Below are 53910 nucleotides of genomic sequence, written 5' to 3' on the forward strand. Positions count from 1 at the left end.
GGGGGCGCCCCCCCCGAGGGGAGGGGCGGGGGGCCGCTCACCCCCGGGGCGGGCTGGGGGTATTGCCCCTTTTTTTTCCCCCCGCGGGGGGCGCATTGGTTACCCCCCCCCCGCGACGCCTAGTCGTGCGGTCCGTCATCGCACTTCGTGCAACCGACGATACGTAAACGAATAGAACTTGCTCGCGAGCTTTGGAGGACCTGTTGTCTGCTGCGGATCTGACTCGATCGATCTCAAGCCTCGCCGCGGACCGTCCGGACACGATCGTGGTGTCCGTGGACGGACTGTCGGTGACGTACCGAGAGCTCGACGACCGGCTGCAGTTGCTCGCGGGACCCCTCGCCGAGCGGGGCATGGACGCGGACGCGATCGTATCGGTCGTGTTGACCGGGCTGGTTCCCACGATCGTCGCGGCGGAGGGCGGGATCGGTGCCGTCCTGGACCGGATCGGCCAGGACGCCGCCACGCTTGCCCCGGCCGAGGCAGTGGGGGAGGAGTCTGCCCCGCGGACGCTCGTGGACGTGTTCGAGGCGCAGGTCGCGCGCACCCCGGATGCGGTGGCCCTCGAGGGTGACGGGGAATCCTGGACCTACGCGGAATTCGACCAGCGCGTCAACCGTCTCGCGCGGCTGCTGATCGAGCGGGGCGTCGGCCCCGAGTCGATGGTGGGTCTCGGCTTCCGCCGGTCGCTGGAGATGATGGTGGCGATGTACGCCGTCGTCAAGGCCGGTGGCGCCTACGTCCCGCTCGACCCGGAGCACCCGGCCGAGCGGATCGCGGACGTGCTGTCGGACGCACGCGCGGTGTGCGTGCTCACCTCGACCTCGGATGCCATGGCGTTCCCCGCGGGCACCGTCGTCGTCGCGGTCGACGAGGTCGACACCACCGCGTACTCGGCGGATTCGGTGACCGACGCGGACCGGTTGAGCCCGCTGCACCCGGAGAACCCGGTGTACGTCATCTTCACCTCCGGTTCGACCGGGCGACCCAAGGGTGTCGCTGTTCCGCACTCGAACGTCGTCGGGCTGGTCGACCGCAGGCAGGGGCTGTACGCGCTGACCGTGGACGACCGCGTGCTGCAGAAGACGCCGGTCACGTTCGACGCCGCGGTGCGCGAGCTGTGGTGGCCGCTGGCCACCGGCGCACGCCTGGTCATCGCGTCCCACGACGGGCACCGCGATCCCCGCTACCTCGCCGAGGCGATCGACCGCCACGGCATCACCGTCATGCACTTCGTGCCGTCGATGCTCGAGCTGTTCGTCAGCTCGCTGCGCCCGGGCGAGTGCGCCAGCCTGCGGGAGATCTTCAGCGGCGGCGAGGAACTGTCCCCGCACCTGCTGGCCCAGCTGCACGCGGCGCTGTCCGCCCGGGTGAACAACGAGTACGGCCCCACCGAGTTCACCGTCTCGGGCACCCGGCACGCCACCACTGTCGAGGACGAGGCGGCGGCCCGGGTGCCGATCGGCACCCCGTACGAGGGGCTGTCCGCCCACGTGCTCGATCGACGGTTGCGCGAGGTCCCGATCGGCATCGCCGGCGAGCTGTACCTCGCCGGACCGCAGGTGGCCCGCGGCTACGTCGGTCGCACCGACCTCACCGCGGCCCGGTTCGTGGCCAACCCGTTCGACCCGTCCGGTGCGCCGATGTACCGCACCGGCGACGAGGTGCGCCGCCGTGCCGACGGCGACCTCGAGTACCTCGGCCGCACGGACTTCCAGGTGAAGGTGCGCGGTTTCCGGATCGAGCTCGGCGAGATCGAGGCCACGCTGCTGCGGGACCCGGCGGTCCGGGGCGCGGCGGCCGCGGTGGACACCGACGCCACCGGCTTCGACCGGATCGTGGCGTACGTGGTGCCGGCCGACGGTGCGGACTGCGACCCTGCTGCCGTCCGCGAGACGGCGGCGGCCGTGCTGCCCGAGTACATGGTGCCCGCGACGATCATGGTCCTCGACGCCCTGCCGCTGTCCGCGCACGGCAAGCTCGACCGCAAGGCGCTGCCGAAGCCGGAATTCGGTGTGAACACTCGGGAGTACCGCGAGCCGGCGACCCACGCCGAGGAAGTGGTCGCGGCGGTGTTCGAGGAGATTCTCGGACTCGACCGGGTCGGGGCCGACGACTCGTTCTTCGAGATCGGCGGCAACTCGCTCTCCGCCACCCGGGTGCTGGCGCGGGTGAACGCGGCGCTGGGTTCGGACGTCACGCTGCGGGACGTCTTCGACGGGCCGACGGTGGCGGGGGTCGCCGCCGCCGCGCAGTCGAGCGCGGCCAGCGGTCCGCGGCGTCCGGCGCTCACCGCCGCGCCGCGACCGGACCGCGTTCCGCTGTCGCTGGCGCAGTCCCGGATGTGGTTCCTCAACCAGTTCGACACCACGTCCGCGGCGTACAACGTCCCCCTCGCGATCAGGCTGGTCGGCGACCTCGACGTCGCGGCGCTGGCGGCCTCGGTGCGCAGTGTGCTGGCCCGGCACGAGTCGCTGCGGACGGTGTTCCCCGACGACGGCCACGGCCCGCACCAGGTGGTGCTGGCGGCCGAGGACCTCGACCTGGACCTGTCGCCGATCCGCGTCGACGGGGAGGGCGACCTGATCGCCCGGATCGCGGAGCTGGCCTCGGGTGGCTTCGACGTCACCGCCGAGATTCCGGTCCGCCCGACCCTCTTCGAGGTCGACGGCGGCGAGCACGTGCTGCTGTTCCTGGTGCACCACATCGCCTCCGACGGCGCCTCGATGGCACCCCTCGCCCGGGACGTCGTGCTCGCCTACACCGGCTGGGCGCAGGGCCAGGGCCCGGCCTGGCAGCCGCTCGAGGTGCAGTACGCGGACTTCGCGATCTGGCAGCGGGAGCTGCTCGGCAGCGAGGACGATCCGGAGTCGCTGATCTCGCGGCAGGTGGACTACTGGACCCGGGAACTCGACGGCATCCCGGAGCTGCTCACCCTGCCCACCGACCGCCCGCGCCCCGCCGTCGCGTCGATGCGCGGCGACCGGGTCTCGTTCACCGTCGGCGCCGACCTGGACGCCGCGTTGCGGGCGCTCGCGCAGCGCGGCGAGGCCACCCTCTTCACGACCCTGCACGCCGCGTTCGCGGTGCTGCTGGCCAAGATGTCCGGCACCGACGACGTCGTGATCGGAACCCCGACCGCGGGCCGCGGCGAACGGGCGCTCGACGACCTCGTCGGCATGTTCGTCAACACCCTGGCCCTGCGCACGGCGATCGACCCGGCCGCCTCGTTCGCCGAGATCGTCTCCGCGACCAGGGAATCCGACATCGCCGCGCTGGTGCACGGGGACGTGCCGTTCGAGCGGCTCGTCGAGATCCTCGCGCCGGAACGCTCGACCGCGCACACGCCGATCTTCCAGGTGGTGCTGACCCTGGACGAGTCGCAGCCCGCCGCGGTCGAGCTGCCGGGGCTGACGGTGAGTCCCGTCGACAGCGGCGTCACCTTCGCCAAGTTCGACCTCCAGCTCGGCCTGACCCAGCGGCCCGGCGAGGGAATCCGGGGCGAATTCGTCTACGCCACGGATCTTTTCGATGCGCAGTCGATCCGGGACCTGGCCGATCGGTTCGTCGGCCTGCTGGCCGCGCTGGTCGCCGACCCCGACCTCGCCGTCGGCGACATCGAGATCGTCGCGGCCGCCGAGCGGGCCGCGCTGGTGCCCGTCGCCGGCGCGCCCGCGCTGGCGCCGCTGTGCCTGCCGGACCTGCTGGCCCGCGCCGCGGCCGACCGGGACGCGATCGCGCTGGTCCTCGGCGACGAGCAGCTCACCTACGGTGAACTCGACGACCGGTCCAACGCGCTCGCGCGGGTGCTGATCGGCCGCGGCGTCGGCCCGGAGTCGTTCGTCGCGCTGGCGGCGCCGCGGTCCGTCGAGTCCCAGATCGGGCTGTGGGCGATCGTCAAGACCGGTGCGGCCTTCCTGCCGATGGATCCGGCCTACCCGTTCGACCGGCTCGAGCACATGATGACCGACTCCGGCGTGGTGCTCGGCCTGACCCTGGCCGAGCACGCCGCTTCGCTGCCCGCCTGCGACTGGCTGAACCTGGACGAGTCCGATTGGGCCGCCGCGTCTTCCGCGCCGGTGGCCGACGTCGACCGGCTCGCCCCGACCCACCCGGATCAGGCGGCCTACGTCATCTACACCTCCGGTTCCACCGGACTGCCCAAGGGCGTCGTGGTCGCGCACCGCGGCCTGACCAACCTCGTCGAGGACATGCGCGAGCGTTACGACGTGCGCGCCGACTCCCGGATGCTGCACGTCACCTCGCCGAGCTTCGACGCCTCGATCCTCGAGCTGCTGATGGCGCTGAGCGCGGGCGCGGCGTTCGTGATCGCGCCGCCCGCCGTGTACAGCGGCCCCGAGCTGGCAGAGGTCATCTCCGCCGCGGGGGTGACCCATGCCTTCATGACGCCGTCCGCGGCGGCGGCCCTGCCCACCGCGGGGGTCGACTCGCTGCGGGTGCTGGTGCTCGGCGGCGAGGCGATGACGACCGACCTGGTGGCCCGCTGGGGCGACCGGGTGCGGCTGTTCAACGCGTACGGGCCCACCGAGGCCACCATCATGGTTGTCGGCAGTGACGCGATCGCCGCGGGTGCGGCGATCACCATCGGCGGCCCCACCCGCGGTGTGGACGCGCTGATCCTCGACACCCGGCTGCGTCCGGTGCCGGTCGGGGTGGCCGGCGAACTCTACGTCTCCGGCGTCCAGCTGGCCCGCGGCTACCACGCCCGGGCGGGCCTGACCGCCGAGCGCTTCGTCGCCGACCCGTACGGCGGTCCGGGCGCTCGGATGTACCGCACCGGTGACGTGGTGCGCTGGGTGGACCGCTCCGCCGCCGGTGACCTGTCCGACCTGCAGATCGAGTACGTCGGCCGCAGCGACTTCCAGGTCAAGGTCCGCGGTTTCCGCATCGAGCTCGGCGAGATCGACGCCGCGCTCTCCGCGCACCCGGCCGTCGAGTTCGCGACGACCACGGGGCGCACCGGCCCGTCGGGCGCCACCGTGCTGGTGGCCTACGTGATGGGTGCGGGCCTCGACGCCGAGGCGCTGACCGACTTCGTCGCGCAGTCGTTGCCGGCGCACATGGTGCCGTCGGCGATCGTGGTGCTGGACGAGGTACCGCTTACCGTCGGTGGCAAGCTGGACCGGAAGGCGTTGCCGGAGCCGGACTTCGGCTCGGCGGCCGGCCGGTACACCGCGCCCTCCACCGAGCTCGAGCGGATCCTCGCCGGCCTCTACGCCGAGGTGCTCGGCCTCGACCGGGTGTCGGTGGACGAGTCGTTCTTCGCGCTCGGCGGCGACAGCATCGTCTCGATCCAGTTGGTCTCCCGGGCGAAGGCCGCGGGCGTGCTGATCAAGGCCCGCGACATCTTCGACCGCAAGACCGTCGCAGCACTGGCGCAGGTCGCGACGCTGGCCTCCGAGGTGGAGGGGCCGACGGTCCTCGACGAGCTGCCGGGTGGCGGCGTGGGGGAGATGCCGCTGCTGCCGGTGGCCCGCTGGACCCACGAACGCGGCGCGGGGTCGCGGTTCTCGCAGGCCGTGCTGCTCACCGCGCCGCTGGGTGCGCGACGCGAACGCCTCGTCGACACCCTCGCGGCCGTGCTGGAACAACACGACATGCTGCGCGCCCGCCTGGTGCCCGGCGCGGGGGCCGACGACACCGTGCTCGTCGTCGCGGCTCCCGGCGCGGTGGCGGCCGATCCGCTCGTGACCCGCGTCGAGTTCGACGCCGAGAACCGCCCCGGCACTGCGGGATTCGAGGCGCTGGCCGCCGCAGGCCTGGACGCGGCCGCGGACCGGCTCGCCCCCGAGGACGGGGTGCTGGTGCAGGTGGTGTGGTTCGACCCGGCACCGACACTCGGTGCCGTCAACGGGCGTCTGCTCATCGTCGTGCACCACCTCGCCGTCGACGGCGTCTCGTGGCGCCTGCTGGTGCCCGCGTTCGCCGCGACCTGGGCCGCTCTCGAGAGCGGCACCGAGCCGGTCGCTGGGCCCGCGGTGACGTCCGCCCGCCGCTGGGCGCACGCGATGGTCGAGCAGGCCGCCACCCCGCTGCGGCTGGCCGAACTCGACCACTGGACGGCGGTCACCGGCGAGCCGGAGCGCCCGCTCGGCTCCCGTCGGCTCGATCCGGCCGTCGACACCGCGGCCACCACCGCGTCGGTGCGGGTCGCCCTTCCCGCCGAGGTCACGGAGTCCCTGCTGACCGCGGTGCCCGAGAAGTTCCGCGGCGGCGCCCAGGACGGCCTGCTCGCCGCGTTGGCGATCGCCGTCTCCGCGTGGCGCCGCGGCCGCGGCGTGGACGCGCCGTCCACGCTGATCCGGCTCGAGGGTCACGGCCGCGAGGAGCAGGTCGTGCCCGGCGCCGACCTGAGCCGCACCGTCGGCTGGTTCACCAGCGTCTACCCGGTGCGGCTCGACCTCGCCGGCGTTGACCTCGACGAGGCACTCGCCGCCGGGCCGGCCGCGGGCCGGGCGGTCAAGGCAGTCAAGGAGCAGGTGCTGGCCGCGCCCGACCACGGCATCGGCTACGGCCAGTTGCGCCACCTCAACGCGGAGACCGCGCAGGGCCTCGCGGCGGGTGCCGAGCCCCAGATCACGTTCAACTACCTCGGCCGGTTCGGCACCGACGAGGTCTCGGACGAGGTTCGCGCGCTCGGCTGGATCCCGGTCACCGACGGCGGCAACCTCGGTGGTGCGGTCGACCCCGGGATGGCCCTGGCGTCCGCGCTCGACATCGGTGCGTCGGTGCTCGCCGGCGGCGGGCTGTCGATGACGTTGACCTACGCGACCGGCGTACTGACCGAGGCGGAGGTCTCGGAACTGGCAGCGCTCTGGCAGCGGGCGCTGACCGCGATCGCCGCGCACGCCACCGCGAGCTCCGGCGGGCTGACCCCGTCGGACCTGCCGCTCGTGGAGCTCGACCAGGGACAGATCGATTCGCTCGAGGCCCGCTATCCGGACCTCGAGGACGTGTGGTCGCTGTCGCCGCTGCAGCACGGCATGCTGTTCCACGCCCTGCTGGCCGGCGGTTCCCGCGACGACGTCGACGTGTACACGTCGCAGTTCACGATGGATCTCGCGGGCGACCTGGACGCCGGTCGACTGCGCCGCGCCGCGGACCGCCTGATCGCCCGGTACCCGAATCTGCGCGCCGCGTACGTGATCGACGAGACCGCGGGCGCACTCCAGCTGGTGATGCGGCACGCCGAGATCCCGATCGCCACGGTCGATCTCGCCGACCTCGACGACGCCGCGACCACGGCCGAGCGGCAGCGGATCCTCGACGAGGACCGGGCGGCAGGCTTCGACATGGCGGCGGCGCCGCTGATCCGGGTGACGCTGATCCGGCTCGCCGCCGACCGGTGGGAGTTGGTGTTCACCAACCACCACGTGATCATCGACGGCTGGTCGACACCGATGGCGCTGCGCGAGCTGATGGTGCTGTACGCGACCGACGGCGACGACAGCGCCCTGCCGCGGCCGCGGTCCTACCGCGACAACCTGGAGTGGCTCGCGCAGCAGGACCGCGCGGCGTCGCTGCAGACGTGGCGAGAGGCGCTCGCGGACGTCGACGGACCGACGCTGCTGGCGCCACAGGCCCGCGGCACCAAGCACGAGTCGGTGCCCGGCGTGGTCGAGCGCGCGTTGACGGTGGAGGAGACGGTGGCCGCCGAGGCGCTCGCCGCCGACCTCGGCATCACCCTCAACACCCTGGTGCAGACCGCGTGGGCGTCGGTGCTCGGCCTGCTCAGCGGGCAGGACACCGTCGTGTTCGGTGCCACCGTCTCGGGTCGCCCGCCGGCGCTGTCCGGCGTCGAGTCGATGATCGGTCTGTTCATCAACACCATCCCGGTCGCGGTGCGCCTCGACCCCGCCGAGTCGGCGCGTGCGCTGCTCGGTCGGGTCCAGTCGGAGCAGGCCGCACTCCTCGACCACCACTTCCTCGGCCTCGCGGACATCGTCAAGGCCGCCGGCGACGGCGCGGTGTTCGACACCGCCCTGCTGTACGAGTCGTACCCGGTGGACACCGCCGGCGTCGGCGGCGACGTCGACATCGCCGGAGTTCGTCTGCTCGGCGTGAAAACCGCTGCGGCGAGCCACTTCCCGCTCTCGATCGCGGCCGCGGCCGACGACCGTCTGCACTTCGCGGCCAAGTACCAGCGGGAGGCGTTCGACGAGGCAACCGTCGCGACGCACCTGGACCGGGTGCTGCGGGTGTTGCGGGAGATGGTCGCGCGCCCGGACACCCCGATGGGCGCCCTGAGGATGACCACCGCGGCCGAGCGGGAGGCGCTGGCCGCGTGGAACGACACCGCGGGGACGCCGGCGACCGGCACCCTGGTGGATCTGTTCGACGCGCAGGTCGCACGCACCCCCGACGCCGCCGCGCTGATCGGGGTCGACGAGACCCTGACCTACGCCGAGTTCGACGCCCGGGTCAACCGGCTCGCGCGCCGTCTCATCGCCGAAGGCGCGGGACCGGAATCGTTGGTGGGCTTGGCGATTCGACGGTCGGTCGACCTGATGGTCGGCATGTACGCGATCGCGAAGACCGGTGCGGCCTACGTCCCGGTCGACGCCGACGCGCCGGCGGACCGCATCGAGCACGTCGTCACCGCCGCCGGCCTGGGCCTCGTGCTCACCGCCGGGGCCGGGGTCGCGGCCCCCGACTCGGTGCGGGTGCTCGCGATCGAGGACCTGGACCTGTCCGGCCTGGACGCCGGCCCGATCGCCGACGCCGATCGGGCCGCGCCGCTGCTGCCCGAGCACCCCGCGTACGTGATCTTCACGTCCGGTTCCACGGGTCTGCCCAAGGGCGTCGCGGTGAGCCACCGGTCGGTGGTGAACATGCTCGGCTGGCGGCAGGAGACGTACCGGCTCACCGCCGCCGACACTCTCGTGCAGAAGACGCCGTTCACGTTCGACGCCTCGGTCCGCGAGTTCTGGTGGCCGCTGACCCACGGGGCACGCCTGGTGATCGCGACGCCGGACGGGCACCGCGACCCGCGTTACCTGGCCCGCACGGTCGCCGAGCACGACGTCACCGCGCTGCACTTCGTGCCGTCGATGCTCGAGGTGTTCGTGTCGGTACTCGAACCCGGCGAGTGCGACAGCCTGCGGATGGTGTTCTGCGGCGGCGAGTCGCTCCCGCCGCGGCTGCTGGCCGACTTCGCGGCCGTCTGCGCCGCGGAGGTGCACAACGAGTACGGCCCGACCGAGTCGACGGTCACCTCCACCCGGCACGCGGCGGTGCCCGCGGACACGCTCGCCGACCGGGTGTCGATCGGTGTGCCGCAGCGCAACGTGACCGCGCACGTACTGGATTCGGCGTTGCGCCAGGTCCCGGTCGGTGTCACGGGTGAGCTCTATCTCGGCGGCGCCCAGGTGGCCCGCGGCTACGTCGGTCGACCCGACCTGACGGCGGACCGCTTCGTCGCGGACCCGCACGGGACGCCGGGCGCACGCCTGTACCGCACCGGCGACCTCGTCGTCCGGCGCGCGGACGGCGACCTCGAGTACGTCGGTCGCAGCGACTTCCAGGTCAAGCTCCGCGGTATCCGCATCGAACTCGGTGAGATCGAGGGCGTCATCGTCGCCGACGCTCGGGTGCGCCAGTGCGCGGTGCTGATGAAGACCACCGAGCAGGGTGTCGATCGGCTCGTCGCCTACGCGGTGCCGGCGACGGTGTCACCGGAAGGGGACGGGGCGGAGCTGGATCCGCAGGCCGTCCTCGACATCGCGGCCGCGGCGCTGCCCGACTACATGGTCCCCGCCGCCGCCGTGGTGCTCGACGAGCTGCCGCTGACGGTCAACGGCAAGCTCGACCGCCGGGCCCTGCCGGATCCCGACTTCGGTTCGGCCGTCGAGGAGTACCGCGCACCCGCGCCGGGTACCGAAGAGGCCGTGGCGCAGGTGTACGCCGAGCTGCTCTCGCTGCCCCGGGTGTCCGCGACGGACGGGTTCTTCGCGATCGGCGGCGACTCGCTGGTCGCCACGAAGGCGGTCGCCCGCATCAATGCGGCCACCGGCCGCGCGATCTCGTTGCGGGACCTCTTCGAGGCCCCGACGGTCGCGGGCCTGTCGGCTCGCATCGACGAGCAGGACCTGGCCGCGCCGCGGCCCGCGCTCGAGCCGCGTCCGCGCCCGGCGCAGATCCCGCTGTCGTTCGCGCAGCAGCGAATGTGGTTCCTGAACCAGTTCGACACCACGTCCGCGGTCTACAACATCCCGCGCGCAATCCGCTTGCGGGGCACGCTCGATCAGCAGGCCATGCGGGCCGCGCTCGACGACCTGCTCGCCCGGCACGAGTCGTTGCGCACGGTGTTCCCGGACAGCGAGAACGGTCCGCACCAGGTGATCCTCGACGCCGGCGCGGTGGATCTCGACGTCGCCGTCGTGGCGGTCACCGAGGACGACCTGATGGCCGAGCTGACCGCGTTCGCCTCCCTCGGGTTCGACGTGACGAACGAAATCCCCTGGCGGGTGCGGATGTTCGCACTCTCGGACGACGAGCACGTGCTGCTGCTGTGCACGCATCACATCTCGTCCGACGGGGCGTCGGTCGCGCCGATGGCACGCGACCTCATCACCGCCTACGTGGCGCGTTCGGCCGGGTCCGCCCCGCAGTGGGCACCGCTCGACGTGCAGTACGCGGACTTCAGCATCTGGCAGCGCGAGCTGCTCGGTGACGAGTCCGATCCGGAATCACCGGTGTCGCAGCAGATCGAGTACTGGCGCGAGACCCTGGCCGGCCTGCCGGAGCTCCTCGACCTGCCGACGGACCACGTGCGTCCGCCGGCGCAGTCGTTCCGCGGCGAGTCGATCCACTTCGCCGTCGCGCCCGACCTGCACCGCAGGCTGCGCGAGTTCGCGCGCGAGCACGACGCGAGCCTGTTCATGGTCGTGCACGCCGCGTTCGCGATCACCCTCGAACGGTTGAGCGGTCAGTCCGACTTCGCCATCGGCACCCCGGTCGCGGGTCGCGGCGAGCGGGCGCTCGACGACCTGATCGGCATGTTCGTCAACACCCTCGTGCTGCGCACGCAGATCGACCACGAGGCCACGGTCGCCGACCTGGTGCGCGAGGTCCGGTCGGCGGACGTCGCGGCGTTCGGGCACGCGGACCTGCCGTTCGAGCGGATGGTCGACCTGCTGGACCTGCCGCGGTCGACGTCCCATCAGCCGCTGTTCCAGGTGGGCCTGTCGCTGGCGAACAACGAGCGCGCGGTGCTGGAGTTGCCGGACCTCGAGGTGTCCGTGCTCGAGTCCACGCTGACCGTCGCCAAGTGCGACCTGCAGCTGAGCCTGCGCGAGGAGCTCGACGGCGAGCGGGCCGGGGACGCAGGTGCGGCGGGGATGACCGCGATGCTCGACTACGCCACCGACCTGTTCGGCGAGACCACCGCCCGCTCCGTCACCGAACGGTTCGTGCGGGTCCTCGAGGCGATGGTCGCCGATCCGTCGACACCGGTCGGCGAGATCGACGTACTCGCGCCCGAGGAGCGGGCCGCGCTGTACACCGGATCCGAGGTGGCCGAGTCGCCGCGCACCCTCGGCGACCTGCTCACCGTCGCGGTCGATCGGACGCCCGAGAAGATCGCACTCACCGACGGCACCACCGCGTGGACCTACCGTGAACTCGACGAGCGCTCGAACCAGCTCGCCCGGGAACTGCTCGAGCGCGGCGCGGCACCGGAAACCGTTGTCGCGTTCGTGCTTCGGCGTTCGATCGAATCAGTGCTGGCGATCTGGGCCGTGACCAAGACCGGTGCCGCGTACATGCCGGTGGATCCGCGTTACCCGCTCGACCGCATCGAGGACATGCTGGTCGACTCCGATGCGGTCGTCTCGATTACCGTCGGCGATCATCTCGACCGGCTGCCGGCCGGAACCGCGGCCGTGGTGCTCGACGATCCGTCGACGGCGGGCCGGATCGCCGGCCGTGCCCCGGGAGCCCTCACGGCCGAGGAACTGGGTGGCGCCGCGCACGTGGATCACACCGCGTACGTCATCTACACCTCCGGCTCGACCGGCAAGCCGAAGGGTGTGCTCGTCCCGCACCGTGGCCTGAGCATCGTCGCCGCGCACCTGCGGGACGCGTTCGGGGTCACCCCCGACTCCCGCTTCCTGCACGTGGCCGCGCCGAACTTCGACGCGTCCCTGGCCGAGATGATGACCGCGTTCTCGATCGGCGCCACCGTCGTCGTGGCCCCGGCCGACATCTTCGGCGGCGAGGAACTTGCCGACCTGCTCCGCGCCGAGCGCGTCACCGACCTCGTGATGACCCCGGCCGCGCTGATGACCGTCGACCCCGCGGGTCTCGGCACCGTGCGCTCCATCGGTGTCGGCGGAGACGTCTGCACGACGGAACTGACCGAACGCTGGGCGCCGGGCCGCAACTTCCGCAACGCGTACGGTCCCACCGAGACCACTGTCGTGCTCACCGTCACCGACGCTCTGGTCGCCGGCCAGGACGTCACGATCGGTGCACCCTTCCAGGGCGTCACCGCCCTCGTCCTCGACTCCCGGCTGCGGCCCGTCCCGGTCGGCGTGTGGGGCGAGCTGTACGTCGCCGGACCCGGCGTCACCCGGGGGTATCACCGCCGATTCGGCACCACCGCGGAACGCTTCGTGGCCAATCCGGTCGGTACCGACGGCAGCCGGATGTACCGCACCGGCGACTTGGTCCGGTGGACCCGCGGCGGCGAGCTCGAGTTCGCCGGCCGCACCGACTTCCAGGTCAAGGTCCGAGGACTGCGGGTCGAGCTCGGCGAGATCGACGCCGCGCTCGAGACCCACACCTCGGTGGGCTTCGCCGCGACGATCGCCCACACCCGGGCGTCCGGTGCCACCGTCATCGTCGCCTACGTGGTACCCGTCGAAGGCCGGGAGCTCGACCAGGTGGTCCTGTCCGAGCACGTCGGCGCGGTGTTGCCCGCGCACATGGTGCCCTCCGTGTACGTGGAACTCGACGAGATCCCGCTGACCTCGAATGGCAAGTTCGACCGTAAGGCCCTGCCGGAACCGGACTTCGAGCACTCCGGCGAGTTCGTCGCCCCGCGCAACCTGACCGAGGAGGTCGTCGCCGGCATCTTCGCCGACGTCCTCGGGCTCGAGCGGGTCTCGGCCGTCGACAACTTCTTCGACGTCGGCGGCAACTCGCTCGTGGCGACCCGGGTCGTCGCCCGGGTCGGCGCCGCACTCGGCGTCCGACTCGGGGTCCGGGAACTGTTCGACGCGCCGACCGTCGCCGGACTCGCCGCCCGGGCGGGCACCCTCACGGGCGGCGACGGCCGTCCCGCGCTGCTCGCGCAGCCGCGCCCGGAACGGATTCCGCTGTCGCTGGCACAGCAGCGGATGTGGTTCCTCAACCAGTTCGACACCTCGTCGGCCGCCTACAACATCCCGCTCGGCGTCCGGCTGACCGGGGCCGTCGACGTCGCGGCGATGGAGGACGCGCTGCGAGACGTCGTCGAGCGGCACGAGGCGCTGCGCACCCGCTACCCGGCCGACCAGAACGGTCGCCCCTACCAGGAGATCCTCTCCCTCGCCGCAGCCGGCGTCGCCCTCGACCGGGTCACGGTCACCGAGGACGAACTGCCGGCGCGGGTCCTCGACCTCGGCACCCGGGGCTTCGACGTGACCACGGCGGTGCCGGTGCGGGCGACGCTCTTCGAGCTCGCGGCCGATCGGCACGTCCTGCTGGTGGTCATGCATCACATCAGCGCGGACGGCGCGTCCACGGCGCCGTTGGCGCGCGACGTGATGACCGCCTACCTGAGCCGCAGTGTCACCGGGGAGGCCCCGGAGTGGACGCCGCTCGAGGTGCAGTACGCGGACTTCGCGCTCTGGCAGCGCGACGTGCTCGGCTCGGAATCCGACCCCTCCTCGGCGATCTCCCGTCAGGTGGACCACTGGCGCAGCACCCTGTCCGGGCTGCCGGACCTGCTGGAACTGCCGCTCGACCGGGCCCGCCCGGCGCTCAGCAGTGCCGGCGGCAAGGTCGGCTTCGAGGTGCCCGCCGAACTGGCCACCCGGGTCGAGTCGATGGCCCGCGCGGCCGGTGCGACGCCGTTCATGGTGCTGCACGCCGCGTTCGCGGTGCTGCTGCAGCGACTGACCGGTGCGACGGACATCGCGGTCGGCACCGCGGTCGCCGGTCGCGGCGAGGAGGCCCTCGACGGGCTCGTCGGCATGTTCGTCAACACCCTGGTGCTGCGGACCGCGGTCGATTCCGGCGACACCTTCGAGCAGGTGATGGCGACGGTCCGGGAGGCGGACCTGCAGGCGTTCACGCACGCCGACCTGCCGTTCGAGCGGCTCGTCGAGGTGCTCAACCCGCCGCGCTCGACCGCCTACGCGCCGCTGGTCCAGGTGTCCTTCGGTTTCGAGAACACCGCGACCCCGTCGATCGCGCTGCCCGGCTTGACCGTCGAGGCGCTCGGCTCGGATCTGGGTACCGCGAAGGACGATCTCGAGCTGGCCCTCTCGCCGCGCGTCGGCGCGACGGGCGAGCCGGACGGCTACGCCGGTGTGTTCGGCTACGTTACCGACCTCTTCGACCGCGCGACCGTCGAGTCGATGGCCCACATGTACGTCCGGATCCTGGAGGCGGTGACCACCGACACGGGCAGCGTCGTCGGTGACCTGGACCTGCTCGACCCCGCCGAGTCCGCGCGGGCGCTGCACGAGCGCAACCGGACCGAGGCACCGGTGCCCGAGACCACGCTCACGGCGCTGCTCGATGCGGCGGCCGCGCGCACCCCGGACGCCCCCGCCTTCACGTTCGAGGAGCGGACCCTCACCTTCGCCGAGTTCGACGCCCGGGCGAACCGGCTGGCCCGGCACCTGATCTCGCTCGGGGTCGGGCCGGAGTCGAGGGTGGTGCTGGCGGCCCGGCGGTCGCTGGAGCTGCTCGTCGGGATGTACGCGGTGCTCAAGGCCGGCGGCGCCTACGTGCCCGTCGATCCGGAGCAGCCGGCCGACCGGCTGGCGGCGGTGTGCGCGCTCGCCGAACCGGTGTGCGCGGTGACCACCTCCGCCGACGCGGCGAGGCTGCCGTCGGGGCTGCCGATCGTCGCGGTCGACGCCGTCGACGTCGACGACCACAGCCCCGCACCGGTCACCGACGCGGACCGGCTGGCGCCGTTGCACTCCCGCAACGCCGCGTACCTGATCTTCACCTCGGGTTCGACCGGCACCCCGAAGGGTGTCGCGATCGAGCACCGCTCGGTGGTGAACTTCCTGCTCTGGATGCAGGCCGAGTACGAGTTCGGCGCGGACGACGTGGGCCTGCACAAGACCCCGGTCGTCTTCGACGCCTCCGTCTGGGAGCTGTACCTGCCGTACCTGTCCGGGGCCAGGCTCGTCATCGCCCGCCCGGACGGGCACCGCGACCCCGAGTACCTGGCCGGGATCATCCGGCGCTGGGGCGTGACCGCACTCGACTTCGTGCCCTCGATGCTGGCGCTGCTCGTCGGCGAGGGCGGGGTCGGTCTGCCCGACTCGGTCCGGATGCTGTCGGTCGGCGGCGAGGCCCTCGCACCCGAGCTCTCGGCGCGCACGCACGCCGTCTCGGATGCGGTGCTCGACAACCAGTACGGCCCCACCGAGGTCACCGTCGTCTCGACGGTGTTCCGCACCGACGGCACCGAGTCGGGGACCGTGCCGATCGGCACCCCGCTGTGGAACACCCAGGCCTACGTCCTCGACGCGCGCCTGCACCCGGTGGTCGGCGGCGCGCCCGGCGAGCTGTACCTGGCCGGACGCCAGCTGGCGCGTGGCTACCACGGCCGCGCGGACCTGACCGCGGAACGATTCGTCGCGAACCCGTACGGCCCCGCCGGCTCGGTGATGTACCGCACCGGCGACCTGGCCCGCTGGAGTAACACCGGGCAGCTGGAGTATCTCGGCCGCACCGACTTCCAGGTCAAGGTGCGTGGGCTGCGGATCGAGCTCGGCGAGATCGAGTCGGTGCTGCTGGCCGATGCCGCGGTCGCCCAGGCCGTGGTGCTGGCGCTCGACACCGATCGCGGCCAGCGACTGGCTGGCTACGTCGTGCCCGCGGCTGGCGCCACGGTGGACGTGGCGGCGCTGACGGCGGCTGCCGGGCAGGCACTGCCGGCGTACATGGTTCCCGACGCCGTCGTCGTGCTCGACGAGCTGCCGCTGACGGTGAACGGCAAGCTCGACCGCCGGGCGTTGCCCGCGCCGGAGGTCAGTGCCGGCGAGGTCGAGTACGTGGCCCCGCGCACCCCCACCGAGGAGACGCTGGCCGCGCTGTTCGCCGAGGTGCTCGGCATGGACCGGGTCTCGGTCAACGAGTCGTTCTTCGCGCTCGGCGGCGACAGCATCATGTCGATCCAGCTGGTCTCGCGGGCGAAGTCCGCGGGCCTGGCGCTGACGGCGCGGCAGGTGTTCGAGCACAAGACGATCGCCGGGATCGCGCTCGCCGCGACCGCGGTCTCCGAGGAGCCGGTGGCGGTGCTCGAGGAGCTGCCCGGCGGCGGCGTCGGCGACCTGCCGCTCACCCCGATCATGCGGCACATGGCCGAGCAGGGTGGCGGTCACGACCGCTTCTCGCAGTCGAACTTCCTCTCGCTGCCGCCCGGCATCGACCGGGACACGCTCGACGCGACCATCCAGACCGTGCTCGACCGGCACGACGCGTTGCGCCTGCGCTGGACCGGGTCGGGCACCGACGCGGCGCTGGTGATCGCGGAGCCGGGCTCGGTGCCCGCCTCCGCGCTGCTCCGGCGGGTCGAGTTCACCGACGCCCCCGGCAGCGACGCCTTCGCGGCGCTGGTCCGCGGCGAGTTCGACGCCGCGGCCGACCGGCTCGACCCGGCCGCGGGCGTGGTGGCCCAGTTCGTCTGGTTCGACCCCGCCGGCGGACAGGCGGGTGCGAACGGGCGCCTGCTGATCCTCGTGCACCACCTCGCTGTGGACGGCGTGTCCTGGCGAATCCTGGTGCCGGACTTCGCCTCCGCCTGGGGGCAGCTGGTGTCCGGGCAGGCCGAGCCGGAGCTCGTGGCCCCGGGCACGTCGCTGCGCCGCTGGGCGCACGGCGTCGTCGAGGCCGCGGCGTCGGAGCGGCGTACCGCGGAACTCGGCTACTGGCGCGAGGTGCTGGGCGGCGCAGATCCGCTGCTCGGCGTGCGGGCCGTGGACCCGGCCGTGGACGTGGTCGGCACCGCCGACCGGGTGCGGGTCGCGGTGTCGGCCGCGACCACCGAGGGCCTGCTCACCGCGGTGCCCCGGGCCTTCGGCGGCGGCGTCAACGACGGTCTGCTGGCGGCGCTGGCGCTCGCCGTGACCCGCTGGCGCGGGCAGCGCGGCGTCCAGTCCGAACCGACCACGCTGCTGGCGTTGGAGGGGCACGGCCGCGAGGAGGACGCGGTGCCGGGCGCCGACCTGTCCCGCACCGTCGGCTGGTTCACCTCGCTGTTCCCGGTCCGGCTGGACCTGACCGGGATCGACGTCGCGGACGCCTTCGCGGGCGGCCCGGCGGCGGGCCGGGCCGTCAAGGCGGTCAAGGAGCAGCTGCTGGCGGTGCCGGACAAGGGCATCGGCTTCGGCATGTTGCGCTACCTGAACGCCGAGACCGCGTCGGAACTCGCCGGGTTCACGGGTCCGCAGATCGGGTTCAACTACCTCGGCCGCACCGGCACGTTCGAGATCACCGCGGAGATGCGCGCCGCCGGCTGGGTACCGGCCGGTGACGGCGGCGAGCTCGGCTCCGGATTGGACGCGGACATGGCCGTGTCCGCACTCGACGTCAACGCGGTGGTCTCCAACGTCGACGGCGTCGAAACCCTTTCCGCCGCCTTCGATTTCCCGACCGGTGTGCTCACCGCCGCGGAGGTCGCCGAGCTGGCGGAGCTGTGGCGCGACGCGCTCGACGCGATCGCCCGCCACGCGTCCGCGCCGGGCGCGGGTGGCCGGACGCCGTCGGACCTGTCGTTGGTGGCGCTCACCCAGGGCCAGATCGAGTCGCTCGAGGCCCGGTTCCCGGACCTCGAGGACGTCTGGTCGCTCTCGCCGCTGCAGCACGGCATGTTCTTCCACGCCGCACTCGCCGAGGATGCCGTCGACGTGTACGGCGCCCAGATGTCGGTGTACCTGGGCGGCGTCGTGGACGCCGCGCGGATGCGCCGTGCCGGGCAGGCCCTGATCGACCGCCACCCCGGTTTCCGCACCGCGTTCGTCGCCGACGACACCGGCGCGGTCGTGCAGGTCGTGCTCGGTGACGCCGCGCTGCCGATGACCGTCGTCGACCTGTCCGACCTCGATCCGCAGGCGCGCGAGGCCCGGCGGCAGGAGGCGGTCGCCGCCGACGCGGCGGCCAAGTTCGACCTGGCCGCACCGCCGCTGCTGCGGTTCACGCTGCTCGACCTCGGCGACGGGGCCTGGGAGCTGGTGCTGACCAACCACCACATCGTGCTCGACGGGTGGTCCACGCCGCTGCTCCTGAAGGAGCTGCTGGTGCTGTACGCGACGGACGGGGACGGGTCGGTGCTCCCGGCCACCCGGTCCTACCGAGACTTCCTGTCCTGGCTGGGCGGCCGGGACCTGCAGCGGTCCCGGCAGGCGTGGGTGGACTCGCTGGCCGGCGTCGAGGGATCGACACTGCTGGTCTCCGGTGACCGCGGTCGCCGGCAGGATTCCGCGGCAGGCCAGTTCCACACCGAGCTGTCCGAGGAACTGACCACGCGCCTGGTCGCGCGGTCCCGCGAGCTCGGAGTCACCCCGAACACGGTGGTCCAGGCGGCCTGGGCGATCCTGCTCGGCGCGCTGACCGGGCGCGAGGACGCGGTCTTCGGTGCCACCGTCTCCGGACGCCCGCCGGAGCTGGCGGGTGTCGAGTCGATGATCGGCCTGTTCATCAACACGGTTCCGGTTCGGGTGCACCTGAACCCGGCCGAGTCGGTGGCGCAGCTGCTGACCCGGGTGCAGGGCGAGCAGTCCGACCTGCTCGACCACCAGTACGTGGGCCTGGCCGACATCCAGCGCGTCGCGGGGGAGTCCGCGATGTTCGACACCCTCGCGGTGTTCGAGTCGTTCCCGGTCGACATGGCCGGCGCGACCGCGGAGACGGACATCGCCGGGATGCGGGTGACCGGATTCGGCGGCGTCGACGCCGCGCACTACCCGGTGACCCTCACCGCCGGACTCGGAAAGACCCTGCGGCTGAAGTACATCCACGCTCCCGGGCTGGTGGACGCGGACGCGGTGCGGGTGCTGTCGGAGCGGTTCGAGCGGGTCCTGACCACGATGGCCACCGACCCGCAGATCGCGGTCGGGGCCGTCCAGGTCACGGACGCCGTCGAACGCGCAGCCCTCGCACCGGTGTTCGGTCCGGTGGTGCCGGAACCGGCCCGCACGCTGCCCGAGTTGATGGCCGGGGCGGCCGCCGACCGGGACGCCGTCGCGCTGATCCTCGGCGACCTGACCATGTCGTACGGCGAGCTCGACGATCGGTCGAATGCGTTGGCGCGCCTGCTGATCGAGCGTGGTGTCGGACCTGAGACCTTCGTCGCGCTGGCGCTGCCGCGGTCGATGCAGTCGCAGCTCGCGCTGTGGGCGATCGCCAAGACCGGTGCCGCGTTCGTGCCGATGGACCCCGCCTACCCGGCCGACCGTATCGCGCACATGGTCACCGACTCGGGTGCGCTCGTCGGCGTCACCGACGCCGCGCACGCGGCCGGCCTGCCGGCCGGGATCGACTGGATCGTCCTCGACGACCCCGCCGTCGCGGCGCAGTGGAGCGCCGGGTCGGCAGATCCGATCGGCGATGCGGATCGTGTTGCACCGGTGTCGATCTCGAACGCCGCGTACATGATCTACACGTCCGGCTCGACGGGGCTGCCGAAGGGTGTCGTGGTCTCGCACGAGGGACTGGCGAACTTCGCGGCCGAACAGCGCGAGCGCTACTCGGTGACCGCGGATTCGCGTGCCCTGCACTTCTCGTCGCCGAGCTTCGACGCGTCGATCCTGGAACTGCTGCTGGCGCTGTGCGCCGGCGCGGGCACCGTCATCGTGCCGCCGGGCGTGTACGGCGGCGCGGAGCTGGCCGAGGTGATCTCGGCGGGTGGCGCCACCCACGCGTTCATCACGCCGGGCGCGCTGGCGTCCGTCTCTCCGGAGGGCCTGGACTGCCTGCAGCATCTGGTCGCCGGTGGCGAGGCGGTGCCGGACAACCTGGTCGGTGTCTGGGCGCCGGGCCGCAGTTTCCACAACGGCTACGGACCGACCGAGACGATCATCATGGCGGCGATCAGCGACGCGCTGACCCCCGGTGACCGGCTCACCATCGGCGGCCCGATCCGCAACATGTCCGCGCTGGTCCTCGACGCCAGCCTGCGGCCGGTCCCCGTCGGCGTCGCGGGTGAGCTGTACCTGTCGGGCGTGCAGATGGCGCGCGGCTACCACGACCGGCCCGCGCTGACCGCGGACCGCTTCGTGGCCAACCCCTTTGCGGCGAGCGAAGCGACGGGGAATGGCCACGGTGCACCGGGCGCGCGCATGTACCGGACCGGTGACGTGGTGCGCTGGGTCAGGGCGAGCGAAGCGACGGGGGATCTCACCGGTCCGAACGGGCTCGAGATCGAGTACGTGGGTCGCAGCGACTTCCAGATCAAGATCCGCGGCTTCCGCGTCGAGCTCGGCGAGATCGACGCCGCGCTCACCTCGCACGGGTCGGTGGACTTCGCGGTGACGCTGGGCCGGACGGGCCCGTCGGGCGCGACCGTCCTGGTCGCGTACGTGGTGCCCGTGCCGGGTCGCGCCGTGGACACGGCCGAGCTGTCGGCCCACGTCGCGCAGTCCCTGCCGTCTCACATGGTGCCGTCGGCGATCGTCGTCGTGGACGCGATCCCGCTCACCGTCAACGGCAAGGTGGACCGGAAGGCGTTGCCGGAGCCGGACTTCTCCACGTCGGTCGAGTCGTACCTCGCGCCGGCGACCCCGGACGAGGAGCGACTGGCGCAACTGTTCGCGGAGGTCCTGGGCGTACCGCGGGTCGGCGTCACCGACTCGTTCTTCGAACTGGGCGGCGACTCCATCGTCTCGATTCAGCTGGTGGCCCGCGCCAAGGCGGCCGGTCTGCACCTGCGGACCCGGGACGTGTTCGAGCACAAGACCGTTCGGGCGCTCGCCGAGGTCGTCACGCCACTGGACGACTCCGGTGCCGCGGTGCTCGAGGAGCTGCCCGGCGGCGGCGTCGGCGACCTGCCGCTCACCCCGATCATGCGGTGGATGGTCGAGCGGCCCGGCGGCCACAACCGCCTGCTGATGCCGGCCTACCTGGCACTGCCCGACGGCATCGACCGTGCCGGACTGGTCGCGACGCTGTCCGCCGTGTTCGAGCGGCACGACATGCTGCGCGCCTCGATCTCCGGGGCGGGCGACGAGCGGGTGCTCCGGGTCGCCGCCACGACCGACGTCGACGCTCTGGTCGCGCGGGTCGAGTTCCACGGCTCCGCGTTGCCCGGCACACCCGGGTTCGACGCGCTCGCGGCCCCGGCTCTCGAGGCCGCGGCAGGTGCGCTGGACCTGACCACCGGGCCGGTCGCCCGGGTCGTGTGGTTCGACCCGGCGCCGGGAGTGGTCGCCACCGGCCGCCTGCTGCTGGTGGTGCACCACCTCGTCGTCGACGGCGTCTCCTGGCGGATCCTCGTCGGGGACCTGCTGGCGGCCTGGCAGTCCGTCTCGCAGGGGACAGCACCCGAGCTGGCCCCGGTCGGCACGTCGATGCGGCGCTGGGCGCACGCCCTCGCCGACGAGGCGGCCAGTCCCGAACGCGAGGCCGAGCTCGACTACTGGCGTGGTGTCGTCGCGGCGGACGACCCGCTGCTCACCGACCGTCCGCTGGACCAGACCCGGGACCTGTTCGCGGACATCGCCCAGGTCTCGGTGACCCTGTCGGCCGACACCACCGACGCACTGCTGACCGCGGTGCCTGCGGCGGTGCGCGGCAGCACGAACGACGGTCTGCTCGCCGTGCTCGCCCTGGCCACGTCGGCCTGGCGACGCGAGCGTGGCGTCACCGCGACCGGCACTCTCGTCAAGCTCGAGGGGCACGGCCGCGAGGAGGACCTGGTGCCGGGCGCGGACCTGTCGCGGACGGTGGGCTGGTTCACCAGCATGTTCCCGCTGCGGCTGGACCTGGCCGGAATCGACCTCGACACCGCCCTCGCCGGCGGCACCGACGCCGGCCGGGCCGTCAAGGCGGTCAAGGAACAGCTGCTGACGGTGCCCGACAAGGGTCTCGGCTACGGCCTGCTGCGGTACCTGAACCCGCGGACCGGGCCGGAACTGGCCGGGCACGCGTTGCCGCAGATCGGCTTCAACTACCTCGGCAGGATGGGCGGCGGGGACGCCGTCGCCGGTGAGCCGGTCGGCTGGCTGCCCGCACCCGCCGGCGAGCTGTCGGTGCAGGGCACTCCGGATCCCGACCTGCCCGCGGCCGCGGCGGTCGACATCAACGCCGAGGTCCGGGGCGACGAGCTGACCGCGAGCTTCGCGTACCCGACCGGACTGCTCTCGGAGGCCGAGGTCACCCGGTTCACGCAGCTGTGGCGCCAGGCCGCCGACGCGATCGCCCGGTGGGCGCTCACGGAAGGCCGGACACCGCAGTTCACCCCGTCGGACCTGCCGCTGGTGCGAGTGTCGCAGGCCGAGATCGAGCGGCTCGAGCGACGCTATCCGTCGATGGTGGACGTGTGGTCGCTGACGCCGCTGCAGCAGGGCATGTACTTCCATGCGTCGCTGGCCGAGTCGTCGACCTCGCTGGACGTGTACACCGCGCAGGTGGTGGTCGGACTCGGCGGCGTCGTCGACGCGGAGCGGATGCGCGTCGCCGCGCAGGCACTCGTGGACAGGTACCCGAACCTGCGGGCCGCGTTCGTCGCCGACGAGCTGGGCACCCCGCTGCAGGTGATCGTCGACGCGGCGACCGTCGCGTTCCGGACGGTCGACCTGACCGGCTCCGACGACGCGCAGGCACGCCGGGACGTGCTCCTCGACGAGGACCGGTACGGCAGGTTCGACCTGGCGTCGCCGCCGCTCGTCCGGGTGACCCTGATCCGGACGGAGACCGACCGCTACGACCTCGTCGTGACCACCCACCACATCCTGGTGGACGGCTGGTCGATGCCGCTGATCTTCCGGGATCTGATCGCGCTGTACGCGACGCGCGGCGACGCCTCCGCGTTCCCGCCGGTGCGGTCGTTCCGGGGCTACCTGCAGTGGCTGTCCGAACGCGACGCCGAGCAGTCGGCGGGGGCGTGGGCCCGGTCGCTGGCCGGCGCCGAGGATCCGACACTGCTGGCGCCACAGGACCGGGGTCGCGAGCAGTCGGCGATGCCCGACACGCTCACCCTCGACCTCGACGCCGGGCGCAACGCCCGGCTCGAGGAGCTGGCCCGTGAGCTCGGCGTCACCGTCAACACGGTCGTCCAGACGGCGTGGGGCCTGGTCCTCTCCCGGCTCGTCGGTCGGGACGACGTGGTCTTCGGCGCCACCGTGTCGGGCCGGCCCGCCGCGCTCGAGGGCGTCGAGTCGATGGTCGGCATGTTCATCAACACCCTGCCGGTGCGGGTACGCCCGGACCGCGGGGAGTCGTTGCGCGCGTTGCTGACCCGGATCCAGCTCGAACAGTCCGACCTTCTCGACCACCACTTCGTCGGACTGCCGGACATTCAGCGGAGCGCGGGTGCGGGGGCGGTCTTCGACACCATCACGGTGTTCGAGTCGTACCCGGTGGACGCCGTCTCCGCGGACGCCGGCGACGGCGACATCGACGGCATGCGGCTGCTCGGGGTGCGGGGCGTCGACGCCAACACGTTCCCGCTGTCGCTGTACATCGAGCAGGGCGAGCGCCTGGAGATCCAGGCCAAGTACCTGCCGGACGTGTTCTCGCGCAGCGAGATCGAGGCCGTCGTCGACCGGCTCGACCGGGTGCTCGACCGTCTGGTCGACGCCCCGGACAGCACGGTTGCCCAGCTCGAGGTGCTGTCGGCGTCCGAACTCGCCCAGCTGGGTGAGCTCAACGCCACCGACCACGAGGTGCCTGCGGCCACCCTGGCCGATCTGTTCGACGCGCAGGTGCGACGAACCCCGGACGCGGTGGCGCTGGTGTTCGAGGGTGAGGAGCTGACGTACGCGCAGTTCGACGCGCGGGCCAACCGGCTGGCGCGGCACCTGATCGGGATCGGCGTCGGTCCCGAGTCGATGGTCGGCCTGGGCATCCGACGCTCGCTGGAGCTGATGATCGGCATGTACGCCATCGTCAAGGCCGGCGGCGCCTACGTGCCGATCGACCCGGACCATCCGGCGGACCGCACGAACTACGTGCTCGACACGGCGGCACCGGTGTGCGTGCTGACCACGTCGCAGGACCGGTTCGAGGTGGACCCGCGGTTCGAGGTGCTCGAGATCGACCGCCTCGACACCTCCGGGTACGACCCCGCACCGGTCACCGACGCGGACCGGTCGGCGCCGCTGCGACTCGACAACGCCGCGTACGTGATGTTCACGTCCGGGTCCACCGGCAAGCCGAAGGGCGTCGTGCTCACCCACCGGGCGATCGTGAACCAGCTGGTGTGGAAGCAGTCGGAGTACCGCCTCGGCGCCGACGACGTGGTGCTTCAGCAGATCGCGATGACCTTCGACGTGTCGGTCTGGGAGTTCTTCTGGGGCCTGCAGAACGGCGCGCGCCTGGTGATCGCGAAGCCGGACGGCCACAAGGACCCCTCCTACCTGGCGGAGGTGATCGCCGAGCACGGCGTCACCACGGCGACCTTCGTGCCGTCTCCGCTCGGCGTGTTCGTCGCGGTCGCGGACACCGCATCCCTGCGCACCCTGCGCCGGGCGTTCGTGATCGGCGAGGCGCTGCCGCCGGAGACCGCGGCGCGATGGCGTGACCTCACCGGCGCCGGGCTGCACAACATGTACGGCCCGACCGAGGCTGCGGTCTCGGTGACGAACTGGGAAACCCGTCCCGAGGACACCGTCACCACACCGATCGGCCTGCCGCAGTGGAACGTGCAGGTGCACGTCCTCGATGCCGGGTTGCGGCCGACGCCGCCCGGGGTCGCCGGTGAGCTGTACCTGGCCGGCCCGCAGTTGGCGCGCGGCTACCTGACCCGGCCCGGGATCTCCTCGGACCGGTTCGTGGCGAACCCGTTCGGTGCCGACGGCGACCGGATGTACCGCACGGGTGACCTGGTGCGTCGCCGCCCGGACGGGGTGCTCGAGTACATCGGACGCACCGACTTCCAGGTGAAGCTGCGTGGTCAGCGGATCGAGCTCGAGGAGATCGAGTCGGCGGTGCTGGCGCATCCGGAAGTCCGGCAGGTGGCTGTGCTGGTGGTCCAGGACGAACGCACCGGCGACCAACTCGTCGCCTACGTGATCGGCGAGGACGGTGTACGGGTCGACCCGGCCGAGCTCCGCGAATTCGTGTCGCAGTCGCTGCCGGCCTACATGGTCCCGGACGCGGTCGTGGTGCTCGAGGAGTTCCCGCTGAACGCGTCCGGCAAGCTGGACCGCAAGCAGTTGCCGATTCCGGAGTTCGCCGACGCGGGCGAGTACCGGGAGCCGTCGACGGAGACCGAGGCAGTCGTGGCCGGGGTGCTCGCGGAGGTCCTGGGCCTCGAGCGGGTGTCGGTGGACGCGTCGTTCTTCGACCTGGGTGGCAATTCGCTGACGGCGACGCGGGTGATGGCCCGACTCACCGAGGTGCTCGGGGTGCGCGTGCCGTTGCGGGCGGTGTTCCTGGATCCGACACCGGCGGGGATCGCAGCCGCGATCGACGGTGACACGTCCGATACGGACATGTTCTCGGTGCTGCTGCCGATCCGCACGACCGGTGCCGGGGCCCCGGTGTTCGCGGTGCATCCGGTGCTGGGGCTGTCGTGGGCATACTCGGCGCTGGCGGGTGTGGTCGACGCACCGGTGTACGGACTGCAGTCGCCGGTCGCCTCCGGCGGCGAGCTGCCCGGGTCGATCGAGGAGATCGCGGCCCGCTACATCGCGGAGATCCGTTCCGTGCAGCCGGAGGGGCCGTACCGACTGCTCGGGTGGTCGCTCGGTGGTGTGGTTGCGCACGCGATGGCCGGCCAACTGCAGGCCGCGGGGGAGCGGGTCGAACAGTTGGTGATGCTCGACAGCTTCGCCGGCGACTCCGCGGACCAGCTCGACGGCGGCGACGTGTCCGTCGCGGAGATCCTCGGCGGCTTCGGCGTCACCGAGTCGACGGAGATCGACGCGGCGACCGCGGGTGTCGACGACGTCCTCGCGGTCCTGCGCGAGACCGGGGGTCCGCTGGCCGCCGTGGACGAGGACTGGCTGCGGAGGATGATTGCCGCGGCGACGGACTCGGCGCGAATGATGCGCGAGTACGTCCCCCGGACCGTCGCGGGCGACCTGCTGCTGCTCACCGCGGCCGCGGACCGCGCCGACGACACGATCGCTGCCCGGTCGTGGGAGGGAAGTTTCACCGGTGCGGTCCGGCACGTGCCGGTCCCGGTGACGCACTGGTCGATGCTCGCTCCGGAGTCGCTGGCGGTCCTCGGACCTGTGCTCCGCGACCTGTTCGACAGGTAGTGTCGGGCCGGTCGAACCGCGACGTTCGTGGTTCGACCGGCACCCTCACTCCCGGGGCCCACCGAGCCCGGGACACGGGAAGGCCCGGACACGGGAAGGTCCGGGTCCTGCCTGACCTCGGCAGGAGTCGACCGTGATCCCTCTGACGCCCGTGACGCGCCTGCTATCGACCTGCAGCGCCCGGTTGTCCGCCCGATTCGTCCCCGATCGTCCGAAATGCTGCCGACCGTTCGGACGACGCGCTCGCGACTTCCGAATCCAATCTCTTGGCAATGCTGCAGCAAACTCCCACCGCCTCGCAATGATCCGGCGACGCGCTCGTATACTCGCGTGCTGCGACCGTATCGCAAATAGTTAGCAATACTCACGAGGGGGAGTGGCGTGGCTGGAACATCGGGTGTGCGCGGGGTGTCGGGTGGCGCCGTCCGCGCGGCAACCGGACCGGAGATCGCTCGCTGGGACGAACTTGTCGCGTCCGACGTGGACGGCGGCGACGTCTGGCGGGCTCGCGACTACGCGGAGCTCAAGCGGCGCACGCGCTACCACCCCCGCTACGTGCTCGTGGGCGACCGGCCGGTCACGGTGTTGGAGAAGAAGGTGCCGCTGCTCGGTGGGCTCTGGTACCTGCCCGGCGGTCCCGGCGTCACCGATGTCGGCGACCTCATCGCGCGAGTCGACGCGCTCGCCGGATACGCGCGCGATCACGGTGCGTTCGCAGTCAAGGTCGAGCCCCGTCTGCCGCGCACCGATGCCGACCGCGATCGGCTGATCGCACACGGCTACCGCGAGGTGAGCCCGATCGCACCGAACGCGACGACCGTCGTGGTCGACATCACCGGGGAACCAGACGAGGTGATGGGCCGGTTCAGCACCCGAGCCCGGCGCTGGATCCGCCGTGCCGAGCGGGACGGCGTCGTCGTCGAGCGGGTGCCCGCGACCGAGGACAACTGCCGGATCATGTACGGGTTGCTCTCGGGGACCGCCGACGCACGGTTCGGCATTCGCGTCGAGGACTACTACCGGGACTGCTGGCCGCGGTACGAGGCATCCGGACAGGGCCAGCTGTTCTTCGCGAGGTTCGACGGCGAGGTGGTTGCCGGGGCCTTCGTGAAGAGGCTCGGCGAGATGGCCTTCTACAAGGACGGCGGTTCGGTGCGTAAGAACGCCGACTCGTCCGCGAAGAACGGGCTCGGCGCGCACGGGGTCGGGCACGCGGTCCAGTGGGCGGCGATGACGTGGGCGAGGGAGAACGGCTGCACCCGGTACGACCTCGGATCCGTTCCGTCCGCCGCCCGGATCGACGATCGGACCCATCCCTACCACGGACTGGGCGAGTTCAAGCGGAGCTTCAACAAGGAGGTCACCGAGTACCTCGGCGCCTTCGACCTGCCACTCGGTCACAACCGGTACCGGGTGTGGCAGTCCGGGCTCGAGCGCGAGATGCGCAGGTTCACAATGCTCGCGCGCCGGGACGCCTACTACTGATCGGCTGCCGCCTGGCTGCCGGCTCCGGGTGAACGGAACCGGCAGCCGGGCGGCCAGGCAGGATTGCGGCCGATCAGATGGGGGTGCCCGCGGCCCTTCGGTAACCCTTGATCGCAGGCCATCCGAAGACGAGGATCGCGGCGAGCGACCACATCGCCGTCTTGAACAGCGGCTCGGCGACCGGTCCGCCAAGGCTGAGCCCGCGCATCGTGTCGATCGCGGTGGACATGGGCTGATTCTCGACGAAGCCCTGCAACCACTTCGGGTACGCCATGGTCGGGACGAATCCGGAGTTGAAGAACATCAGCAGGGTGCACACCAGCGACAGCAGCTCGACCAGCGGCAGCTTCGCAGAACTCAGCGCCAGCGCAGTCACCAGCGTCGCGAAGCCGACCCCCATCAGCAGTGGCACGAGCAGCATCCCGAAGCCCGCCAGAACGCCCTGAGAGAACCGGAAGCCGAGCAGGAAGCCGACACCGACCAGTAGCACGGTGGTGACCAGGATACGAATCGACTCGGCGAGCAGTCGACTGGTGATGCCGGCGGCGCGGTGCATCGGCAGGATCCAGAACCGCGCCAGCAGGCCCTTGCGCCATTCCTCCTTCAGGCCCATGCCGCTGGCGATCGATCCGAACATGGCGCCGACCAGCGAGATCATCGGGACGTACCCGTAGACACTGTTGATGCCGGTGGCCCGGGTGACCGAGATGCCGAGCACCGCCCAGAACATCACCAGCATCACGGCCGGATAGACGATTGCCTGGAGAACCGTGAAGGGATCGTGGAATTGGCGCAGGAGCAGTCGGTGGGTCTGCACCAGGGTGTGTGTTCCCAACGCCTGCCACGACTTCTCGGGGTAGACCTCGGTGGGTGTCGGGAACTCGGACACCGCCGAGAGGGTCTCGTGCAGCCGCTCCGGGGCGCTTACGTCGGTCATCCCCGCCTCACATTCGCCCAGACTGTCAGCGGCGCGAACACCAGCGTCAGGCCGATACACCAGTACAGCGACGGCATCAGCATGTGCGTCGTGATGGAGCCGTCGGCGACGGCCCGCATCGAGATCGCGAACTGCGAGATCGGCTGGTTACGAACGAAGGCCTGCGACCAGCTCGGGAACTGGGAGACGGGGACGAAGCCCGCCGAGAACATGCCCAGGATCAACTGCGGCAGGGTCAGCGCCTGGCTGGTCATCTCCGGGCTCTTGCTCAGCGTGCCGATGAGGTCACCCATCAGCGACAACGTCATCGCGATCGACAGCGCCATCACGATGAACAAGGTCGACTTGACTGGACCGCCGGTGAATCGGAACCCGATGAGGAAACCGTAGGCGAGCGCCGCGGCCAGCGAGATGGTGCAGTGTGCCAGCGCCGCTGTCATCCGGGAGGCGAGCGGCACACCGGGAATGATCGGCATGGTCTGGAACCGGTCGTTCATGCCGTTCGAGGCCTCGAGGGCGGCTCGTCCCGCCGCCGAGATCGCGGTGAAGGCCATCGCCTGCAGGGCGATGATCGGCATGACGAACTGTGCGTAGTCGATACCCTGGAACTTCATGACGAATCGAAGCGGCAGGTAGAAGCCGATGGTGAAGATCGCCGGGGCGAGCACCGCGATGAAGAACTGGCCCGACGTCCACATGCCACGCAGGCTGCGGCCCGACAGTGCCAGCCACTGCTGGACGGCGGACAGTTCCGGCTTGCGGTGACGGCCGGTGCGGACGATCGTGTTCGACTGTGGTTCCGGCGGCGGACCCCCGTCGGACGAGCGGGTGGCGCGGGCGGCGATTGCGGTCATGCGGGTTGGCTCTCGTCTACCTGACTGGCGTCAGTTGCGGTGCCACCGGTCAAGGCGAGGAAGACGTCGTCGAGCGACGGACGTCGTAGCGCGATGTCGGCGAGCGGGATCCGCGAGATGTCGAGCCGCCGCAGCACCTCGGCAAGGGTCTGTGCGCCGTACTGCGCGGGGATCGACAGCCGGTCGTGCCCGGTCTCGGAGACGTACTCCGGCGGCACCAGGCTGGTCAGCACGGCGTACACCCGCGGCAGGTCGGCCAGGCGCAGCGGCACGACTTCGCAGTAGCTGCCGCCGGTCCGTTCCTTGAGCTGGTCGGCGGTGCCCTCCGCGATGACGGTGCCCTTGTCGATCACGACGATGTTGTCGCTCAGGACGTCCGCCTCTTCGAGATACTGCGTCGTGAGCAGGATGGTGATGCCCTCGGCCTTCAGTGTGGACACCAGTGACCACACGCTCTGGCGGCTGCGCGGGTCGAGACCGGTGGTCGGCTCGTCGAGGAAGACGACCTCGGGCCGGGTCACCAGCCCACACGCGATGTCGACGCGCCTGCGCATACCGCCGGAGAATCCGCGAACCTTGCGGTCTGCGGCGTACACCAGATCGAACTGGCGGAGCAGCTGCTCGGCCCGGGCCTTCGCGGATTGCCGGTTCAGCCCCATCAGCCTGCCGAAGAGAACGAGGTTCTCGCGTGCGGTGAGGGACTCGTCCAGTGCGGCGTACTGACCGGTCATCATGATCGACCGCCGCACGTCGGCAGAGTGGGTGACCACGTCGTGGCCGGCGACGAGCGCACGTCCCGAGTCCGGGCGCAGCAGGGTCGACAGCACGTTGACGGTGGTTGTCTTTCCCGCGCCGTTGGGCCCGAGAATGCCGAGAACGGTGCCGCGCGGCACCTCGAAGCTGACCCCCCGAAGAGCGTGCACGTCACCGAAGGACTTCCGGATCCCCTCGACGAGGACTGCGGGGTGTGGTGAAGGCATGCAGGCGAGTATGTCACGTGAGCGCATCTGCGGAGGTGGTCCGGGGACCGATATTGGCGACTTCGGCACCCGAACTACACCCACCGGTAACAGTTGTAACACCCGTGCCGGAATGCCCGATACTGCCTGAATGCGCTGCCCCGCGGTCAGCGCGGAGTCACCCAGATGGTGATGTCGGCGTGCACGACCTCGGTGCCCGACCGGTCGAAGATCGAGACCGGCACGACCACGTCGACGCCTTCGGCGATCTGGTCGAAGGCCGGCAGCTCGGGCAGTTCCGCCACCGCGCGCAGCCCGGTCTCGGCCTTGGTCAGGTAGCGGGTGTGCATCGCCTTGGGGATCCAGCGATGCGTGGTCGGGACGGTGGCCTCGGCGAGCATGCCCATCGCGGCCTCCGCGAGGTTGCAGGCGGCGATCGCATGGAAGGTGCCGATGTGGTTGTGCACGCCCCACCACTTCGGGGCCCGCACCTCGCAGCGTCCAGGCGCGAGGTCGGTCACCCGGGGGAGCACGGTTGCGAAGTAGGGCACGCGCGCGCACATGCCGACCGAGAAGAGCACGGAGCCAAGACGATTGGCGGGAAGTCGCAGCCAGCTGCGATAGGTCGGGGTCTGGATGGTCATGGCCCTACCTTACTTGAGAGTAAGTTTTGGGGCCGATTGTGTGTCCGGGGTGGATTTGTAGTAGTTGCCGGTCTGCGGCATACTGTTCAGGTTGCCTTGACCCGGGACGCGCTGTTTTGCGGTCCGCGTCGGGCGAGAAGAGGGTCGAGAACCGGGCGTTCAGGCAAGATTGCGTCCAGGTTCGAGCCGAAGCAAGACGGAAGCAGTAACCACCAGTGCTCCTTGTGAGCGCATCCGGTGCACATTCCGCAGTCCGATCCGTGTGTCATTGCGGGTCGGGGAATGAGCGGGAGGGCGACACGCCCGACCGCGTGGACCGGAGATCCATGACAGATGAACAGCGGCAGCGGGTCGGGGCATCTCCTGATCGAGATCGGGTCTTCCTGATCGCCAATGTTCTTTGCCGTCACGGACTGGGCGGGAACTGTGCAGACGAGGTAGCCCAACCAGGGACTACAGCAACTCGAGTAGCCCCTCCGGGTCTACAAGGGCCTAATCACGGCAAGGAAGAGGACACAAGCGTGGCGGGACAGAAGATCCGCATCAGGCTCAAGGCCTACGACCATGAGGCGATCGACGCGTCAGCGCGCAAGATCGTCGAGACGGTGACCCGTACCGGGGCCCGTGTCGTTGGACCGGTGCCGTTGCCGACCGAAAAGAACGTGTACTGCGTCATCCGCTCGCCGCACAAGTACAAGGACTCGCGCGAGCACTTCGAGATGCGTACCCACAAGCGGCTGATTGACATCCTCGACCCGACGCCCAAGACGGTCGATGCCCTCATGCGCATCGATCTGCCGGCCAGCGTTGATGTCAACATCCAGTGAGCGCGGCGGAGACAAAAACAATGAGTGAGAACAAGATCAAGGGAATCCTGGGCACCAAGCTCGGCATGACCCAGGTCTTCGACGAGAACAACCGGGTCGTCCCGGTGACCGTCGTGAAGGCCGGACCGAACGTCGTCACCCAGATCCGCACCGAGGAGCGCGACGGCTACAGCGCCGTGCAGCTCGCGTTCGGCGCGATCGACCCCCGCAAGGTGAACAAGCCGGTCTCCGGCCAGTTCGCCAAGGCCGGTGTGACCCCCCGTCGCCACGTCGTGGAGCTCCGCGTTGCGGACGCCTCCGAGTACGAGGTCGGCCAGGAGCTCACCGCCGAGGTCTTCGAGGACGGCGCCTACGTCGACGTCACCGGAACCTCCAAGGGCAAGGGCTTCGCCGGCACCATGAAGCGGCACGGCTTCGCCGGTCAGGGCGCCTCGCACGGCGCGCAGGCCGTGCACCGTCGCCCGGGTTCCATCGGTGGCTGCGCCACCCCCGGCCGCGTGTTCAAGGGCATGCGCATGTCGGGCCGCATGGGTAGCGACCGCATCACCACGCAGAACCTCTCGGTCCACAAGGTGGACGCCGAGAACGGTCTGCTGCTTATCAAGGGTGCGATCCCCGGCCGCAAGGGCGGCCTCGTGATCGTCAAGACCGCAGTGAAGGGTGGTGCGTCCGCATGACCGAGACCGCAACCAAGCTCACTCTCGACGTCCGTACCGCCGACGGCGGCACCAACGGCACCGTCGACCTGCCCGCCGAGATCTTCGACGCGACCGCCAACATCGCTCTGATGCACCAGGTCGTCGTCGCGCAGCTCGCCGCGGCACGCCAGGGCACGCACTCCACCAAGACCCGCGGCGAGGTTCGCGGCGGTGGCAAGAAGCCCTACCGCCAGAAGGGCACCGGCCGCGCCCGTCAGGGTTCGACCCGCGCTCCTCAGTTCGCCGGTGGTGGCGTCGTGCACGGCCCGCAGCCGCGTGACTACTCGCAGCGCACCCCCAAGAAGATGAAGGCAGCCGCCCTGCGCGGAGCCCTCTCCGACCGGGCGCGCAACGAGCGTATCCACGTGATCACCGAGCTGGTCGCGGGACAGACTCCGTCCACCAAGGGCGCGAAGAAGTTCCTCGGCGAGATCTCGGATCGCAAGAAGCTTCTGCTCGTCGTCGGTCGCGAGGACATCGCGGCGTGGAAGAGCGTGCAGAACCTGGAAGGCGTGCACCCCATCGCACCCGACCAGCTCAACACCTACGACGTGCTCAACAGCGATGACGTCGTGTTCAGTGTCGAGGCCCTCAACGCGTTCATCCACGGGCCGGCCGAGTCCGCCCAGGCAAGCAAGGAGGAGAGCAAGTGAGCACCATCGCTGACCCCCGCGACATCTTGCTGGCTCCGGTCATCTCCGAGAAGTCCTACGGACTGATCGAGGAAGGCACCTACACCTTCCTGGTGCACCCGGACTCGAACAAGACGCAGATCAAGATTGCCGTCGAGAAGGTCTTCGGCGTCACCGTGACCAGCGTCAACACCGCCAACCGTCAGGGCAAGCGCAAGCGGACCCGTTTCGGCTACGGCAAGCGCAAGGACACCAAGCGCGCGCTCGTGACCCTCTCGGCCGACAGCAAGCCCATCGAGATCTTCGGAGGCCCGGTCGCGTAAGCGTCTGGGACTTGACGAGATATAGAGGACGAGAAGACTCATGGCAATCCGTAAGTACAAGCCGACTACCCCGGGCCGCCGCGGCTCGAGCGTCTCGGACTTCGCCGAGATCACTCGGTCGACGCCCGAGAAGTCGCTTATTCGCCCGCTGCACGGTCGCGGTGGTCGTAACGCACACGGTCGTATCACCACCCGGCACAAGGGTGGCGGACACAAGCGCGCCTACCGGCTGATCGATTTCCGTCGCAACGACAAGGACGGCGTGCCGGCCAAGGTCGCGCACATCGAGTACGACCCCAACCGCACCGCGAACATCGCGCTGCTGCACTACGCCGACGGCGAGAAGCGCTACATCATCGCGCCGAAGGACCTGAAGCAGGGCGCGAAGGTCGAGTCCGGCGTCGGTGCCGACATCAAGCCGGGCAACAACCTGCCGCTGCGCAACATCCCGACCGGTACCACCATCCACGCGGTGGAGCTGCGTCCGGGTGGCGGCGCCAAGATGGCCCGCTCGGCCGGCGCCAGCATCCAGCTGCTCGGCAAGGAAGGCCCCTACGCGACCCTGCGTATGCCCTCCGGCGAGATCCGTCGCGTCGACGTGCGCTGCCGCGCGTCGGTCGGCGAGGTCGGCAACGCCGAGCAGTCGAACATCAACTGGGGCAAGGCCGGCCGTATGCGCTGGAAGGGCAAGCGCCCGACCGTCCGTGGTGTCGTGATGAACCCGGTCGACCACCCGCACGGTGGTGGCGAGGGCAAGACCTCCGGTGGTCGCCACCCGGTCAGCCCGTGGGGCCAGCCCGAGGGCCGCACCCGCAAGCCCAACAAGCCGAGCGACAAGCTCATCGTCCGTCGCCGGCGTACCGGCAAGAACAAGCGCTAGGAGGGGTGAAGGATGCCACGCAGCCTTAAGAAGGGCCCGTTCGTCGATGATCACCTCCTCGCGAAGGTGGATGTGCAGAACGAGAAGGGAACCAAGCAGGTCATCAAGACCTGGTCCCGTCGTTCGACGATCATCCCGGACTTCATCGGCCACACGTTTGCGGTGCACGACGGCCGCAAGCACGTCCCCGTGTTCGTCTCCGACTCGATGGTCGGACACAAGCTCGGAGAGTTTGCACCGACCCGCACGTTCAAGGGTCACATCAAGGATGATCGGAAGGCGAAGAGGCGATGAGTAACACCGAAACCGCCAACCCGACCGCCAAGGCCGTCGCCCGCCACGTGCGTGTGACGCCGATGAAGGCGCGTCGAGTCGTGGACCTGGTTCGCGGGCGCTCCGTCGAGGACGCGCTGAACATCCTGCGGTTCGCGCCGCAGGCCGCCAGCGAGCCGGTCGCCAAGGTGATCGCCAGCGCTGCTGCGAACGCCGAGAACAACCTCGACCTGGACCCGAGCACGCTCGTCGTCGCGACGGCGTTCGTGGACGAGGGTGCGACCCTCAAGCGGTTCCAGCCGCGTGCCCAGGGTCGTGCGTTCCGGATCCGCAAGCGCACCAGCCACATCACGGTCATCGTGGAGAGCCTGCCCAAGGCCGGCACCGCGACCCGTAATCGCCGGAAGGGAAGTGCTCGATAGTGGGCCAGAAAATCAACCCGCACGGCTTCCGCCTCGGCATCACCACCGACTGGAAGTCTCGCTGGTACGCAGACAAGCAGTACGCGGAGTACGTCAAGGAAGATGTCGCCATCCGCAAGCTCCTCGCCACGGGCATGGAGCGGGCCGGCATCGCGAAGGTGGAGATCGAGCGCACCCGTGACCGGGTTCGCGTCGACATCCACACCGCGCGTCCGGGCATCGTCATCGGCCGCCGCGGCGCCGAGGCCGACCGCATCCGCGCCGAGCTCGAGAAGCTGACCGGCAAGCAGGTCCAGCTGAACATCCTCGAGGTCAAGAACGCGGAGGCCGAGGCCCAGCTCGTCGCGCAGGGCGTCGCCGAGCAGCTGAGCAACCGTGTCGCGTTCCGTCGCGCCATGCGCAAGGCCATCCAGTCGGCCATGCGTCAGCCGAACGTCAAGGGCATCCGGGTGCAGTGCTCCGGTCGCCTCGGCGGCGCGGAGATGTCCCGTTCGGAGTTCTACCGCGAGGGTCGCGTGCCGCTGCACACCCTGCGTGCGGACATCGACTACGGGCTCTACGAGGCCAAGACCACCTTCGGCCGCATCGGCGTGAAGGTCTGGATCTACAAGGGCGACATCGTCGGTGGCAAGCGTGAGCTGACCGCCGCGGCCGCCCCGGCCGGCGATCGCCCGCGTCGCGAGCGTCCGAGCCGTCCGCGTCGCTCCGGTGCCTCGGGCACCACCGCGACCAGCACCGAGGCGGGCCGCGCAGCGACCGCCACCGCCGAGGCCCCGGCCTCCACCGAATCGAATCAGGAGGGCTGACGCATGTTGATCCCACGTCGGGTCAAGCACCGCAAGCAGCACCACCCGAGCCGTTCGGGTGCGGCCAAGGGCGGCACCAAGGTGACGTTCGGTGACTACGGCATCCAGGCTCTCGAGCCGGCCTACATCACCAACCGTCAGATCGAGTCCGCTCGTATCGCCATGACGCGCCACATCAAGCGTGGCGGCAAGATCTGGATCAACATCTTCCCGGATCGCCCGCTGACCAAGAAGCCCGCCGAGACCCGCATGGGTTCCGGTAAGGGTTCGCCGGAGTGGTGGGTCGCGAACATCAAGCCCGGTCGGGTGCTGTTCGAGATGAGCTACCCCAACGAGGAGACCGCTCGCGAGGCCCTGCGTCGCGCGATGCACAAGCTCCCGTGCAAGTGCAGGATCGTCACCAGGGAGGAGCAGTTCTGATGGCTACCGGAACCCCCGCAGCCGAGCTCCGCGAGCTCAACGAAGAAGAGCTGGTCACCCGGCTCCGTGAGTCGAAGGAAGAGCTGTTCAACCTTCGCTTCCAGATGGCGACCGGTCAGTTGGACAACAACCGTCGTCTGCGCACCGTTCGTCACGAGATCGCGCGCATCTACACCGTCATGCGCGAGCGTGAGCTCGGCCTCGCCGCCGGCCCGGATGCGGGTGACGCGGCATGAGTGAGAACGAGAAGGACACCGCAGTGACTGAAGAGCGTGGGACCCGCAAGGTCCGCATCGGCTACGTCGTCTCCGACAAGATGGAGAAGACGATCGTCGTCGAGCTCGAGGACCGTGTGAAGCACCCGCTGTACGGCAAGATCATCCGCCGTACGACCAAGGTGAAGGCGCACGACGAGAACGGTCTCGCCGGCATCGGCGACCGCGTCCAGCTGATGGAGACCCGACCGCTGTCGGCGACCAAGCGCTGGCGTCTGGTCGAGGTGCTCGAGAAGGCCAAGTAAGACCGCAAATGACGAAGCGGCCCGTTCCCCGAGGGGAGCGGGCCGCTTTGCCTGTTCGGGGCGATTTGGAATCCCCCGGAGCATTCCCTACACTAGAGCGGTTGCCTGTGCCTCCGCATGCCCGCATGTGGGTACGGCTCGGTGACAGACCGCGCGCATCTGGGTCGGTAATCCGGTGCGTACGAAAATCCAGGTCTAGGAGAGATCAGTGATTCAGCAGGAGTCGCGACTGCGCGTCGCCGACAACACGGGTGCCAAGGAGATTCTCTGCATCCGCGTTCTCGGTGGTTCGTCTCGTCGCTACGCCGGGATCGGCGACATCATCGTCGCCACCGTCAAGGACGCCATCCCGGGTGGAAACATCAAGAAGGGCGAGGTCGTCAAGGCCGTCATCGTCCGCACCACCAAGGAGCGTCGCCGTCCGGACGGCTCGTACATCAAGTTCGACGAGAACGCTGCCGTTCTCATCAAGCCTGATCACGATCCCCGTGGCACTCGCATCTTCGGACCCGTGGGCCGCGAGCTGCGCGACAAGAAGTTCATGAAGATCGTCTCGCTCGCCCCGGAGGTGCTGTGATGAAGGTGCACAAGGGTGACACCGTTCTGGTCATCGCCGGCAAGGACAAGGGCGCCAAGGGCAAGGTCATTCAGGCCTACCCGGCGACCGAGAAGGTCCTGGTCGAGGGCGTGAACCGGATCAAGAAGCACACCGCGGTCTCCGCGAACCAGCGTGGCGCCTCCTCCGGCGGCATCGTCACGCAGGAAGCCCCGATCCACGTTTCCAACGTCGCGGTCGTGGACTCGGACGGAAACCCCACTCGCGTGGGCTACCGCACCGACGAGAACGGCAAGCGGGTTCGGATCTCCCGTAAGAACGGGAAGGACATCTGATATGACGAGCACCGAGAAGATTCAGCCCCGGCTCAAGGCGCGCTACCGCGCCGAGATCAAGGACGCGCTGAACGAAGAGTTCAAGTACGCCAACGTCATGCAGATCCCCGGCGTGGTCAAGGTCGTCGTCAACATGGGTGTCGGTGACGCCGCCCGCGACGCGAAGCTGATCAACGGCGCGGTCGCGGACCTCGAGCTGATCACCGGCCAGAAGCCGGAGATCCGCAAGGCCCGCAAGTCCATCGCGCAGTTCAAGCTCCGCGAAGGCATGCCCATCGGCGCGCGCGTCACCCTCCGTGGCGACCGCATGTGGGAGTTCCTCGACCGCCTGGTCAGCATCGCGCTGCCCCGCATCAGGGACTTCCGCGGCCTGTCCGGCAAGCAGTTCGACGGCAACGGCAACTACACCTTCGGTCTCAACGAGCAGTCGATGTTCCACGAGATCGACGTTGACAAGATCGATCGTCCGCGCGGTATGGACATCACCGTCGTGACGACCGCGACCAACAACGAAGAAGGCCGTGCCCTGCTCAAGCACCTCGGCTTCCCGTTCAAGGAGAACTGAGCCATGGCGAAGAAGGCACTGGTCAACAAGGCCAACAAGAAGCCGAAGTTCGCGGTTCGCGCCTACACCCGCTGCCAGCGGTGTGGCCGTCCGCACTCGGTGTTCCGCAAGTTCGGCCTCTGCCGAATCTGCGTGCGCGAGATGGCACACGCCGGCGAGCTGCCGGGCGTGCGCAAGAGCTCCTGGTGAGTCTCGGCTGACAACGGTCGCATGACGAAGGGCGCGGACTCCATCGGAGTCCGCGCCCTTCCGTGTTGTGGGCCCGCGTCCGGCGGCGCCGGGTCGATTTGGTTCACGCTGCAGGTTTGCCTACAATAGAGCGGTTGTCTGGGCAACGCCGGCCCTCGCTGTGCCGGCGGTCCCGTGACACGCATTCAATCCGATCGACGATTGTCGGTCGGACCAGCCGAATTGCTGTAGGCCCACGACCGGGCGACCGGTGTTGGATGGGAACCGCAGCGAGAAAGGTGTCGAGGTCAACTCATGACCATGACCGATCCGATCGCAGACTTCTTGACGCGTCTGCGCAACGCCAACTCGGCGTACCACGACGAGGTGAAGCTTCCCCACTCGAAGATCAAGGCGAACATCGCCGAGATCCTCAAGCGCGAGGGCTACATCTCCGATTTCCGCACCGAGGACGCCGAGGTGGGCAAGACCCTCATCGTCGACCTGAAGTACGGACCCAGCCGTGAGCGCAGCCTCGCGGGTGTCCGGCGCGTTTCCAAGCCCGGCCTCCGGGTTTACGCGAAGTCCACCAATCTGCCCAAGGTCCTCGGCGGCCTGGGCGTGGCGATCATCTCCACGTCCACCGGCCTGCTCACCGACCGTCAGGCGGCCAAGCAGGGCGTGGGCGGCGAAGTCCTCGCCTACGTCTGGTAAGGGAGGCCACCACAATGTCGCGTATTGGAAAGATTCCGGTCACCGTCCCCGCGGGCGTTGACGTCAACATCGACGGCCAGGACGTGTCGGTCAAGGGCCCCAAGGGCACCCTGTCGCTGACCATCGCCGAGCCGATCGCAATCGCCAAGGGCGAGGACGGTGCCCTGCTGGTCACCCGTCCGGACGACGAGCGTCGCAGCCGTGCGCTGCACGGTCTCTCGCGCACCCTGGTCGCGAACCTCATCACCGGTGTGACCGAGGGTTACACCACCAAGATGGAGATCCACGGCGTCGGCTACCGCGTCGCGCTCAAGGGCAAGGACCTCGAGTTCGCGCTGGGCTACAGCCACCCCGTGCCGATCGAGGCGCCGGAGGGCATCACCTTCGCAGTCGAGACGCCCACCCGCTTCTCGGTCTCCGGCATCGACAAGCAGAAGGTCGGCCAGATCTCGGCCAACATCCGTCGTCTGCGTCGTCCCGACCCGTACAAGGGCAAGGGCGTTCGCTACGAGGGTGAGCAGATCCGCCGCAAGGTCGGAAAGACGGGTAAGTGATATGAGCCAGACTGCAAACCAGAAAGCCAAGCGGATCCCGCTGGGCAAGGATGCGTCCACCACGCGTCGTCTCGCGAAGACACGCCGTCACTTCCGTCTGCGCAAGAAGGTCTCCGGCACGCCCGAGCGTCCCCGCCTGGTCGTGAACCGCTCCTCGCGCCACATCCACGTCCAGCTCGTGGACGACCTCGCCGGCCGTACCCTGGCCGCGGCGTCGACCACCGAGGCGGACCTGCGTGCGGCCGAGGGCGACAAGAAGACCCTCAGCGCGAAGGTCGGTCAGCTGATCGCCGAGCGCGCGAAGGCCGCCGGCGTCGAGGCCGTCGTCTTCGACCACGGCGGACACGGCTACCACGGTCGCATCGCGGCCCTGGCGGACGCCGCTCGCGAAAGCGGGTTGAAGTTCTGATGATGAAGCTCACGAATGGAAGGACAGTCTGATGCCGGGACGTCAGAGGCGTGACGGCGGCAGCGGACCCGCCGGACAGAATGGCCCCAACACCGGGGACAACCGTGGCGGCGGCGACCGTCGTGGCGGCGGCCGTGACGATCGTCGCGGCGGCCAGTCGGCCCCGAAGTCGGACCACCTCGAGCGCGTTGTCGCGATCAACCGCGTGTCGAAGGTCGTCAAGGGTGGTCGTCGCTTCAGCTTCACCGCCCTGGTGATCGTGGGCGACGGCAACGGACTCGTTGGCGTCGGCTACGGCAAGGCCAAGGAAGTTCCCGCGGCCATCCAGAAGGGTGTCGAGGAGGCTCGCAAGGGCTTCTTCCGCGTTCCCCTCATCGGCAACACCATCACCCACCCGGTTCAGGGCGAAGCAGCGGCTGGCGTCGTCATGCTGCGTCCGGCCAGCCCGGGTACCGGTGTGATCGCCGGTGGTGCGGTGCGCGCCGTGCTCGAGTGCGCGGGCGTCCACGACATCCTTGCCAAGTCGCTCGGTAGCGACAACGCGATCAACGTCGTGCATGCAACTGTTGCCGCCCTCAAGGGTCTGCAGCGTCCGGAGGAGGTGGCCGCTCGTCGCGGTCTGCCGCTCGAGGACGTTGCCCCGGCCGGCATGCTGCGTGCACGTGCGGGACAGGGAGTCTGATCATGGCCGAACTGAAGGTCACCCAGGTCAAGAGCTCGATCGGGACCAAGCAGAACCAGCGCGACAGCCTGCGGACGCTCGGCCTGAAGGGCATTCGTCAGACCGTCGTCCGTGAGGACAACGCTCAGAACCGCGGTCTGATCAACGTGGTTCGCCACCTCGTCACAGTTGAGGAGGTCTAACCATGACCATCAAGCTGCACCACCTCCGCCCCGCGCCGGGCGCCAAGACCGACAAGACTCGCGTCGGTCGCGGTGAAGGCTCGAAGGGCAAGACCGCCGGGCGTGGCACGAAGGGCACCAAGGCCCGCAAGAACGTGTCCGCCGCCTTCGAGGGTGGACAGATGCCGCTGCACATGCGTCTGCCCAAGCTCAAGGGATTCAAGAACCCGTTCCGGACCGAGTACCAGGTCGTCAACGTGGGCGATATCGCCCGACTGTTCCCCAACGGTGGAACGATTGGCGTTGCCGAGCTCGTCGAGGCCGGCGCGGTTCGCAAGAACCAGCTCGTCAAGGTTCTCGGCGACGGCGAGCTCACGGTTGCCGTTCAGGTCACCGTGAACAAGTTCACCGGATCCGCCAAGGAGAAGATCGTCGCTGCAGGTGGCACCGCCACCGAGCTGTGATCAGGCTCTGACAGGACACGATGGCCGCGGCACAGCCCTCCACGGGCGGTGCTGCGGCCATCGGTCTTGATGCCGGATCCACTCGCGTTGTGCACCAATGTGGCATTGCCCGACTGTTTGCTCGGGGGCCACTGCTAAAGTTCTAGCGTTCATTGCACCGTCGAGCACTTCCGCTCACAATCACCCCGTCGTGCCCAGGAGGATCTTTGCTTTCCGCCTTCGTCTCGGCCCTCAGGACTCCAGACCTGAGGCGGAAGATCCTCTTTACTCTCGGGATCATCGCGCTGTACAGATTCGGCGCCACCCTGCCCTCGCCCGGCGTCGACTACGCGAACGTCAAGGCGTGTATCGACCAGGTCTCGGGCGGTGACTCGGCCGGCATCTACTCGCTGATCAACCTGTTCTCCGGTGGCGCACTGCTGCAGCTGTCGGTGTTCGCGATCGGCATCATGCCGTACATCACGGCGAGCATCATCGTGCAGCTGCTGACCGTGGTCATCCCCAGGTTCGAGGAACTCCAGAAGGAGGGCCAGTCGGGCCAGGCGAAGATGACGCAGTACACGCGTTACCTGTCGATCGCGCTGGCCATCCTGCAGTCGACAGGCATCGTCGCGCTGGCCGCCCGCGGCCAGCTGCTGCAGGGCTGTCAGCAGGAGATCATCGCGGATCAGTCGATTTTCGGCCTGGTCATCATCGTGCTCGTCATGACCGCCGGTGCGGCCCTGGTGATGTGGATGGGCGAACTGATCACCGAGCGCGGCGTCGGCAACGGCATGTCGCTGCTGATCTTCTCGGGCATCGCCGCCCGGATCCCGTCCGAGGGCAAGGGCATCCTCGACAGCCGCGGCGGACTGGTTTTCGCGTTGGTGTGCCTCGCCGCCCTCACGATCATCGCCGGTGTCGTGTTCGTCGAGCAGGGCCAGCGCCGCATCCCGGTGCAGTACGCCAAGCGGATGGTCGGGCGGAAGATGTACGGCGGTTCGTCGACCTACCTGCCGCTCAAGGTCAACCAGGCCGGCGTCATCCCGGTGATCTTCGCGTCGTCGCTGTTGTACCTGCCGAACCTCATCGCGCAGCTCACCGGTGCGAGCACCGCCGCGAACCCGAGCTGGTGGCAGAAGCTCATCCAGCAGTACCTGGTGAACCCGGCGAACCCGGTCTACATCCTCATCTACTTCTCGCTCATCGTCTTCTTCACCTACTTCTACGTCGCGATCACGTTCAACCCCGAGGAACGCGCGGACGAGATGAAGAAGTTCGGTGGGTTCATCCCCGGCATCCGGCCCGGGCGCCCGACTGCGGACTACCTGAACTACGTGCTCAGCCGCATCACCCTGCCGGGCGCGATCTACCTCGGCACGATCGCCGTCCTGCCGAACCTGTTCCTCGACATCGGTAACTCGGGGGGAGCGCAGAACCTGCCGTTCGGCGGTACCGCGGTCCTGATTATGGTCAGTGTTGGCCTCGACACCGTGAAACAGATCGAAAGCCAACTCATGCAGCGCAACTACGAAGGGTTCCTCAAGTGAGACTGGTCCTCCTTGGTCCTCCCGGTGCCGGCAAGGGCACCCAGGCCGCCATCCTGTCGGAGAAGCTCGGCGTCCCGCACATCTCGACGGGCGACCTGTTCCGCGCCAACATCGGTCAGCAGACCGCACTCGGTCTCGAGGCGAAGAAGTACATCGACGCCGGTGACCTGGTGCCCAGCGAGGTCACCAACAACATGGTCAAGGCCCGGGTCGCCGAGCCGGACGCGGTCAACGGCTTCCTGCTCGACGGCTTCCCGCGCACCGTGGACCAGGCCCAGGCGCTCGAGGGCATCCTCGCCGGCCTGAACGTCAAGCTCGACGGCGTACTCGCCTTCGACGTCGACGACGAGGTCGTCGTCGAGCGCATGCTGTCCCGTGGCCGCGCCGATGACACCGAGGACGTCATCCGGAACCGTATGCGTGTCTACCGCGAAGAGACCGCACCGCTGCTCGACCACTACGCGGGCAGCATCGTGACGGTCGACGCCGTCGGTGCCGTCGACGAGGTCAACTCCCGCGCGCTCGCGGCGCTCGGCAAGTAAGAGGTCACCGTGGGGTTTCGTCGCAAGAAGGTCGTACCGTTCCGCACCGCCGGTGAACTCGACGCGATGGCAGCGGCGGGCGCGATCGTGGGCGCGACCCTGGTCGCGGTGCGCGCGGCGGCGAAGCCCGGGGTGAGCACGCTCGAACTCGACCGGATAGCGGAGCAGACCATCCGGGATGCGGGCGCCGTCCCGTCGTTCCTGGGCTACCACGGATTCACCGGCTCGATCTGCTCGTCCGTCAACGATCGTGTGGTGCACGGCATCCCGTCGGCGGAGGACATCCTGGCCGAGGGTGACCTGGTGTCGATCGACTGCGGCGCGATCCTCGACGGCTGGCACGGCGATTCCGCGTGGACCTTCGGGGTCGGTGAGATCTCCGACGCCGACCGCGACCTCAGTGAGGCCACCCGACTGTCCATGGACGCGGGTATCGAGGCGATGCTGCCGGGCAACCGGCTGACGGACGTCTCGCACGCGATCGAACTCGGCACCCGCGCCGCCGAGAGCGCCCACGGCCGCAGCTACGGCATCGTCGACGGCTACGGCGGTCACGGCATCGGTCGCGAGATGCACATGGACCCGTTCCTCGCCAACGAGGGCAAGCCGGGCAGGGGACCGGAGTTGGTGGTCGGATCGGTGCTCGCCATCGAGCCGATGCTGACCCTCGGGACCACCGAGACCGAGGTGCTCGACGACGACTGGACGGTCGTGACCATCGACGGCTCGCGCGCCGCGCACTGGGAGCACACCGTCGCGGTCACCGAGGACGGCCCGCGGATCCTGACGCTGCGTCCCTGACAGTTTCGACACCCGAACGGGCATCCACGGTCACCCCGACCGCGGGTGCCCGTTCGTCGTGTGACCCGGGCGTCAGGCCTCGAGCAGGAGGGTGACCGGGCCGTCGTTGACCGAGGCGACCCGCATGTGGGCGCCGAAGTGGCCGGTCTCGACCGATGCGCCGAGCGCCCGCAGTGCCTCGGCGAAGGCGTCGACAATCGGCTCGGCGACCGCCCGCGGCGCGGCGGCGGACCACGACGGGCGCCGGCTCTTGCGGGTGTCGGCCAGCAGGGTGAACTGGCTGACGACCAGGATCGGCGCGCCGACGTCGGAGGCGGACCGCTCGCCACCGCGTGGATCGCTCGAGTCGCTGTCGAAGATCCGGAGTTTCCACACCTTCGCGGCGAGGGCGCCGGCGACCGAGGGATCGTCGTCGTGGCCGACACCGAGCAGGATCAGTAGTCCCTGCCCGTCGGGTTCGATCCGCGCCACCGTCCGGCTGTCGACCTCGACGGAGGCGGAGGTGACACGCTGCACGACGGCACGCACGCTCGAGGATCCTTTCGCGGCGGCCGCATTTGGCCTGGTGGGAGAACTCCGGTAGGATAGATCAACGGTGCGCCCTGCGTACCGGTCGTTTGCTGTTCTCGGGGGCCTCGGTCGCCCGAGGTGCTGCTCGCCCGGTTGTTTCACGCGCGTGCACCACCGTAACGGAGAACGATGCCCACCAACGGATCGCGGAGGATATGGCTAAGAAAGACGGAGCCATCGAGGTCGAGGGACGCGTAGTCGAACCGCTGCCCAATGCAATGTTTCGCATTGAGCTCGAGAACGGCCACAAGGTCCTCGCGCACATCAGCGGCAAGATGCGTCAGCACTACATTCGCATCCTGCCGGAAGACCGTGTCGTCGTAGAGCTGTCGCCCTACGACCTTTCTCGCGGTCGCATCGTCTACCGGTACAAGTAACGCACTTCCCGGACCACACCTGGTCTGGGAGACCCATGTCCACCCCCGGTGGGCGACACACAGGAGATTAGACAGACGTGAAGGTTCAGCCGAGCGTCAAGAAGATCTGCGAAAAGTGCAAGGTGATCCGTCGTAACGGTCGGGTCATGGTGATCTGCGACAACCTGCGTCACAAGCAGCGTCAGGGCTAGATCACAGCTTTTCGGATCGGCTTGGCAACAAGCAAAGAAGACCTTCCAGCACCAGCCGACGTCCACGGCCATCGGACTCCAGAGTCCACCGGCAGACGTCGGTCTACCCCCGGCACGGAGGCCGGGGCCCCACTGAGTTAGTTGAAAGACGTATCCGGAGTCAGATTCGGATGGCACAGGGGATGGACTGGGAGCAGACCTCCGCACACCGATAGGAATGCCACATGGCACGTCTCGCAGGTGTTGATCTTCCTCGCGAAAAGCGCATGGAGATCGCACTGACCTACATCTACGGCGTTGGCCGTACCCGCTCCAAGGAGATCCTGGCGGCGACGGGTGTCAACCCCGACCTGCGCAGCAAGGACCTCACGGACGAGGACCTGACCAAGCTCCGCGAGTACATCGAGGAGTCCCTCAAGGTCGAGGGTGACCTCCGCCGCGAGGTGCAGGCCGACATCCGTCGCAAGATCGAGATCGGCTGCTACCAGGGCCTGCGCCACCGTCGTGGTCTGCCCGTGCGTGGACAGCGCACCAAGACCAACGCTCGTACCCGTAAGGGCCCGAAGCGCACGATCGCAGGGAAGAAGAAGAAGTAATGCCCCCTAAGTCACGTAGCACCGGTCCGAAGAAGACCCAGAAGGCGCGTCGCAGGGACAAGAAGAACGTCCCGCACGGTGCCGCTCACATCAAGAGCACCTTCAACAACACGATCGTGTCCATCACGGACCCGGCCGGCAACGTCATCTCCTGGGCGTCGTCGGGACACGTGGGCTTCAAGGGTTCGCGCAAGTCGACCCCGTTCGCTGCTCAGCTGGCCGCCGAGAACGCTGCCCGCAAGGCGCAGGAGCACGGCGTGAAGAAGGTCGACGTCTTCGTCAAGGGCCCCGGCTCGGGACGCGAGACCGCGATCCGCTCGCTGCAGGCTGCTGGCCTCGAGGTCGGCACCATCTCCGATGTCACCCCTCAGCCGCACAACGGCTGCCGTCCGCCCAAGCGGCGTCGGGTCTAGCGGGAAGGAAAGGTTTAGAAAATGGCACGTTATACCGGCCCCATCACCCGCAAGTCGCGTCGTCTGCGCGTCGACCTCGTTGGAGGCGACCAGGCGTTCGAGCGTCGCCCCTACCCGCCGGGCCAGCACGGCCGCGCGCGGATCAAGGAGAGCGAGTACCTGCTCCAGCTGCAGGAGAAGCAGAAGGCTCGCTTCACCTACGGCGTCATGGAGAAGCAGTTCGTCCGCTACTACAAGGAAGCGGTGCGTCGCCCGGGTAAGACCGGCGAGAACCTGCTGCGCATCCTCGAGACCCGTCTCGACAACGTCGTGTACCGCGCCGGCCTGGCCCGTACCCGTCGTCAGGCTCGCCAGCTCGTGAGCCACGGTCACCTTCTCGTGAACAACAAGAAGGTCGACATCCCCAGCTACCGCGTCTCCCAGTACGACATCATCGATGTCAAGGAGAAGTCGCTGAGCACGCTGCCGTTCCAGGTTGCCCGCGAGACCGTCGGCGATCGCCCGGTCCCGGGTTGGCTGCAGGTCGTTCCGGGTCGCCTCCGCGTCCTGGTCCACCAGGAGCCGGAGCGCGCGCAGATCGACGTGCCGCTGCAGGAGCAGCTGATCGTGGAGCTGTACTCGAAGTAATGCCTTTCGACTCGTGCGCCTTTCCGGTGGCTCCGGCCACCGGAAAGGCGCACGAGTGCCGAAGGCGTCATCCATCTGGGCGTCAAATAGCGGACGCCCGTACAGGAGGAAAACAATGCTCATTTCTCAGCGACCCACGCTGACCGAAGAGGTCATCGCTGACAACCGCTCGAAGTTCGTCATCGAGCCCCTTGAGCCCGGCTTCGGGTACACCCTCGGCAACTCGCTTCGCCGCACCCTGCTGTCGTCGATCCCCGGCGCTGCTGTCACCAGCATCCGCATCGACGGCGTCCTGCACGAGTTCACCACCGTCCCCGGTGTGAAGGAGGATGTCACCGACATCATCCTGAACCTCAAGGGCCTGGTCGTGAGCTCCGAAGAGGACGAGCCGGTCACCATGTACGTCCGCAAGCAGGGCCCCGGCGCTGTGACCGCAGGCGACATCGTGCCCCCGGCCGGCGTCACGGTGAACAACCCGGACCTGCACATCGCCACCCTGAACGACAAGGGCAAGCTGGAGATCGAGCTCGTCGTCGAGCGCGGTCGCGGCTACGTCCCCGCCGTCCAGAACAAGGCGTCCGGCGCCGAGATCGGCCGTATCCCGGTCGACTCGATCTACTCGCCGGTGCTCAAGGTCACCTACAAGGTGGAGGCCACCCGCGTCGAGCAGCGCACCGACTTCGATCGGCTCGTGCTGGACGTGGAGACCAAGAACTCCATCACCGCTCGGGACGCGCTCGCTTCGGCGGGCAAGACCCTGGTTGAGCTCTTCGGCCTCGCCCGTGAGCTGAACGTCGAAGCAGAAGGCATCGAGATCGGACCCTCGCCCGCCGAGGCCGATCACATCGCGTCCTTCGGGCTGCCGATCGAGGATCTGGACCTCACCGTCCGGTCCTACAACTGCCTCAAGCGCGAGGGTGTGCACACCGTCGGCGAGCTGGTTGGTCGCACCGAGTCCGATCTGCTGGACATCCGCAACTTCGGTCAGAAGTCCATCGACGAGGTGAAGGTCAAGCTGCATTCGCTCGGCCTGGCCCTGAAGGACAGCCCGGCTTCCTTCGACCCCACCACCGTTGCCGGCTACGACGCCGCCACCGGAACGTGGAGCGACACCGACGCCGGCGCCTTCAGCGACACCGAGGGCAACGACCAGGACTACGCCGAGACCGAACAGCTGTAGACCAGCTCACTGGGTCCTTACTAGGAGATTCATCATGCCCAAGCCCAAGAAGGGTGCCCGCTTCGGCGGGTCGGCTTCGCACCAGAAGGCGATCTTCGCCAACCTGGCCACCGCGCTCTTCGAGCACGGTCGCATCACCACCACCGAGGCCAAGGCGAAGGCCCTGCGGCCCTACGCCGAGAAGCTCGTCACGCACGCGAAGGCCGGTACCCTGGCCCACCGTCGTGAGGTGCTGAAGGTCATCCGCAACAAGGATGTCGTGCACACCCTGTTCGCGGAGATCGGTCCGTTCTACGCGGAGCGCAACGGCGGCTACACCCGCATCATCAAGACCGTCCCCCGCAAGGGTGACAACGCTCCGATGGCGATCATCGAGCTCGTCAAGGAGCAGACCGTCACCTCCGAGGCCGACCGCGCGCGTCGCGTGAAGGCTTCGCAGGAGGCTCCGGCCGAGAACGTCGTGGAGGCCGTCGAGGCCGAGGCGACCGAGGTCGAGGTCGAGAACGCAGAGGCAGTTGTGGAGGCCGTCGAGGACGAGACCGCCACCGCCGCCGATGCGGACGAGGCCAAGAAGGACTAACGCTGAACGCGTCAGAACCTCGCAACGAACCCGCCGCCCCTTCCCGGGACGGCGGGTTCGTTCGCTTTCGCCTGGACATCACCTACGACGGCACCGACTTCTCCGGCTGGGCCCGCCAGCCCGGACTGCGCACGGTCTGCGGGGTGCTCGAGGAATCGATCTCGACGGTCCTGCGGGAACCGGTGACGCTGACCGTCGCCGGCCGCACCGACGCCGGGGTGCACGCCTCCGGTCAGGTCGCGCACTTCGACGTGTCCGCCGCGGCGGCGCCCGCCGAGCCGGACCGGCTGGTCCGCCGCCTCGCGCGCTTCCTGCCGCCGGACGTGCGGGTCAAGGCGGTCACCGCGGTGCCGGCCGAGTTCGACGCCCGCTTCTCCGCCATCCGCCGGCACTACGAGTACCGGATCACCACCGCGCGCTACGGCGCCGAACCGCTGCGCGCTCGCGACACCGTGTCGGTGCCCAAGGACCTGGACCTCGACGCGATGCGGGTGGCGTCGGCCGGTCTGATCGGCCTGCACGACTTCGCGGCGTTCTGCCGTCGCAAGGAGGGCGCGACGACGATCCGCGAGCTACAGCGGTTCGACTGGTCACGAGAGGGCGACGTCGTCACCGCGTACGTCAGCGCCGACGCGTTCTGCTGGTCGATGGTCCGCAGCCTCGTCGGCGCGATGATCGCGGTGGGGGAGGGTCGTCGCACGCCGGAGTGGACGGTCGCGCTGCTGCAGGAGCGGGAGCGGTCCAGCTCGGTGCTCGTCGCGCCCGCGCACGGGCTGAGCCTGGTCCGGGTCGACTACCCGGCCGACGGGGACCTGGCCGCCCGCAATGCCGCCACCCGCGAGGTCCGTTCCGTTCCCGGCGGCTGCTGCGGCGACTGAGTTGCCCGGATGTTGCCGACATTCGGCGCCGGTCGTGGGACTCAGCCAGCGCGCTGGGCCGCACCTGCCTCGGCGAGCACCGCGGGCTTGGTCATGAAGGTGACGCTGGGCCGCGGGAACCGGTAGACGGCGCACGCGGCGTCGAGAGCCTCGTCCACCGACTCGATCAGTTCGGCCTCGTGGCCGGCGGGCCGGTGGGCGATCTCGATCACCAACTCGCACAGGATCAGACCGTGTTCGCGCCGGACCTGCTCCATCAACGAGATCACGAGATCGATCGTCGCGCCGATGCCCCGCCGATCGGCCGCATCGCCCATGTGGGTGTAGCACAGCCCGACCAGGGCGAGATTCGGTTGCTCGATCACCTCGGTGAGCTCTCGGCCGATCGCGCGCCGAGTCTCGGCGTCGGCCTGAACCGGCACATGGACCAACGTGTTCTGCTCGAACTGACGACCGGTCGAGCGGTGGTTGCGGCGATGCAGTGGAAAGCTCATCGATCCCTCCTCGGATCAGAGCGGCACCCCGTCCACGTGGCGGGGGAGCAGCTAGATCCGGGATACCTCCGCCCGGCGGCGAGCAGGGTGATCTTGACGCGTTCCTGACGTGACCTCGCCCGATCCTGACGGCGTTGCGACGGTCGACGCAGACACACTGCGCCGACCGCGACCGGTGGTCAGCCGGCCAACGACCGCGCGATGACCAGGCGTTGAATCTGGTTGGTGCCCTCGAAGATCTGGGTGATCTTGGCCTCGCGCATGTATCGCTCGACGGGGAAGTCCTGCGTGTAGCCGTAGCCACCGAACACCTGCACGGCATCGGTGGTGACCTTCATCGCGGCGTCGGTCGCGACCAGCTTCGCGACGCTGGCCTGGCGCGAGTACGACAGTCCGGCATCGCGCCGCCGCGCCGCGTCGAGGTAGGTCGCACGAGCCGAGTCCACCGCGGCGGCCATGTCCGCGAGCAGGAACCCGAGGCCCTGGTGGTCGATGATTCGTTTGCCGAAGGCCTTGCGCTCCTTGGCATATGCGACGGCGTCGTCCAGCGCGCCCTGCGCCAGACCGACGGCGACGGCGGCGATGCCGAGGCGGCCGGAATCCAGGGCGCTGAAGGCGATCGGTAGTCCTTGCCCGGGCGCGCCGATCATGCGGTCCTGCTCGACGAAGGCGTCGTCGTAGTGCGCGGATGTCGTCGGGACGGCTCGCAGGCCCATCTTCTCCTCGGGCTTGCCGAAGCTCAGGCCCTCGGTCGTGCGGTCGACGAGGAAGCAGGAGATGCCGCGCGAGCCCTCGTCGCTGGTGCGAGCGAACAGGGTGTAGAAGTCGGCGCGGCCGCCGTTGGTGATCCACGCCTTCGAACCGTTGATCCGGTAGCCACCGTCGACTGCCGTGGCCCTGCAACTCAGCGCGGCGGCGTCCGAACCGGCCTGCGGTTCGGAGAGGCTGTAGGCGCCGATCATGTTGCCGCTCAACATGTCCGGAAGCCACTTGGCCTGCTGCTCGGGGGTGCCCGCAGTGGCGAGTGCATAGCAGGAGAGGCTGTGCACGCTGGTCGCGACCGCGACGGCCGCCCAGCGCGCACCGAGCTCCTCGAGCACCTGCAGGTAGACCTCGTAGGGCTGCCCGCCACCGCCGAATTCCTCGGGGTACGGCAGGCTCAGCAACCCGGCCTGGCCGAGCGCGGGAAACACCCCCTCGGGAAATGTCTCGGACTTCTCGTGCTCGTCGACCTTCGTTGCGAGCACCTTGTCCGCGATGTCGCGAGTCAGGTCGATGAGGTCGTGGGCTTCCTGGCTGGGCAGCAGGCGTTCGACGGGCACGGGGGACTCCTCCGGGAAGAAACGGTACTGACATCGATACTGCAGTACAGTTTTGTGTATGGCAACCCAGGTACGCGGCGCGGCCCGTCGCGCGCAGCTGCTCGACCAGCTCGTCGACCTGCTGCTCGCGGACGGGTTCGCACACCTCACCCTCGACGCGATTGCCGGCCGACTGCGGTGCTCGAAGTCGACTCTCTACGCGCTCGCGGACAGCAAGGAGCAGCTGGTGCGGGTGGCCACTGTCCACTTCTTCCGCGGCGCCACCGAGCGGGTGGAGGCGAGGCTCCTCGGGGCAGTCGGTGCTCGCGTGCGGATCGGGACCTACCTGGAGGCGGTCGGCGAACAGCTGCGGCCGGCCTCGGTTCGGTTCATGGAGGACCTCGCCGACAGCGCGGTAGCCCGGGAGGTCTACGAGCGAAACACGAGGTTCGCCGCCCGTCGCGTGCAGGAACTCATCACCGAGGGAGTTGCTGCCGGCGAGTTCCGCGACGTGCACGCGGCGTTCGTTGCGGAGGTCGTCACGTCGACGATGGTGCGCATCCAGCGCAGGCAGGTCGCCGAGGCGACCGGTCTCGACGATGCCCAGGCCTACGCCGAGCTCGCGGCGCTCGTGACCCACGGCCTTACCGTTTGACACAAGACACGCCGGACGACGCGCCGACGGTCGTGAACTGCGGAAACAACTCTGAACGAACGTCTAGTTGATTCTGCAATTTCCATCACGGAGTGGCTACGCGGTGGTTAAGGTGGCGTGACTTTCGCACATTTTGCCACCTGCTTCGGTCGGTACGAGTGCGGCCAGGCAGATGGAGGGTGTGTATGTCTCGTCCGACGATGCGGCGTGTGGTGGGTGGTGTCAGCGCAGTGGCCGTTGCGGCCGGGTTCGCGGTGACCGCCGGTGTCGCGTCCGCGGCGCCGGCATCGGTGACGTGGACCGATGGCAGTACCAAGTTCACTCGCACGATCAGCGAGGCGAATCCTGCCGCGGGTGACACGATCACCTTGAAGACGGTCTTCGAGCGCACTGGTGGTGTGGTCGAGTGGCTGCAGGCGGTCAAGGATGTGCATCCGACCTGCCTGACGTACGTTGCGGGGTCGGCGAAGGTGTCGGGGTCGGCGCAGAGTGTGGAGAGTCAGGCCGCCGACTTCGTGCGGGTGACCGGTAACTGGCCGGTGTATCCGAACATCAACCCGAAGTCGCAGACGTTCGAGTTCTCGTACAAGGTCGGTGCGGACTGCGCTCGGGGCGCTGCGCTGTCGACGTCGCTGTATTACAGCGGGTCGTTGGGTTCCGGCAACTACCCGGACAAGGGTCCGGCGGTCACGGTTCGTAAGAACGTCTCCACGACTGTGCTTGCGCCGGTGTCGGGTGCGCAGGTCGGGCAGGCCACCGTGTTGAGTGCGACGGTGACCGGTGGTGCGAACGGTGACGTGGTCGAGTTCTACGACGGCGCAGCCAAGCTCGGCACGGGCGCGTTGAACAACGGTGTCGCGACGTACTCGTGGACTCCTGCGGCGGGGGCGCATTCGCTGGTGGCGAAGTACCTGGCGACGGGTGTTGCGGACCCGTCGCAGTCGGCTGCGCAGAACGTGACGGTGGCGGTTCCGGATGTGGCGACTCAGACTTCGGTGACTGTGCCGGCGACGGCCACCACTGGTGTCGCGGTTGATTTGAAGGCGACGGTCTCGCCGGCTCCGACCGGTGGTTCGGTGCAGTTCAAGGACGGTGTCACCAACCTCGGTGGTCCGGTGAACGTGACCAATGGTGTGGCGACGTTGTCGCAGTCCTTTGCCACTGCTGGTGCGAAGAGCATCACGGCGGTGTTCTCGGGTGCGGCCGGGTTCCTCGGTTCGACGTCGGCGGCATCGAATGTGGCGGTGTCGGATCCGGCTCCGGTGGATGTGGCGAC

The 53910-nt window shown here is 69.3% G+C and carries 43 protein-coding genes; 36 read left to right on the plus strand and 7 right to left on the minus strand.

The features are described 5' to 3' along the window. Positions 1-203 precede the first annotated feature (203 nt). Entirely contained in the window at positions 204-26612 is a 26409-nt protein-coding gene (locus ACFVH2_RS21470; protein ID WP_378426210.1) for a non-ribosomal peptide synthase/polyketide synthase, read from the plus strand. 381 nt (positions 26613-26993) lie between these two features. Then, the gene (locus ACFVH2_RS21475; RefSeq protein ID WP_378426212.1) at positions 26994-28097 is read left to right on the plus strand and encodes a lipid II:glycine glycyltransferase FemX; all 1104 of its coding nucleotides are present in this window, start codon (positions 26994-26996) and stop codon (positions 28095-28097) included. A gap of 73 nt (positions 28098-28170) precedes the next feature. Here ACFVH2_RS21475 and ACFVH2_RS21480 read toward each other — a convergent pair whose 3' ends face one another. From ACFVH2_RS21480 to ACFVH2_RS21495, 4 genes are all read right to left on the minus strand, one after another. Further along, positions 28171-29034 (minus strand): ABC transporter permease, encoded by an 864-nt coding sequence (locus ACFVH2_RS21480; RefSeq protein WP_378426214.1) that lies wholly within the window; start codon positions 29032-29034, stop codon positions 28171-28173. Continuing rightward, positions 29031-29888 (minus strand): ABC transporter permease, encoded by an 858-nt coding sequence (locus ACFVH2_RS21485; protein ID WP_378426216.1) that lies wholly within the window; start codon positions 29886-29888, stop codon positions 29031-29033. Before ACFVH2_RS21485 ends, ACFVH2_RS21480 begins: the two co-directional genes overlap by 4 nt. Continuing rightward, positions 29885-30868, minus strand: a complete 984-nt coding sequence (locus ACFVH2_RS21490) for an ATP-binding cassette domain-containing protein (protein WP_378426218.1) — start codon at positions 30866-30868, stop codon at positions 29885-29887. The genes ACFVH2_RS21485 and ACFVH2_RS21490 overlap by 4 nt, the downstream gene beginning before the upstream one ends. Before the next feature lie 146 nt (positions 30869-31014). Beyond that, a complete protein-coding gene (locus ACFVH2_RS21495) occupies positions 31015-31491 on the minus strand; it encodes a hotdog fold domain-containing protein (protein ID WP_378426220.1) in 477 nt (158 codons plus the stop codon). Positions 31492-32012: 521 nt separating this feature from the next. On the opposite strand from ACFVH2_RS21495, the gene rpsJ reads away from it, so the two are divergent. The 24 genes from rpsJ to map all read left to right on the plus strand — a co-directional run bounded on the left by rpsJ (position 32013) and on the right by map (position 44772). Next, positions 32013-32318 carry a 30S ribosomal protein S10 gene (gene rpsJ / locus ACFVH2_RS21500; RefSeq protein ID WP_003938093.1) on the plus strand — a complete coding sequence of 102 codons (306 nt, stop codon included), beginning with the start codon at positions 32013-32015 and terminating at the stop codon, positions 32316-32318. 20 nt (positions 32319-32338) lie between these two features. Continuing rightward, positions 32339-32995, plus strand: coding sequence for a 50S ribosomal protein L3 (rplC, locus tag ACFVH2_RS21505; RefSeq protein ID WP_378426222.1), 657 nt, complete (start codon positions 32339-32341; stop codon positions 32993-32995). After that, positions 32992-33669: a 50S ribosomal protein L4 gene (rplD, locus tag ACFVH2_RS21510; protein WP_378426224.1), complete on the plus strand. Its 678-nt coding sequence runs from the start codon at positions 32992-32994 to the stop codon at positions 33667-33669. Before rplC ends, rplD begins: the two co-directional genes overlap by 4 nt. After that, complete coding sequence (rplW, locus tag ACFVH2_RS21515; RefSeq protein ID WP_027503152.1) at positions 33666-33971, plus strand: 50S ribosomal protein L23; 306 nt, start codon at positions 33666-33668, stop codon at positions 33969-33971. The genes rplD and rplW overlap by 4 nt, the downstream gene beginning before the upstream one ends. A gap of 40 nt (positions 33972-34011) precedes the next feature. Beyond that, positions 34012-34851, plus strand: a complete 840-nt coding sequence (gene rplB, locus ACFVH2_RS21520) for a 50S ribosomal protein L2 (protein ID WP_077040838.1) — start codon at positions 34012-34014, stop codon at positions 34849-34851. Between the two features lie 12 nt (positions 34852-34863). After that, positions 34864-35145 carry a 30S ribosomal protein S19 gene (gene rpsS / locus ACFVH2_RS21525; protein WP_003940820.1) on the plus strand — a complete coding sequence of 94 codons (282 nt, stop codon included), beginning with the start codon at positions 34864-34866 and terminating at the stop codon, positions 35143-35145. Continuing rightward, positions 35142-35546, plus strand: coding sequence for a 50S ribosomal protein L22 (gene rplV, locus ACFVH2_RS21530; protein WP_378426226.1), 405 nt, complete (start codon positions 35142-35144; stop codon positions 35544-35546). The genes rpsS and rplV overlap by 4 nt, the downstream gene beginning before the upstream one ends. Then, positions 35546-36352 (plus strand): 30S ribosomal protein S3, encoded by an 807-nt coding sequence (rpsC, locus tag ACFVH2_RS21535; RefSeq protein WP_378426228.1) that lies wholly within the window; start codon positions 35546-35548, stop codon positions 36350-36352. Before rplV ends, rpsC begins: the two co-directional genes overlap by 1 nt. Positions 36353-36355: 3 nt before the next feature. After that, complete coding sequence (gene rplP, locus ACFVH2_RS21540) at positions 36356-36772, plus strand: 50S ribosomal protein L16 (protein WP_378426230.1); 417 nt, start codon at positions 36356-36358, stop codon at positions 36770-36772. Continuing rightward, the gene (gene rpmC, locus ACFVH2_RS21545) at positions 36772-37008 is read left to right on the plus strand and encodes a 50S ribosomal protein L29 (RefSeq protein WP_378426232.1); all 237 of its coding nucleotides are present in this window, start codon (positions 36772-36774) and stop codon (positions 37006-37008) included. The genes rplP and rpmC overlap by 1 nt, the downstream gene beginning before the upstream one ends. Continuing rightward, positions 37005-37292 carry a 30S ribosomal protein S17 gene (rpsQ, locus tag ACFVH2_RS21550; protein ID WP_378426234.1) on the plus strand — a complete coding sequence of 96 codons (288 nt, stop codon included), beginning with the start codon at positions 37005-37007 and terminating at the stop codon, positions 37290-37292. Before rpmC ends, rpsQ begins: the two co-directional genes overlap by 4 nt. Positions 37293-37500: 208 nt before the next feature. Further along, on the plus strand, positions 37501-37869 hold the full coding sequence (rplN, locus tag ACFVH2_RS21555; RefSeq protein WP_027503159.1) for a 50S ribosomal protein L14: 369 nt from the start codon (positions 37501-37503) through the stop codon (positions 37867-37869). Further along, the gene (gene rplX, locus ACFVH2_RS21560) at positions 37869-38183 is read left to right on the plus strand and encodes a 50S ribosomal protein L24 (RefSeq protein ID WP_142100155.1); all 315 of its coding nucleotides are present in this window, start codon (positions 37869-37871) and stop codon (positions 38181-38183) included. The genes rplN and rplX overlap by 1 nt, the downstream gene beginning before the upstream one ends. A 1-nt stretch (position 38184) precedes the next feature. Beyond that, on the plus strand, positions 38185-38748 hold the full coding sequence (gene rplE, locus ACFVH2_RS21565) for a 50S ribosomal protein L5 (RefSeq protein ID WP_378426237.1): 564 nt from the start codon (positions 38185-38187) through the stop codon (positions 38746-38748). A 3-nt stretch (positions 38749-38751) separates the two neighbouring features. After that, on the plus strand, positions 38752-38937 hold the full coding sequence (locus ACFVH2_RS21570; protein ID WP_003940698.1) for a type Z 30S ribosomal protein S14: 186 nt from the start codon (positions 38752-38754) through the stop codon (positions 38935-38937). A gap of 294 nt (positions 38938-39231) precedes the next feature. Beyond that, positions 39232-39630 carry a 30S ribosomal protein S8 gene (gene rpsH, locus ACFVH2_RS21575; RefSeq protein WP_142100159.1) on the plus strand — a complete coding sequence of 133 codons (399 nt, stop codon included), beginning with the start codon at positions 39232-39234 and terminating at the stop codon, positions 39628-39630. Positions 39631-39644: 14 nt separating this feature from the next. Further along, on the plus strand, positions 39645-40184 hold the full coding sequence (gene rplF / locus ACFVH2_RS21580; protein ID WP_378428633.1) for a 50S ribosomal protein L6: 540 nt from the start codon (positions 39645-39647) through the stop codon (positions 40182-40184). 1 nt (position 40185) lies between these two features. Further along, on the plus strand, positions 40186-40593 hold the full coding sequence (rplR, locus tag ACFVH2_RS21585; RefSeq protein ID WP_378428635.1) for a 50S ribosomal protein L18: 408 nt from the start codon (positions 40186-40188) through the stop codon (positions 40591-40593). Positions 40594-40624: 31 nt separating this feature from the next. Then, positions 40625-41275 carry a 30S ribosomal protein S5 gene (gene rpsE / locus ACFVH2_RS21590; protein ID WP_378428636.1) on the plus strand — a complete coding sequence of 217 codons (651 nt, stop codon included), beginning with the start codon at positions 40625-40627 and terminating at the stop codon, positions 41273-41275. Positions 41276-41277: 2 nt separating this feature from the next. Beyond that, entirely contained in the window at positions 41278-41457 is a 180-nt protein-coding gene (gene rpmD, locus ACFVH2_RS21595) for a 50S ribosomal protein L30 (RefSeq protein WP_378428638.1), read from the plus strand. Positions 41458-41459: 2 nt separating this feature from the next. Further along, positions 41460-41900, plus strand: coding sequence for a 50S ribosomal protein L15 (gene rplO / locus ACFVH2_RS21600; RefSeq protein WP_378428640.1), 441 nt, complete (start codon positions 41460-41462; stop codon positions 41898-41900). Positions 41901-42106: 206 nt separating this feature from the next. After that, entirely contained in the window at positions 42107-43429 is a 1323-nt protein-coding gene (secY, locus tag ACFVH2_RS21605) for a preprotein translocase subunit SecY (protein WP_378428642.1), read from the plus strand. Next, positions 43426-43971, plus strand: a complete 546-nt coding sequence (locus ACFVH2_RS21610) for an adenylate kinase (protein ID WP_378428643.1) — start codon at positions 43426-43428, stop codon at positions 43969-43971. Before secY ends, ACFVH2_RS21610 begins: the two co-directional genes overlap by 4 nt. A 9-nt stretch (positions 43972-43980) precedes the next feature. Beyond that, entirely contained in the window at positions 43981-44772 is a 792-nt protein-coding gene (gene map, locus ACFVH2_RS21615; RefSeq protein ID WP_378428645.1) for a type I methionyl aminopeptidase, read from the plus strand. Between the two features lie 72 nt (positions 44773-44844). Here map and dtd read toward each other — a convergent pair whose 3' ends face one another. After that, complete coding sequence (gene dtd / locus ACFVH2_RS21620) at positions 44845-45300, minus strand: D-aminoacyl-tRNA deacylase (protein WP_378428647.1); 456 nt, start codon at positions 45298-45300, stop codon at positions 44845-44847. 197 nt (positions 45301-45497) lie between these two features. On the opposite strand from dtd, the gene infA reads away from it, so the two are divergent. The 8 genes from infA (at position 45498) to truA (ending at position 50184) form a co-directional block, all read left to right on the plus strand. Next, positions 45498-45719, plus strand: a complete 222-nt coding sequence (infA, locus tag ACFVH2_RS21625; RefSeq protein WP_003418601.1) for a translation initiation factor IF-1 — start codon at positions 45498-45500, stop codon at positions 45717-45719. A 77-nt stretch (positions 45720-45796) separates the two neighbouring features. After that, entirely contained in the window at positions 45797-45910 is a 114-nt protein-coding gene (rpmJ, locus tag ACFVH2_RS21630; RefSeq protein ID WP_025347279.1) for a 50S ribosomal protein L36, read from the plus strand. A gap of 224 nt (positions 45911-46134) precedes the next feature. Continuing rightward, positions 46135-46506, plus strand: coding sequence for a 30S ribosomal protein S13 (gene rpsM / locus ACFVH2_RS21635; protein ID WP_378428648.1), 372 nt, complete (start codon positions 46135-46137; stop codon positions 46504-46506). Continuing rightward, on the plus strand, positions 46506-46919 hold the full coding sequence (gene rpsK, locus ACFVH2_RS21640; RefSeq protein ID WP_005239680.1) for a 30S ribosomal protein S11: 414 nt from the start codon (positions 46506-46508) through the stop codon (positions 46917-46919). Before rpsM ends, rpsK begins: the two co-directional genes overlap by 1 nt. Before the next feature lie 21 nt (positions 46920-46940). Next, a complete protein-coding gene (rpsD, locus tag ACFVH2_RS21645) occupies positions 46941-47546 on the plus strand; it encodes a 30S ribosomal protein S4 (protein WP_378428650.1) in 606 nt (201 codons plus the stop codon). 115 nt (positions 47547-47661) lie between these two features. Further along, the gene (locus tag ACFVH2_RS21650) at positions 47662-48726 is read left to right on the plus strand and encodes a DNA-directed RNA polymerase subunit alpha (protein WP_142100190.1); all 1065 of its coding nucleotides are present in this window, start codon (positions 47662-47664) and stop codon (positions 48724-48726) included. Positions 48727-48760: 34 nt separating this feature from the next. Continuing rightward, positions 48761-49306: a 50S ribosomal protein L17 gene (rplQ, locus tag ACFVH2_RS21655; protein ID WP_378428669.1), complete on the plus strand. Its 546-nt coding sequence runs from the start codon at positions 48761-48763 to the stop codon at positions 49304-49306. A gap of 2 nt (positions 49307-49308) precedes the next feature. Next, positions 49309-50184 carry a tRNA pseudouridine(38-40) synthase TruA gene (gene truA / locus ACFVH2_RS21660; protein ID WP_378428671.1) on the plus strand — a complete coding sequence of 292 codons (876 nt, stop codon included), beginning with the start codon at positions 49309-49311 and terminating at the stop codon, positions 50182-50184. A gap of 41 nt (positions 50185-50225) precedes the next feature. Here the strand turns inward: truA and ACFVH2_RS21665 are convergent, their stop codons facing one another. Together ACFVH2_RS21665 and ACFVH2_RS21670 are read right to left on the minus strand one after the other, a co-directional pair. Next, a complete protein-coding gene (locus tag ACFVH2_RS21665) occupies positions 50226-50678 on the minus strand; it encodes a decarboxylase (protein WP_378428667.1) in 453 nt (150 codons plus the stop codon). Between the two features lie 179 nt (positions 50679-50857). Then, the gene (locus ACFVH2_RS21670) at positions 50858-52000 is read right to left on the minus strand and encodes an acyl-CoA dehydrogenase family protein (protein ID WP_378428665.1); all 1143 of its coding nucleotides are present in this window, start codon (positions 51998-52000) and stop codon (positions 50858-50860) included. A 58-nt stretch (positions 52001-52058) separates the two neighbouring features. Between ACFVH2_RS21670 and ACFVH2_RS21675 the strand changes: the two genes are divergently transcribed. Then, a complete protein-coding gene (locus ACFVH2_RS21675) occupies positions 52059-52634 on the plus strand; it encodes a TetR/AcrR family transcriptional regulator (RefSeq protein WP_378428663.1) in 576 nt (191 codons plus the stop codon). 185 nt (positions 52635-52819) lie between these two features. Then, positions 52820-53910, plus strand: a 1091-nt coding sequence (locus ACFVH2_RS21680; protein WP_378475724.1) for an Ig-like domain-containing protein, incomplete at its 3' end; no start/stop codon positions are given.

Source organism: Rhodococcus sp. NPDC127527 (genome assembly GCF_042672245.1).
Lineage (GTDB): Bacteria > Actinomycetota > Actinomycetes > Mycobacteriales > Mycobacteriaceae > Rhodococcus_G.

Bases quoted from the DNA above. Each gene is read 5' to 3' on its own strand.
- ACFVH2_RS21480 (WP_378426214.1), bottom strand. From the start codon at position 29,034: ATGACCGACGTAAGCGCCCCGGAGCGGCTGCACGAGACCCTCTCGGCG.
- ACFVH2_RS21485 (WP_378426216.1), bottom strand. From the start codon at position 29,888: ATGACCGCAATCGCCGCCCGCGCCACCCGCTCGTCCGACGGGGGTCCG.
- ACFVH2_RS21490 (WP_378426218.1), bottom strand. From the start codon at position 30,868: ATGCCTTCACCACACCCCGCAGTCCTCGTCGAGGGGATCCGGAAGTCC.
- ACFVH2_RS21495 (WP_378426220.1), bottom strand. From the start codon at position 31,491: ATGACCATCCAGACCCCGACCTATCGCAGCTGGCTGCGACTTCCCGCC.
- rplC (WP_378426222.1), top strand. From the start codon at position 32,339: ATGAGTGAGAACAAGATCAAGGGAATCCTGGGCACCAAGCTCGGCATG.
- rplD (WP_378426224.1), top strand. From the start codon at position 32,992: ATGACCGAGACCGCAACCAAGCTCACTCTCGACGTCCGTACCGCCGAC.
- rplB (WP_077040838.1), top strand. From the start codon at position 34,012: ATGGCAATCCGTAAGTACAAGCCGACTACCCCGGGCCGCCGCGGCTCG.
- rpsS (WP_003940820.1), top strand. From the start codon at position 34,864: ATGCCACGCAGCCTTAAGAAGGGCCCGTTCGTCGATGATCACCTCCTC.
- rplV (WP_378426226.1), top strand. From the start codon at position 35,142: ATGAGTAACACCGAAACCGCCAACCCGACCGCCAAGGCCGTCGCCCGC.
- rplP (WP_378426230.1), top strand. From the start codon at position 36,356: ATGTTGATCCCACGTCGGGTCAAGCACCGCAAGCAGCACCACCCGAGC.
- rpmC (WP_378426232.1), top strand. From the start codon at position 36,772: ATGGCTACCGGAACCCCCGCAGCCGAGCTCCGCGAGCTCAACGAAGAA.
- rpsQ (WP_378426234.1), top strand. From the start codon at position 37,005: ATGAGTGAGAACGAGAAGGACACCGCAGTGACTGAAGAGCGTGGGACC.
- rplX (WP_142100155.1), top strand. From the start codon at position 37,869: ATGAAGGTGCACAAGGGTGACACCGTTCTGGTCATCGCCGGCAAGGAC.
- rplE (WP_378426237.1), top strand. From the start codon at position 38,185: ATGACGAGCACCGAGAAGATTCAGCCCCGGCTCAAGGCGCGCTACCGC.
- ACFVH2_RS21570 (WP_003940698.1), top strand. From the start codon at position 38,752: ATGGCGAAGAAGGCACTGGTCAACAAGGCCAACAAGAAGCCGAAGTTC.
- rpsH (WP_142100159.1), top strand. From the start codon at position 39,232: ATGACCATGACCGATCCGATCGCAGACTTCTTGACGCGTCTGCGCAAC.
- rplF (WP_378428633.1), top strand. From the start codon at position 39,645: ATGTCGCGTATTGGAAAGATTCCGGTCACCGTCCCCGCGGGCGTTGAC.
- rplR (WP_378428635.1), top strand. From the start codon at position 40,186: ATGAGCCAGACTGCAAACCAGAAAGCCAAGCGGATCCCGCTGGGCAAG.
- rpsE (WP_378428636.1), top strand. From the start codon at position 40,625: ATGCCGGGACGTCAGAGGCGTGACGGCGGCAGCGGACCCGCCGGACAG.
- rpmD (WP_378428638.1), top strand. From the start codon at position 41,278: ATGGCCGAACTGAAGGTCACCCAGGTCAAGAGCTCGATCGGGACCAAG.
- rplO (WP_378428640.1), top strand. From the start codon at position 41,460: ATGACCATCAAGCTGCACCACCTCCGCCCCGCGCCGGGCGCCAAGACC.
- infA (WP_003418601.1), top strand. From the start codon at position 45,498: ATGGCTAAGAAAGACGGAGCCATCGAGGTCGAGGGACGCGTAGTCGAA.
- rpsM (WP_378428648.1), top strand. From the start codon at position 46,135: ATGGCACGTCTCGCAGGTGTTGATCTTCCTCGCGAAAAGCGCATGGAG.
- rpsK (WP_005239680.1), top strand. From the start codon at position 46,506: ATGCCCCCTAAGTCACGTAGCACCGGTCCGAAGAAGACCCAGAAGGCG.
- rpsD (WP_378428650.1), top strand. From the start codon at position 46,941: ATGGCACGTTATACCGGCCCCATCACCCGCAAGTCGCGTCGTCTGCGC.
- ACFVH2_RS21650 (WP_142100190.1), top strand. From the start codon at position 47,662: ATGCTCATTTCTCAGCGACCCACGCTGACCGAAGAGGTCATCGCTGAC.
- rplQ (WP_378428669.1), top strand. From the start codon at position 48,761: ATGCCCAAGCCCAAGAAGGGTGCCCGCTTCGGCGGGTCGGCTTCGCAC.
- ACFVH2_RS21665 (WP_378428667.1), bottom strand. From the start codon at position 50,678: ATGAGCTTTCCACTGCATCGCCGCAACCACCGCTCGACCGGTCGTCAG.
- ACFVH2_RS21675 (WP_378428663.1), top strand. From the start codon at position 52,059: ATGGCAACCCAGGTACGCGGCGCGGCCCGTCGCGCGCAGCTGCTCGAC.